This is a genomic window from Streptomyces sp. NPDC058534 (assembly GCF_042717365.1).
Lineage (GTDB): Bacteria > Actinomycetota > Actinomycetes > Streptomycetales > Streptomycetaceae > Streptomyces.
On record NZ_JBHXNW010000013.1, the window covers coordinates 54,806 to 100,796 of the forward strand.

At 73.5% G+C, this 45,991-nt stretch carries 39 protein-coding genes and 1 pseudogene (1 of these 40 only partly in view); 25 read left to right on the top strand and 15 right to left on the bottom strand.

Annotated elements, in window-relative coordinates; genetic code table 11:
- On the bottom strand, window positions 1–673 hold the 5' portion of the coding sequence (locus ACFWR9_RS10525; protein ID WP_383838625.1) for a carbohydrate-binding protein. It extends 317 nt beyond the left edge of the window; only the first 673 of its 990 coding nucleotides appear in the window; it begins with the start codon at window positions 671–673; the stop codon falls past the left edge of the window.
- Between the two features lie 119 nt (window positions 674–792).
- Complete coding sequence (gene cdgB, locus ACFWR9_RS10530; RefSeq protein WP_383838628.1) at window positions 793–2,457, bottom strand: diguanylate cyclase CdgB; 1,665 nt, start codon at window positions 2,455–2,457, stop codon at window positions 793–795.
- Between the two features lie 326 nt (window positions 2,458–2,783).
- Here cdgB and ACFWR9_RS10535 point away from each other — a divergent pair, with 326 nt between their 5' ends.
- Together ACFWR9_RS10535 and ACFWR9_RS10540 are read left to right on the top strand one after the other, a co-directional pair.
- Window positions 2,784–3,383 (top strand): flavin reductase family protein, encoded by a 600-nt coding sequence (locus tag ACFWR9_RS10535; RefSeq protein WP_383838631.1) that lies wholly within the window; start codon window positions 2,784–2,786, stop codon window positions 3,381–3,383.
- A gap of 48 nt (window positions 3,384–3,431) precedes the next feature.
- On the top strand, window positions 3,432–3,902 hold the full coding sequence (locus ACFWR9_RS10540; protein ID WP_383838633.1) for a GNAT family N-acetyltransferase: 471 nt from the start codon (window positions 3,432–3,434) through the stop codon (window positions 3,900–3,902).
- A 111-nt stretch (window positions 3,903–4,013) separates the two neighbouring features.
- Here ACFWR9_RS10540 and arfB read toward each other — a convergent pair whose 3' ends face one another.
- Window positions 4,014–4,451 carry an alternative ribosome rescue aminoacyl-tRNA hydrolase ArfB gene (arfB, locus tag ACFWR9_RS10545; RefSeq protein WP_383838636.1) on the bottom strand — a complete coding sequence of 146 codons (438 nt, stop codon included), beginning with the start codon at window positions 4,449–4,451 and terminating at the stop codon, window positions 4,014–4,016.
- 159 nt (window positions 4,452–4,610) lie between these two features.
- Between arfB and ACFWR9_RS10550 the strand changes: the two genes are divergently transcribed.
- Window positions 4,611–5,186 carry a TerD family protein gene (locus ACFWR9_RS10550; protein ID WP_383838639.1) on the top strand — a complete coding sequence of 192 codons (576 nt, stop codon included), beginning with the start codon at window positions 4,611–4,613 and terminating at the stop codon, window positions 5,184–5,186.
- Between the two features lie 69 nt (window positions 5,187–5,255).
- Here the strand turns inward: ACFWR9_RS10550 and ACFWR9_RS10555 are convergent, their stop codons facing one another.
- Complete coding sequence (locus ACFWR9_RS10555; RefSeq protein ID WP_383838642.1) at window positions 5,256–5,927, bottom strand: response regulator; 672 nt, start codon at window positions 5,925–5,927, stop codon at window positions 5,256–5,258.
- Between the two features lie 31 nt (window positions 5,928–5,958).
- Window positions 5,959–7,248 carry a sensor histidine kinase gene (locus tag ACFWR9_RS10560; protein ID WP_383838644.1) on the bottom strand — a complete coding sequence of 430 codons (1,290 nt, stop codon included), beginning with the start codon at window positions 7,246–7,248 and terminating at the stop codon, window positions 5,959–5,961.
- A 290-nt stretch (window positions 7,249–7,538) separates the two neighbouring features.
- Between ACFWR9_RS10560 and ACFWR9_RS10565 the strand changes: the two genes are divergently transcribed.
- The gene (locus ACFWR9_RS10565) at window positions 7,539–8,123 is read left to right on the top strand and encodes a heme-binding protein (RefSeq protein ID WP_383838647.1); all 585 of its coding nucleotides are present in this window, start codon (window positions 7,539–7,541) and stop codon (window positions 8,121–8,123) included.
- 64 nt (window positions 8,124–8,187) lie between these two features.
- Window positions 8,188–9,591 (top strand): M1 family metallopeptidase, encoded by a 1,404-nt coding sequence (locus ACFWR9_RS10570; RefSeq protein ID WP_383838650.1) that lies wholly within the window; start codon window positions 8,188–8,190, stop codon window positions 9,589–9,591.
- Between the two features lie 20 nt (window positions 9,592–9,611).
- On the opposite strand, the gene ACFWR9_RS10575 is transcribed toward ACFWR9_RS10570, so the two are convergent.
- The gene (locus ACFWR9_RS10575; RefSeq protein ID WP_383838653.1) at window positions 9,612–10,583 is read right to left on the bottom strand and encodes a GNAT family N-acetyltransferase; all 972 of its coding nucleotides are present in this window, start codon (window positions 10,581–10,583) and stop codon (window positions 9,612–9,614) included.
- Window positions 10,584–10,623: 40 nt separating this feature from the next.
- Here ACFWR9_RS10575 and ACFWR9_RS10580 point away from each other — a divergent pair, with 40 nt between their 5' ends.
- The gene (locus tag ACFWR9_RS10580; RefSeq protein WP_383838828.1) at window positions 10,624–11,124 is read left to right on the top strand and encodes a hypothetical protein; all 501 of its coding nucleotides are present in this window, start codon (window positions 10,624–10,626) and stop codon (window positions 11,122–11,124) included.
- Between the two features lie 15 nt (window positions 11,125–11,139).
- Here ACFWR9_RS10580 and ACFWR9_RS10585 read toward each other — a convergent pair whose 3' ends face one another.
- On the bottom strand, window positions 11,140–11,829 hold the full coding sequence (locus ACFWR9_RS10585) for a pentapeptide repeat-containing protein (RefSeq protein WP_383838655.1): 690 nt from the start codon (window positions 11,827–11,829) through the stop codon (window positions 11,140–11,142).
- Between the two features lie 151 nt (window positions 11,830–11,980).
- Here ACFWR9_RS10585 and ACFWR9_RS10590 point away from each other — a divergent pair, with 151 nt between their 5' ends.
- The 4 genes from ACFWR9_RS10590 to ACFWR9_RS10605 all read left to right on the top strand — a co-directional run bounded on the left by ACFWR9_RS10590 (window position 11,981) and on the right by ACFWR9_RS10605 (window position 16,757).
- A complete protein-coding gene (locus ACFWR9_RS10590) occupies window positions 11,981–13,147 on the top strand; it encodes an NAD(P)-binding protein (RefSeq protein WP_383838658.1) in 1,167 nt (388 codons plus the stop codon).
- Window positions 13,148–13,256: 109 nt separating this feature from the next.
- The gene (locus ACFWR9_RS10595) at window positions 13,257–14,237 is read left to right on the top strand and encodes a zinc-binding dehydrogenase (protein WP_383838661.1); all 981 of its coding nucleotides are present in this window, start codon (window positions 13,257–13,259) and stop codon (window positions 14,235–14,237) included.
- Between the two features lie 64 nt (window positions 14,238–14,301).
- Window positions 14,302–15,804: an MFS transporter gene (locus ACFWR9_RS10600; protein WP_383838663.1), complete on the top strand. Its 1,503-nt coding sequence runs from the start codon at window positions 14,302–14,304 to the stop codon at window positions 15,802–15,804.
- A gap of 71 nt (window positions 15,805–15,875) precedes the next feature.
- A complete protein-coding gene (locus ACFWR9_RS10605; protein ID WP_383838666.1) occupies window positions 15,876–16,757 on the top strand; it encodes an aminoglycoside phosphotransferase family protein in 882 nt (293 codons plus the stop codon).
- Window positions 16,758–16,779: 22 nt separating this feature from the next.
- On the opposite strand, the gene ACFWR9_RS10610 is transcribed toward ACFWR9_RS10605, so the two are convergent.
- The gene (locus tag ACFWR9_RS10610; protein WP_383838669.1) at window positions 16,780–20,229 is read right to left on the bottom strand and encodes an AAA family ATPase; all 3,450 of its coding nucleotides are present in this window, start codon (window positions 20,227–20,229) and stop codon (window positions 16,780–16,782) included.
- Window positions 20,230–20,583: 354 nt separating this feature from the next.
- Here ACFWR9_RS10610 and ACFWR9_RS10615 point away from each other — a divergent pair, with 354 nt between their 5' ends.
- The 3 genes from ACFWR9_RS10615 (at window position 20,584) to ACFWR9_RS10625 (ending at window position 24,177) form a co-directional block, all read left to right on the top strand.
- Window positions 20,584–21,270 (top strand): LuxR C-terminal-related transcriptional regulator, encoded by a 687-nt coding sequence (locus ACFWR9_RS10615; protein WP_383838672.1) that lies wholly within the window; start codon window positions 20,584–20,586, stop codon window positions 21,268–21,270.
- A 169-nt stretch (window positions 21,271–21,439) separates the two neighbouring features.
- Complete coding sequence (locus ACFWR9_RS10620) at window positions 21,440–22,135, top strand: DUF4255 domain-containing protein (RefSeq protein ID WP_383838675.1); 696 nt, start codon at window positions 21,440–21,442, stop codon at window positions 22,133–22,135.
- Window positions 22,132–24,177, top strand: a complete 2,046-nt coding sequence (locus ACFWR9_RS10625; protein ID WP_383838678.1) for an ATP-binding protein — start codon at window positions 22,132–22,134, stop codon at window positions 24,175–24,177. Before ACFWR9_RS10620 ends, ACFWR9_RS10625 begins: the two co-directional genes overlap by 4 nt.
- A 113-nt stretch (window positions 24,178–24,290) precedes the next feature.
- Here the strand turns inward: ACFWR9_RS10625 and ACFWR9_RS10630 are convergent.
- The 5 genes and pseudogenes from ACFWR9_RS10630 to ACFWR9_RS10650 form a co-directional block, all read right to left on the bottom strand.
- Window positions 24,291–24,563, bottom strand: a pseudogene (locus tag ACFWR9_RS10630) (zinc ribbon domain-containing protein); the annotation flags it as partial.
- Window positions 24,564–24,630: 67 nt separating this feature from the next.
- A complete protein-coding gene (locus ACFWR9_RS10635; RefSeq protein WP_383838681.1) occupies window positions 24,631–26,055 on the bottom strand; it encodes a ricin-type beta-trefoil lectin domain protein in 1,425 nt (474 codons plus the stop codon).
- Window positions 26,056–26,130: 75 nt separating this feature from the next.
- The gene (locus ACFWR9_RS10640; RefSeq protein WP_383838684.1) at window positions 26,131–27,549 is read right to left on the bottom strand and encodes a hydrolase; all 1,419 of its coding nucleotides are present in this window, start codon (window positions 27,547–27,549) and stop codon (window positions 26,131–26,133) included.
- 90 nt (window positions 27,550–27,639) lie between these two features.
- On the bottom strand, window positions 27,640–28,296 hold the full coding sequence (locus ACFWR9_RS10645; protein WP_383838687.1) for a DUF4157 domain-containing protein: 657 nt from the start codon (window positions 28,294–28,296) through the stop codon (window positions 27,640–27,642).
- Between the two features lie 160 nt (window positions 28,297–28,456).
- Window positions 28,457–31,192, bottom strand: a complete 2,736-nt coding sequence (locus ACFWR9_RS10650; RefSeq protein ID WP_383838690.1) for a hypothetical protein — start codon at window positions 31,190–31,192, stop codon at window positions 28,457–28,459.
- Window positions 31,193–31,582: 390 nt separating this feature from the next.
- Here ACFWR9_RS10650 and ACFWR9_RS10655 point away from each other — a divergent pair, with 390 nt between their 5' ends.
- From ACFWR9_RS10655 to ACFWR9_RS10670, 4 genes are all read left to right on the top strand, one after another.
- Entirely contained in the window at window positions 31,583–33,187 is a 1,605-nt protein-coding gene (locus tag ACFWR9_RS10655) for a phage tail sheath subtilisin-like domain-containing protein (protein ID WP_383838693.1), read from the top strand.
- Window positions 33,188–33,260: 73 nt separating this feature from the next.
- Window positions 33,261–33,707: a phage tail protein gene (locus tag ACFWR9_RS10660; protein ID WP_383838696.1), complete on the top strand. Its 447-nt coding sequence runs from the start codon at window positions 33,261–33,263 to the stop codon at window positions 33,705–33,707.
- Window positions 33,707–34,213 carry a hypothetical protein gene (locus ACFWR9_RS10665; protein ID WP_383838699.1) on the top strand — a complete coding sequence of 169 codons (507 nt, stop codon included), beginning with the start codon at window positions 33,707–33,709 and terminating at the stop codon, window positions 34,211–34,213. The genes ACFWR9_RS10660 and ACFWR9_RS10665 overlap by 1 nt, the downstream gene beginning before the upstream one ends.
- The gene (locus ACFWR9_RS10670; RefSeq protein WP_185832758.1) at window positions 34,210–34,368 is read left to right on the top strand and encodes a DUF6760 family protein; all 159 of its coding nucleotides are present in this window, start codon (window positions 34,210–34,212) and stop codon (window positions 34,366–34,368) included. The genes ACFWR9_RS10665 and ACFWR9_RS10670 overlap by 4 nt, the downstream gene beginning before the upstream one ends.
- Window positions 34,369–35,044: 676 nt before the next feature.
- Here ACFWR9_RS10670 and ACFWR9_RS10675 read toward each other — a convergent pair.
- Together ACFWR9_RS10675 and ACFWR9_RS10680 are read right to left on the bottom strand one after the other, a co-directional pair.
- A complete protein-coding gene (locus tag ACFWR9_RS10675) occupies window positions 35,045–35,962 on the bottom strand; it encodes a hypothetical protein (RefSeq protein ID WP_383838702.1) in 918 nt (305 codons plus the stop codon).
- Window positions 35,963–36,070: 108 nt separating this feature from the next.
- Complete coding sequence (locus tag ACFWR9_RS10680; RefSeq protein WP_383838705.1) at window positions 36,071–37,591, bottom strand: hypothetical protein; 1,521 nt, start codon at window positions 37,589–37,591, stop codon at window positions 36,071–36,073.
- On the opposite strand from ACFWR9_RS10680, the gene ACFWR9_RS10685 reads away from it, so the two are divergent.
- The 8 genes from ACFWR9_RS10685 (at window position 37,536) to ACFWR9_RS10720 (ending at window position 45,874) form a co-directional block, all read left to right on the top strand.
- Entirely contained in the window at window positions 37,536–38,258 is a 723-nt protein-coding gene (locus tag ACFWR9_RS10685; RefSeq protein ID WP_383838708.1) for a hypothetical protein, read from the top strand. The genes ACFWR9_RS10680 and ACFWR9_RS10685 overlap by 56 nt on opposite strands.
- A 43-nt stretch (window positions 38,259–38,301) precedes the next feature.
- Entirely contained in the window at window positions 38,302–38,724 is a 423-nt protein-coding gene (locus ACFWR9_RS10690) for a phage tail protein (RefSeq protein WP_383838711.1), read from the top strand.
- A 28-nt stretch (window positions 38,725–38,752) separates the two neighbouring features.
- Window positions 38,753–39,475 (top strand): LysM peptidoglycan-binding domain-containing protein, encoded by a 723-nt coding sequence (locus ACFWR9_RS10695; RefSeq protein WP_383838714.1) that lies wholly within the window; start codon window positions 38,753–38,755, stop codon window positions 39,473–39,475.
- The gene (locus ACFWR9_RS10700) at window positions 39,475–41,418 is read left to right on the top strand and encodes a VgrG-related protein (RefSeq protein ID WP_383838717.1); all 1,944 of its coding nucleotides are present in this window, start codon (window positions 39,475–39,477) and stop codon (window positions 41,416–41,418) included. Before ACFWR9_RS10695 ends, ACFWR9_RS10700 begins: the two co-directional genes overlap by 1 nt.
- Window positions 41,419–41,449: 31 nt before the next feature.
- Window positions 41,450–41,911: a GPW/gp25 family protein gene (locus ACFWR9_RS10705; protein WP_383838720.1), complete on the top strand. Its 462-nt coding sequence runs from the start codon at window positions 41,450–41,452 to the stop codon at window positions 41,909–41,911.
- Complete coding sequence (locus tag ACFWR9_RS10710) at window positions 41,911–43,869, top strand: putative baseplate assembly protein (RefSeq protein WP_383838723.1); 1,959 nt, start codon at window positions 41,911–41,913, stop codon at window positions 43,867–43,869. Before ACFWR9_RS10705 ends, ACFWR9_RS10710 begins: the two co-directional genes overlap by 1 nt.
- A 62-nt stretch (window positions 43,870–43,931) precedes the next feature.
- On the top strand, window positions 43,932–44,441 hold the full coding sequence (locus tag ACFWR9_RS10715) for a phage tail protein (protein ID WP_383838831.1): 510 nt from the start codon (window positions 43,932–43,934) through the stop codon (window positions 44,439–44,441).
- On the top strand, window positions 44,438–45,874 hold the full coding sequence (locus tag ACFWR9_RS10720) for a zinc ribbon domain-containing protein (protein WP_383838726.1): 1,437 nt from the start codon (window positions 44,438–44,440) through the stop codon (window positions 45,872–45,874). The genes ACFWR9_RS10715 and ACFWR9_RS10720 overlap by 4 nt, the downstream gene beginning before the upstream one ends.
- Window positions 45,875–45,991 lie beyond the last annotated feature (117 nt).

Below are 45,991 nucleotides of genomic sequence, written 5' to 3' on the forward strand. Positions count from 1 at the left end.
GCTGGTTGAGGTTGGCCACGTAGACGCCGCCGTCCGAGCGGGCGCCCTCGATGTCCGACGCCGTCGCCACACCGGGTGACAGCCGCAGCGCCTTCGCGTCTACCGCGGGCAGCTTGACCTCCTCCTCCGCGCCGTCGCTCGCGGACGCGCTCGGGTCGGTGGTCTGGGACTGGCCGGTGGTGGGGTCGCCGCCCGCCTCGTTGCCGCCCTTGTCGTCGTCCGAGCCGCTGCTCGTCATGGCGACGGCGATGCCGATCACCACGGCGGCGACCACGGCGACCGCGCCGATCAGCAGGCCCTTGGTGTTGGGGCCGCGGCGCCCGCCGCCCCCGCCGTGCCCGGACTGCGGCGAGCCGGTGTGAGAACCGCCACCGCCCCCGGGGAACATCTCCGGCGCGGCGTAGTGCGCGTTCGGCTGCCCGTAGCCGCCCTGCGGCCGGCCGTAGGCGCCCTGCTGCGGCGGGGCGGCCTGGCCGTAGGCGGCGGTCTGGGCTCCCTGGTGCTGTGGTGCCCCGTACTGCCGTGTACCGACGGGACGCACCCGGTTGACGGAGTTCGGGTAGCCGTAGCCACCGGACGGCGGCTGGGCCCCGTTGGCCTGCCCGTCGGCGTAGAGATAGCCGAAGGGGTCGTCGTCCTCGGGCGTGCTCGCGCCGTTGTTGCCGGGCGTCATCCCTAGGTCTCCTAACCAGATGCGGTGCGTGGTGCGGTACGGGTGTGAGAGGGCGAGCCTACCCGTTCCCACTGACCCAAAAGGGTGACTCAGACCGCATCAGCCCGCTGACCTGCTGATCATCCGGCCCGGCGATGCTGTTTGGGACGAGATCGTTTCTCGACGTACATCCGTTCGTCAGCTGACTTCAACACCTCGTCCGCCGTCATGCCGCAGTGTGCCCATCCGATGCCGAAACTGGCGCCCACGCGGACGGCCCGGCCCTCGGCCCGGATCGGCTGGATGATCTCGTTGCGCAGGCGTACGGCGAGGTCCTGGGCGTCGGCGCGGCCGAGGCCGTTGGCGAGGATCACGAACTCGTCGCCGCCGAGCCGGGCCACCGTGTCGCCGTCACGGACGCCGCCGCCGAGCCGGCGGGCGACCTCGATGAGCACGGCGTCGCCCGCGTTGTGCCCGAACCGGTCGTTGATCGACTTGAAGCCGTCCAGGTCGCAGAAGAGGACCGCGAGGCCCTTGGTGCCGTCGTCCCGGCCGTCCTCGGGGGCGACCGCGTGGACATGGTGGTCGTAGGCCGCGTACGGCTCGGCGGGCGCGTTGAAGTCGAAGGTGTGGCCGCCGGAGTCGAAGACGGCGGGATGCCCGTAGGCGGCGTCCATCGCGTCGGCGACGGCCGCGTGCGGGGACTGCGGGCGCTGGCAGAGCCGGGCGGCGAGGCGGGAGCGCAGTTCGGCGGAGTTGGGCAGTCCGGTGAGGGAGTCGTGGGAGGCGCGGTGGGCGAGGTGGAGCTCGCGGCGCTTGCGTTCCTCTATGTCCTCGACGTGGGTGAGCAGGAAACGGGGCCCGTCGGCGGCGTCGGCGACGACGCTGTTGCGCAGCGACACCCAGACGTAGGTGCCGTCGCGGCGGCCCAGGCGCAGCTCGGCCCGGCCGCCCTCGGCGGAGGTGCGCAGCAGGGTGCCGATGTCCTCGGGGTGGACGAGGTCGGAGAAGGCGTAGCGGCGCATCGCGGAGGCGGGGCGGCCCAGGAGGCGGCAGAGCGCGTCGTTGGTGCGCAGGATCCGGCCGTGCTGGTCGCCGCCCATCTCGGCGATGGCCATGCCGGAGGGGGCGTACTCGAAGGCCTGGCGGAAGCTCTCCTCGCTGGCCCTGAGCGCCTGCTGGTCGCGCTCCAGGCGGACCAGGGCGCGCTGCATGTTGGAGCGGAGCCGGGCGTTGCTGATGGCGATGGCGGCCTGGAAGGCGTACATCTGCAGGGCCTCGCGGCCCCAGGCGCCGGGGCGGCGGCCGTTGCGCGGCCGGTCCACGGACAGGACGCCGATCAGCTCGCCGCTGCTGCCGCCGCCCTGCGGGCCCGGCGCGTACATCGGGGCGAAGAGGCGGTCCGAGGGGTGCCACTCGTCCTCGAAGCGGGGCGCGGGTCCTTCGGTGTACCACTGCGGGACGTCGTCGTCGTCGAGGATCCAGCCCTCGGTGTGGGGTATGAAGATCAGGTCGCCCCACTGCTCGCCCATGTTCAGCCGCCGGTCCCAGGACTCGCGGGAGCCCGCGCGGCCGGTGATGAGCGCCTCGGCGGCCGGGTTGCCGGAGAAGGCGGCGACGACGAGATCGCCGTCGGGGCGGACCAGGTTGATGCACGCCAGCTCGTACCCCAGGGCCTGGACGACGCCGTCGGCGACGGCCTGCAGGGTGTCGGCCAGGCTGCGGGCCTTGTTCATGTCGGCCATGGCCTGGTGCAGTTGCCGCAGGGACGCAAGACGGACATAGGGCTCCGACTCGGTCTCCATGCTCGCCCTCCCCCCGAGACCTCGCAGCGAATCAAGGGTTCTCTCCGGCGCCCTTACTGATGGTGCCCTTGCAGGTTCCCCGCCACTGAATCACAGCGCGCTCCTCACTCGGTACACAGGGTCAACAATTACCGCCTCTTGTGACTCAAGTCACAGCATAAGGTGAACAATTGAGTGGGGATTCTGCGTTTTCTCTGTGCGTTTACTGAACGCAAATTTTGTAGATATGCGCATGTCTCCGTCCGTCGTCTCCTCCTGCAGTCCTAGGTCCCGGTTCGGACCGGGGTCCGATGTCCGGCGAACGGCCCGGAGATTAGCGTGACGGGGTGCCGAATACTCCGTCTCTCACGTCCCACGCGTCCCCCGCGCTCCCGCTGCCGTCGCCCGCCGCCGGGCATGCTGAGGGGGTGAGCAACGAGGAATTCCGTGCCGCCATGTCCCGGCTGGCCTCGGGCGTGGTCCTGGTGACCGCCCAGGAGCCGCCGCTCGACCCCGACGACCCGCTGGCGCCTGGCGGCGAGGACGTCGGGATGACGGCCACGGCGTTCATGTCGGTGTCCCTGGACCCGCCGCTGGTCCTGGTCAGCCTGCGGGTGGGCTCCCGCATGGACGACCTGCTCGACGAGCAGCCCCTGTGGGCGGTCTCCGTGCTCTCCGAGAGCCAGCGGCACATCGCCGGCCGCTTCGCGATGAAGGGCCGGATCAGCGACCGCCTCCTGTTCGCGGACATCCCCTATGTGCGGGGCGAAGCGACCGGGGCGCCGCTGGCCGGGGGCGCCCTGGCCACCCTGGAGTGCCGCACCGAGGAGCGGGTGCCGGCCGGGGACCACGTCCTGGTCATCGGCCGGGTGCTGACCGCCGCCCTGCCCAGCGCGGACGGGGGGCCGCTGACGTACTTCCGGGGCCGGTACCGGCAGTTGGGCTGAGGGGCAATTCGCTCGCCCGTTCCCCCGCACCCTGCTTAGGGTGCGCGCATGACGACCAGCGCCGGTCTCCGTCTGGAGACGATCACTTCCGCGAACTTCGAGGCCGCCACCGCCATCCGGGTGCGCCCGGAGCAGGAGTTCGCCGCGGAACCGGTGGTGAAGTCCCTCGCCGAGGCCTACGTCCATTCCGGCGTCGCCTGGCCCCGGCTGATCGTGGACGGCGACCGTCCGGTCGGCTTCCTGATGGCCTTCTTCGACATCGACTGGTACGAGGACGGCAGCGTCCTGCGCTCGGGCCTGTGGCGTCTGAACATCGCGGCCGGCGAACAGGGCCGCGGCTACGGCCGCTTCGCCGTGGAGTCGGTGGCCGCGGAGATCCGCCGCCGCGGCGGCAAGGAGTGCTACGTGACGTGGCACCCCGGCCCGGACGGCCCCGAGGGCTTCTACCTGGGCCTGGGCTTCCGCACCGACGGGGAGACGAGCGAGGGCGAGACGGTGGGGGTGCTGGAGCTGGGCTGAACGCGGACGGCCGGCACGTGGCCGGCTGGAGTGCGCCCCGAGAGGGGCGCGGGGAACTGCGCGGCCGGCCACGACGGACCCGCGGACAGACTCATCAGGCGCCCCGGCCGGTCACCCCCAGTCCCGCGCGGAGCGCCCCCGCTTGGTCTGGGAGCGCTGCTTCTTCTCGCGCAGGCGGCGTTCGTTGATGCCGCGCGGGATGCGGGTCGGCCTGCGGGGCCTGGGCGGGGGCGCGGTGGCCTCGGCGAGGAGGGCGGCGAGGCGTACGGCGGCGGTCTCGCGGTTGCGCCACTGGGAGCGGTGCTCGGAGGCACGGACGCTGACGACGCCGTCGGTCAGGCGCCCGGCCAGCCTTTCCAGCGCCCGCCGCTTCCACACCTCGGGCAGCGCTTGGGTCCGCGCCAGGTCGAAGCGCAGCTCGACCGCAGTGTCCGTGGTGTTGACGTGCTGGCCGCCGGGCCCCGAGGAACGCGAGAAACGCCAGACGAGCTCGGCCTCGGGCAGGGAGACGGAGCCGCGGATGACATGGGGACCGGACATGCCGTCCATCCTCCCGTCCCCGCACGGGTCACGTCACCCGAATATCCTCGGTCCCGGCCTCGGTAAAGAAAGTAAAGAGAGCTGGAACCTTACGTACCCCCCTCGACGTTCATGGGGGTAGCTGTAGCTTTCTTGCCGTACGTAAACGAGGGAAGGGACTCCCAAACAATGGCTGTAAGCCTGTCCAAGGGTGGCAACGTCTCGCTCACCAAGGAGGCTCCGGGCCTGACCGAAGTCACCGTGGGGCTCGGCTGGGACGTCCGTACCACCACCGGCACCGACTTCGACCTCGACGCGTCCGCGATCGCGGTCAACCCCGAGGGCAAGGTCTACTCCGAAGGCCACTTCATCTTCTTCAACAACAAGCAGACGCCGGACAACACGATCGTCCACACCGGTGACAACCGCTCCGGCGAGGGCGCGGGCGACGACGAGGCGATCAACGTCAACCTGGCCGGTCTGCCGGCCGACATCGAGAAGATCGTCTTCCCGGTCTCGATCTACGACGCGGAGAACCGCTCGCAGAACTTCGGCCAGGTGCGCAACGCCTACATCCGCATCCTGAACCAGACCGGCGGCGCCGAGATCGCCCGCTACGACCTGTCCGAGGACGCCGCCACCGAGACCGCCATGGTCTTCGGCGAGCTGTACCGCAACGGCGCCGAGTGGAAGTTCCGCGCCGTCGGCCAGGGCTACGCCTCGGGCCTGGTCGGCATCGCCCAGGACTTCGGCGTGAACGTCTGACGTTCGCCCGCCGAGCAGTTCCGTACGAAGGCCCCCCGGAGTCCGGCCGGGGGGCCTTCGGCGTGTCCGTCACGGCAGCAGACGCTGCTCCTTGGCCACGGCGACCGCGCCCGCGCGGGTGTCGACGCCGAGTTTGTCGTAGATCCGGCGCAGATGGGTCTTGACCGTGGCCTCGCTGATGAACAGGGCGCGGGCGATCTCCCGGTTGCCGAGTCCGGTGGCGAGCTGCGCCAGGATGTCGCGTTCGCGGTCGGTGAGGGAGGGCCGCGGGCGCCGCATGTTGGCCATGACCCGGCTGGCGACCGGCCCCGACAGCGCCGTACGGCCCTGGGCGGCGGCGTGGATCGCGGCGAACAGTTCCTCGGGGCGCTCCGCCTTCAGGAGGTAGCCGGTGGCGCCGGCCTCGATGGCGCGGGTGATGTCGGCGTCGGTGTCGTACGTGGTCAGGACGAGTACGTGTGGTGTGCGGCCGGGTCCGGGGCCGGTCGCCGGGGTGGCCGTGAGGCGGCGGGTGGTCTCCACGCCGTCGATGCCCTCGCCGAGCTGGAGGTCCATCAGCACCACGTCCGGCGCCAGCCGCGCGGCGAGCGCGAGCGCCTCCTCGCCGGTACCGGCCTCGCCGGCCACCTCGATGCCGGGGGCGCTGTCGAGCAGGGCGAGCAGCCCGGCCCGTACGACGACGTGGTCGTCGCAGACCAGGATGCGCACGGGGGCGGGAGCGCCGGCTGCCGGGTCGGTCATCGGGGTGCCTCCTGGGCGTCGGCCGGGTCGGTCATCGGGGTGCCTCCTCGGCGTCGGCCGGGTCGGCGCGGGGTGCGTCCAGGGGGACGGCGGCGGACAGGGCGGTGCCCTCGCCGGGCGCGGACTCGACGGTCAGGGTGCCGCCGAGCTGGCGCAGCCGGGCGCGCATCGCGGGCAGGCCGTGGCCCCGCACGCCGGGGGCCCCGCCGGTCGCGCCGGGCGCGGCGGGGTCGAAGCCGTGGCCGTCGTCGGTGACGTCCAGCACGACCTGGTCGTCGAGGAGGGTGAGGCTGAGCGCGGCGGTGGACGCGCCCGCGTGCTCCCGGACGTTGGCCAGGGCGCCCTGCGCGATGCGCAGCAGGGCCGACTGGACGCGGTCGGGCAGCGGCGGGACGCGGGCGCCGTCGTCGACGTGGACGCGCACGGTGAGGTCGTCGCCGGACTCCCGCGCGGCCAGTGCGCGCAGCGCCGCCTCCAGGCCGCCGCCCCGGGCGAGGTCGGCCGGGGCGAGGTCGTGGACGAAGCGGCGGGCCTCGGCGAGGTTGTGCTCGGCGACGGAGGCGGCGCCCCGGACGTGGGCGCGGGCCTTGTCCGGGTCGGACTCCCAGACCCGCTCGGCCGCCTGGAGCAGCATCCGCTGGCTGGACAGGCCCTGGGCGAGACTGTCGTGGATCTCCATCGACAGCCGCTGGCGTTCGGCGAGCGTGCCCTCGCGGCGCTCGGAGGCGGCGAGTTCGCGGCGGGTGCGGATCAGGTCGTCGATCAGGGCGCGCTGCCGGGCGGTCTGCCGTTCGGTGTGCAGGAACACGGCGGTGGCGATGGCGGCGACGGCGGGCGGGGCCAGCAGCAGGTTCGGGTCGAGGCGCCCGGCGAGCCGGAACTGCGCGGCGACCACGAACAATGTCAGGACACCGACCAGCACGAGCGCCGCCCGGGGCGGCAGGGTGCGCAGGCCGGTGTAGAAGAGGGGCACCGCGCACCAGGAGAAGCTGGGCGCGAGGACGACCAGCACCATCCACACCACGACCACCAGGCCCAGCCAGGGGCCCAGCCAGGCCGGCCGTCGCCGGGTGGTCCCGCGCCCCGGCCCGCTCGGAACCGGCCCGCTCGGAACCGACCCGCTCGGAACCGGCCCGCTCAGGACCGGCCCGAGCAGGTGCAGCAGGGCGAGGGCGAGGGACAGGGCGAGGATCCACGGGGTGCGGGGCTCGCCGGGGTGGCGCAGCAGGAAGCGGGCCAGGGCACCGCCGAGCAGCAGGAAGAACGCCGCGTGCATGACGGCGCCGAGCCACCGGGTGTCGGGGTCGTAGGGCTTCGGCATCCGCGCGCCTCCTTTCCGCCTCGTGGCCGCCTCGTGGCCGCCTCGTGGCCGCCTCGTGTCCGGTTCGTCTCCTCCAACGTGCCGCAGGAGGGCGCTGAGCTGCCCGAACACACCCATGGTGCCCTGTGCGGGGGGTGTCCGGGTCAGCTGATCGGACGACCCCGGCCTCGCCCGTTCCGTCGTCCGGGAGCAGCCGGAACGGCGACCGGGGGCCAGGGGGGCGGGACGGAGGGTGGAGAGCGGACGCAGCACAGCGCCCGATCCGGCCCGACCCCGAGGAGCAGACCGCCATGAAGAAGACCCTCTCCCGACGCGCCCGCATCGCCACCGGCAGCGCCGTGCTCGCCGCCGTCGCCGCCGGCACCTTCGGCACGGTGGCCGCGAACGCCTCCGCTCCGGAGAGCGGCCGGGCCTCCGCCGCGTCCGCCGCCCCCGCCGCGGCCGGGCAGCGTGACACCACCACCTCCACGCACCTGACGATCGACGCCGCCACCGAGGCGGCGCAGGCCGCGCTGAAGGCGGCGAAGAAGGAGGGTCAGCGGATCACGGTGGCGGTCGTCGACCGCAACGGCAACACGATCCTCACCATGCGCGGTGACGGCGCCGGCCCGCAGTCCTACGAGTCGGCCGAGAAGAAGGCGTTCACCGCGGTCTCCTGGAACGCCCCGACCAGCGAGCTGGAGGGCCGCCTGGAGAACGCCCCGAACCTGAAGGACATCCCGGGCACGCTGTTCCTGGGCGGCGGCGTCCCGGTCACCGCGGGCAAGGCACCGATCGCCGGGATCGGTGTCGCGGGCGCCCCGTCCGGCACCCTGGACGAGAAGTTCGCGCGGGCGGGCGCCGAGGCGCTGAACCAGGAGGGCATCGGCGGCTGACAGCAGGGCCCTGACACCCGGTCCCAACGGGCGTTTCACGTGAAACGCCGCATAGGATCACGACGTGCGCATCTCCCGTCCGCTCATAACCGCCGCCACCGTCACCGCCCTCGCGGCATGCAGCGGTGGTGGCGCGGTGGACGGCGGTCCCGGCGGCTCGGGCGTGCGCGATCCGTACTTCCCGAAGGCGGGCAACGGCGGCTACGACATCGGCCACTACGACCTGAAGCTGGCCTACGAGCCCGACGACGAGCACCTCGCCGGCACCGCGACGATCACCGCTCGCGCCACCCGGGACCTGTCGGCCTTCGACCTCGACCTCATGGGCCTGGACGTCGAGAAGGTCACGGTCGAGGGCCGGGAGGCCCGCTTCAACCGGGCCGGGCAGGAGCTGACCGTCCGCCCGGCGGACGAGCTGCACGACGGGGAGACGTTCCGGGTGAGCGTCCGCTACTCCGGCGAACCGGAGACGGTGACCGACCCCGACGACTCCGAGGAGGGCTGGCTGCCCACCGCCGACGGCGCGGTGGCGCTCGGCGAGCCGGTCGGCTCGATGGCCTGGTTCCCCGGCAGCCACCACCCCTCCGACAAGGCGACGTACGACCTCGCCGTGACCGTGCCGGAGGGCTTCGGCGTGGTCTCCAACGGGGAGCTGCGGGACGAGCGCACCCGTGGCGGCCGTACGACGTTCACCTGGCACACGGCCGAGCCGATGTCGAGCCATGTGGCCACGGTCGCCGTCGGCGAGTGGGAGACCGACCGCTCCACCACCGACGCCGGTCTGCCCGTGTACACGGCCGTCGACCCCCAGCAGGCCGAGGCGAGCCGCAAGGTCCTGGCGCGGATCCCGGAGGTCGTGGAGTGGGGCGAGGAGAACTTCGGCCCGTACCCCTTCTCCTCCACCGGCGCGATCGTCGACCGCGTCGAGGACGCCGGGTACGCCCTGGAGACCCAGAACCGGCCCTACTTCCCCGGCGCCCCGGACCAGGTCCTGCTCGTCCACGAGATCGCCCACCAGTGGTACGGGAACTCGGTCAGCCCGAAGACCTGGCGGGACATGTGGCTCAACGAGGGCTTCGCCACCTACGCCGAGTGGCTGTGGGAGGAGGACGAGGGCGGCGACACCGCCCAGGAGACCTTCGACGCGCTCTACGACGGGACCTACTACGACGACGAGGACGCGGGCGACTCGATCTGGACGTTCCCGCCCGCCGACCCGCCCGACGTCGGCCACATCTCCGCGAGCCCCGTCTACCAGCGCGGCGCGATGGTCCTGCACAAGATCCGCCAGACGGTCGGCGACGACACCTTCCTGGACCTGATGCGGGGCTGGGCCACCGCGCACCGCCACGGCAACGCGGACACCGAGGAGTTCACGGCGTACGTGGAGAAGTCGGCACCGGACGAGGACTTCACGGAGATCTGGGACGTCTGGCTCTACGGGGACGGCAGACCGGACCGGCCGTAGGCACCGCCACCCCCACGGCCTCACCCCTCGAAGGCGTCGAACGTGTCGAGCAGCAGGGCCAGATCCGGAGGCCAGAGCGGTTCGGGGGCATCGGCCAGCTCGGCGCGGCTCCACCAGCGCCATGCGAGGATGCCGTCCGCGGCGTGGGCGGCGGCGAGGTGGGGCCCGGCGGGTTCGCGGCGCGGGGCGTGGGCGACGTAGATGTGCTCGTGCTGGCGGACGGGTCCGACGCTCAGATGGGTGAAGTCGTGTTCCCAGGTGCAGAGCAGCGGGCCGGGCTCCAGGTCGCGCCAGCCGGTCTCCTCGCGCACCTCGCGCAGGGCGCCCTCGCGGGGGCTCTCGTCCGCGTCCAGTCCGCCGCCGGGCATCGCCCAGTGCACGCCGACCTCGATGTTGTCGTAGCGCAGGAGGAACACCGCGCCCTCGGGGTCGAGCACGGCGACCCGGGCGGCGCGGCGCGGGGTGCGCGGCACCCCGCTCTCCAGCTCCTTGCGCAGCACCGTGCAGGGACGGCCGCGCCCCAGGTCCGCGCGGTGGTCGACGACCGTGTAGCCGAGGGCGGTCCAGAAGGCGAGGGCGTCGGTGCCGGTGTCGAGGACGGCGAGCCGTACGGCGGTGCGGCCGGTGGCCCGGAGCCGCTCCTCGACGAGCGACGCGAACCGCCTGCCGTGGCCCCGGCGCCGCAGCCCCGCGTCCACCATCAGCAGCCCGATCCACGGGTCCGGGTCGGCCGGGTCGGGATGCCGGGCGAGCGTGATCGCGACGCCGGTCAGCCGGCCCGCGTCCCTGGCGAGCAGCACCTCGGCGCCCGGCCGGGCCAGCTCGTCGGCCAGCGCCGCCGCCACCTGCTCCGGACGGATGTCGTCCGGGTCGGGGAAGTCGCCGCTGAGCGCGTGGAAGTCGCGGTGGGCGGCGTAGAGGGCGGTCAGCTCGGTGAGGAGGGGGCCGGGGATGTCGTGGTCGGGGCCGGGCCGCAAGGGGACGATGATCACGTGGGCAACCTATCCGGTCGGGCGTGACACCATCGCCTGCGTGCTCGACATCGGTTACGCCCTCTCCACCCGCTTCCCGGACCCGCCGCAGACGGACTACCGGCGCGCGGACGTCCGCGCGCTGCGGCACGACCTGTTCTGCGGGGACGTGTATCTCGCCGACACCAAGGCCGACCGGGAACTGTCCACAGCCTGGGGATGGGTGCCGGTGCTCGACTTCGCCTGGGCGCTGTGCGACATCGTGGAGCGCGTCGACCGGGACCCGGCGGGCTCCCGGGCCGCCCGGCCGCAACGGGCCGAGCTGGACTTCACCGAGTCCACGGACCGCCTGCTCTTCGAGCGCCGCTTCGGCTGGGTCGACATCGAGGCGGAGTGGCTGCCGGCGGACGAACCCCCACTGTCCTTCTCCCACGCCGAACTGCGCCGGGAGGCCCGGGACTTCCTGCACGACCTGCTCGCCGACCTGACCGACATGCACGACGACCTGGCGGACAACCCGGCGATCTGGACCCTCCAGGCCCGCTTTCCGCGCCTGACCTGACGCCCCGGCCCTGCGCTACTCGGCCAGCACCCGCACCCCCAGCTCCGCCGCCAGTACCGGTGCCAGGTCGAGGAGCTGGGCCGGGCTGATCACGGCGCCCGACAGCCGGTCCACGCCCCGGGCCAGCTCCAGCGGGGCGGCGCCGCGCAGGTCGACGTCGACGAGGGTGGCCGCGCTGAGGTCCGCCTCCTTCAGGGCGCAGTCGACGAACTCGACGCGCTCCAGGCGGGCGCCGCCGAAGTCCGGTTCGACCAGGACGCAGCTCTCGAAGACGACGTCCTTGAGCCGGGACCGGCGCAGGTTCAGGTAGTCGATCTTGCCGCCGCGGATCAGGACCCGTTCCAGTACGGCGCCGTGCAGTTGGGTGCCGCCGAGGCGGGCGTCGCGCAGCTCGACGTCGCGCAGGGTGGCCTCCGCCAGGTTCGTGCCCACGCCCCGGACGCCGGTGAGGACCGAGTCGAGCAGCCGGGCCCGGGGCAGCGAGGCCTCGTCCAGCGCGCAACCCGTCAGCGCGCAGTCCATGAAGCGGGCGCCCGCGCCGTCCTGGCCGGTGAGGTCCGTCTCCGCGAAGTCCAGCGCGTCGTAGTCCCCGTCCGGCTCCAGTCCCCCGTCCTCGAACGGCGCCAGCGGTGGCAGCCGCAGCTCCGGGCGCCGCGCCGCCCGCACCGTCGTCGTACCCCGCCCGTCCGCCGCTCTCCTCGCCATGCCCCCATGCTGCACCCCACCACTGACAACCGGCGCCGGCCTGCCCGAACGCGCCGTCTCCGGCGCGATGTCACATTCGGCACCCTCCCGGCCGTCGTACGGGCAGACAGGTCACGCACCAGGCGACCCGACCCGAGGGAGACCCCGAGCCATGCATCGCATCACCGTCATCGGCGGCGGACTCGCCGGACTGACCGCGGCCATCACCGCCGCCGAGGCGGGCGCCAAGGTCACCGTCCACGAGGCCCATCACACACTCGGCGGCCGCGCCCGGACCGCCGAGGGCCCCTACCGGACCAACGACGGCCCGCACGCCCTCTACAACGGCGGCCCGCACTGGTCGTGGCTGCGGCAGCGCGACCTGATCGGTCCGCTCGCGTCCCTCCCGCCGCTGGAGGCGGCCCGGCTGCGGCTGCGGCACAAGGGCGTGCTGCGCCGCACCCCGCCCTTCGCCATGCTCAAGCTGCTGCGCCGGGGCCTGGGACCGGCGCCCGTCGACACCGACTTCCTCACCTGGGCGACCGGCGTCGCGGGCGAGGAGGGCGCGCGGGCCGCCGCGCACTACTGCGCCGTCGCGCTGTTCCACCACGACCCCGGGTCGCTGTCGGCGGCCTTCGTGCAGGAGCGGCTGCGCCGGGCCGCCAAGCTGCCGCCCGAGGCGCACTACCCGCGCGGCGGCTGGGCCGGGGTCGTCGACCGGATGGCCGCGCTGGCCTGGAACCTCGGTGTGCGAGTGGAGACGCTGTCCCGGGTGGACGCGCTGCCCACCGACGCGCCCGTCGTCGTCGCCACCTCCCTGGACGCCGCCCGCCGGCTGCTGGGCGACCCCGCGCTGACCTGGCCGAGCGGGCGCACCGTCCTCGTCGACCTGGCCCTGCGGACCCGGCGCGGTGACGCGTTCGCGGTGTCCGACCTGGACGCGCCGGGCTGGATCGAGCGGTTCACGGCGCAGGACCGCACCCTGGCGCCGGCGGGCGAACAGCTGGTCCAGGGGCAGATCCCCATCGCGCCGCAGGAGTCGAAGGCCGACGGGGCCGCCCGTGCCGAGGAGTTGCTGGATCTCGGGATGCCCGGCTGGCGCGAGCGGATCACCTGGCGGCGCGAGGCGGTCGCCAACGGCCGCACCGGCGCCGTCGACCTCCCCGGCACCACGTGGCGGGACCGGCCCGCCGTCGACCGGGGCGACGGGGTGTATCTCGCCGGTGACCAGGTGGCCGCGCCGGGCCTGCTCTCCGAGGTCTCCTTCAACAGCGCGCTCACCGCGGTCTCCCTCGCCCTCGGCCGGGGCCGCAGGGAACTTGACCTCAAGCATGCTTGAGGTCGTTGAGTGGGGTCCATACGGGCCAGTACAGACCAGTACCAGTCCATACAGGCCCGTGCAGGCGCGTACAGGCCCGTACAGACCACTCTTCCGTTGGGGGACCCTCATGCACGCCATCCGTCTCCACGCCTTCGGTCCGGCCGAGAACCTCGTCCTGGACGAGGTCGAGGATCCGCGGCCCGGCCCCGGTCAGGTCCGGATCGCCGTCCGCGCGGCGGGCGTCCACCTCCTGGACACCGTCCCGCGCGAGGGCGTCCAGGGGCCCATGCCCGCGCCGGTCGAACTGCCCACCATCCCGGGCCGCGAGGTCGCGGGCGTCGTCGAGTCCGTCGGGGAGGGCGTCCCGGCGGACCGGCTCGGCAGGCGCGTCGTCGTCCACCTCGGCTTCGCCCCCGGGGGCTACGCCGAACTCGCCGTCGCCGGCCTCGCACGCCTGCACGAGATCCCTGCGAACCTGGACTTCGCCGAGGCCGTCGCCATGATCGGCACGGGCCGTACGGCGATGGGCATCCTCCAGTTCGCCGACCTCGGCCCCAGTGCCGTGGCCGTGATCCCGGCCGCCGCCGGGGGCATCGGCACCCTGGTGACGCAGTACGCGAAGAACGCCGGCGCCACCGTGATCGGACTCGCCGGCGGCCCCGGGAAGACCGCCCGCGTCGCCGCGAACGGCGCCGACCTCGCCGTCGACTACAAGGACCCGCGGTGGCCGGAGAAGGTCCGCGCCCACCTCGGCGGGCGCCCGGCGACGGTCGTCCTCGACGGCGTCGGCGGCGACGTGGCCCGCGAAGCCGTCGCCCTGCTCGGGCCGGGCGGCCGGCACCTGGTCTTCGGCTGGTCGGCCACGGGACCGCGCGACGGCACGCCCTACCTGGTCGACGGCGTCTCCCAGCAGGTGCTCGGCCCGGTGATGATGGAGCGGACCGGCGGCGCCGATCCCCTCCGCACCCTCGAACTGCGCGCCCTCGCCGAGGCTGCCGCCGGCCGCCTCGTCCCGGCCGTGCAGCGCTTCCCGCTCGCCGCTGCCGCCGCCGCGCACCGGGCGCTGGAGAACCGCGGCACGACCGGCAAGGTGGTCCTGGTGCCGTGACCCACAGTCACGACCGGACACGGAAAGGGATGCGATACGCCCCGATTCATGGTCTTCTGGCCAGATGAGTGGCACCTGGTCAGGTGAGCCGGCCGCGCCCACGGATGCCGATCCCCGCCGCTGGTGGGGGCTGGTGGTGATCGCCCTGGCCCAGCTGATGGTCGTACTGGACGCGACCATCGTGAACATCGCGCTGCCGTCCGCGCAGCGCGACCTGGGCATGTCCGACGGCAACCGCCAGTGGGTGATCACCGCCTACACCCTCGCCTTCGGCGGACTGCTGCTGCTCGGCGGCCGGGTCGCCGACCTGGTGGGACGCAAACGGACCTTCGTCATCGGACTGATCGGCTTCGCCGCCGCCTCGGCGATCGGCGGTGCCGCGACCACCCCGGCGATGCTCTTCGGCGCCCGCGCCCTCCAGGGCGTGTTCGCCGCCCTCCTCGCGCCGTCCGCGCTGTCCCTGCTGAGCACCACGTTCAGCGACCCGCGCGAACGGGCGAGGGCCTTCGGCATCTACGGCACGCTGGCCGCGAGCGGCGCCGCCGCGGGTTTCATCGTCGGCGGCGTGCTCACGGAGTACCTGAACTGGCGCTGGTGCCTGTACGTCAACATCCCCTTCGCCGTCGCCGCCGTGATCGGCGCCTACGCCCTGCTGCGCGACCGTCCCGGCCACCCCGGCGCCCGCCTCGACGTCCCCGGCGCGCTGCTCGGCTGCGGCGGACTGGTCTGCCTCGTCTACGGCTTCGGCGAGGCGCAGCCCCGGGGCTGGAGCGACCCGCTGGTGCCGGCCCTGTTCGCCCTGGCCGTCGTACTCCTGGCCGGCTTCGTGTGGTGGCAGACCCGCGCTCCGCTGCCGCTGCTGCCCCTGCACATCATCCGCGACCGCAACCGGGCCGGCTGCATGGTGACGATGATGCTGGCCGTCATCGGCATGTTCGGGATGTTCCTCTTCATGACCTACTACCTCCAAGTCATCCTCGAATACTCCCCGCTGATGACCGGGCTGGCCTTCCTGCCGATGACCGCCTCGATCCTCACGGGCTCCACGCAGATCTCGGCCCGGCTGCTGCCGCATGTGGGCCCGCGCATGCTGATGGTGCCGGGCATGCTCCTCGCCTCCGGCGGCATGGTGATCCTCACGCAGATGACCATGGACTCCGCATACGCGACCGAGATCCTGCCCGCGCTGATCCTGATGGGCCTCGGCATGGGCCTGACCTTCATGCCGGTCTTCTCCACCGCCACCGCCGGGGTCGCCCGGCGGGACTCGGGCGTGACGTCGGCGACGGTCAACACCTCGCAGCAGGTGGGCGCCTCGATCGGCACGGCGCTGCTCAACACCGTCGCGACCAGCACCGGCGCGTCCTACATCGCCTCCCACCTCAGCGACCCGACGCGGCGGGAACAGGTCGTCCGGGAGGGCATCGTCCACGGCTACACGGTCGCGATCTGGGTGGCCGCCGGCATCATGCTGCTGGCCGGCCTGGTCGCGGGCCTGATGGTGACGGCCAAGGCACCGAAACACGATGCCCCGGCCGACGACCCGGTCCCGGAGCCGGTCGGCTGAGGGGGGCGCGGGCCCCGGGCCCCCCGGTATCCGCGTGACCGCGACACCGTGCCCCGGTAGCGTCGGCGCCTGTGATCGACGTTCCGGACGGACTCGCGGCCGCGCAGACGAAGTACAACGGAGAGGCGGGGCGCGCCTTCATCGACGGACTGCCGGAGCTGGCCGCCGGTTTCCTGCGGCGGTGGGAGCTGCGGCCGGACGGGCCCTCGATGCACGGCTGGGCGGCGCTGGTGCTGCCGGTCGTGCGCCGCGACGGCGTCCCGGCCGTGCTGAAGCTCCAGATCCTCGACGAGGAGACCGAGGGCGAGCCCCTCGCGCTGCGGGCGTGGGACGGGGACGGAGCGGTCCGGCTGCTCGACCACGATCCGGCCACCGGCACCATGCTCCTGGAGCGGCTGGACGCGGACCGCATGCTCAGCGGCGTCGAGGACTCCCGCGCGGCCGTCCTCGTCATCGCCCGGCTCCTTGCGCACCTCACCGCGACCCCCGCGCCGCCCGGCGTGCGCGGCCTCGGGGACATCGCGCGGGACATGCTGGAGCAGACGCCCGAAACCCTGGGCGACATCCCGGACCCGGCGGACCGGCGGCTGGTCGCCGACTGCGCCGCCGCCCTGCGCGAGGTCGCCGGCGAACCCGGCGACCGGCTGCTCCACTGGGACCTGCACTTCGAGAACGTCCTCGCCTCCGAGCGCGCCTCCTGGCTGGCCATCGATCCCAAGCCGCTGGCCGGCGACCCCGGGTTCGATCTGCTGCCCGCGCTGGACAACCGCTACGACCCGGCCGAGACCCGGTGGCGCTTCGACGCGATGACCGACGTCCTCGGCCTCGACCGGGCACGGGCCCGCGCCTGGTCTTTGGCCCGCGTGCTCCAGAACTGCCTGTGGAACGTCGAGGACGGCGACCCGCTGGAGGCGGAACAGCTGGAGATCGGGCGGTTGCTGCGGGACCTGTGAGCCGTGAGTGGGGGCCGGCCCGTCAGCCCTGCGCGCGGGGCCGGTCGCGTCCGCGTTCCCGGTCCAGCGCGGCCGGCAGTTCGGTCCTGCGCCGTATCCGCAGCTTGCGGTAGGTGCTGGTCAGGTGGGTCTCGACGGTGCGCCGGGCCAGGTGCAGCAGGTCGGCGATCTCGGTGTTCGTGCGGCCGTCGGCGGCCAGTTCGGCGATCCGGCGCTCACTGCCGGTCAGCGACCCGGCGCCGGTGTGGGACGCCACGGAGCCCCGGGCGCCGCCCTCGCGCAGCGCCTGCCCGGCCAGGGCGAGCCACCGCAGCGCGCCCTTGCGTTCGGCCAGCTCCGCCGCCTCGCGCAGCCGGGCGCGGGCGCGTCCGCGTTCACCGGCCGCGATCAGCTGGCGGCCCTGGGCGAGCAGCGCCGGCATCAGCTCCATGTCGGTGTCGGCGGGCGCGTCCCGCAGGGTCCGTACGGCCTCCTCGGCCAGCTCCAGACCGCGGCGCCCGCCGGTCGCGGTGCCCAGCACGCTCAGCGCGCGGCCCACGGTGCGCGGGGTGTTCCACACCCTGGCGAGCCGCAGTTCCTCCGTCGCCAGGGCCAGCGCCTCCCGGCCGCCGCCCAGGGCCAGCCGGCACTCCGCGACCGCCGTCCGCCACGGGGTGACGACCGGGCTGACCACCTCGCGGGCCGACTGGCGCCGCCCGCACTCCAGGAAGTCGTGCACCGCGCCCGCCGGGTCGCCGGTGGCGGCACGCAGCACACCCCGTGCGTACAGGTAGCGGTTCAGCTCCCAGTTCTCGGGCACCTCGCGCAGCTCGAAGCGGTCGGCGTAGCGCAGCGCCTCGTCGATGCGGCCGGTGTGGACGAGGGCCATCAGGGCGTGCGCGTCCCGGTTGGTGGGGCCGTTGGCGCGTCCGGGGTCGGCGGCGAGCAGCCGGGGCAGGTCGCCGCGGGCGGCGGCGATGTCGGCGCGGGTGTTGAGGATCGCGTGCTGCATCGGGTGCAGCAGGGCGGGGCGCTGTCCGGCCAGGCCGCGTTCCACCAGCCGGTCGGCCTCGTCGAGTTCGTCGGCCCACTGGGCGACCGCGGCGGCCGTGCCCAGCAGGAAGGGCTCGGCGAGCGGGTCGGTGGGCTGTGCGAGCAGGTCCCGTACCCGGACCATGGCCTCCTCGGCGGAGATCAGCGCGGCCGTCGCCGCGTACCGCACCAGCAGGGCCTGTCCGGCGGTGCCCACCAGCTCCGGGGAGTGCCGGCCGGTCTCGCACAGCCAGCGGTACACCTCCTGCCGGGTCGCCAGGTCCTCGTCGGACAGCATCGCGGTGGCGGTCTGCACGGTACGGGCCAGGCCGGGGTGGCCGGACAGCCGGCCCTCCGTGCGGCGCAGCACCTCCATGGCGGTACGGATCTCGCCGCGGCCGGCCAGGGCGGTGCCGAGGGCGACCGCGGTACGCACCCGGTTGCGGGGCTCGGCCGGCAGGTGCTGGGCCTCGGCGAGGCGGGCGATGGCGGCGGGGGTGTCGGCGGAGGCGTACTCCAGGGAGCCCAGTTCGGTCAGCAGCCGCTGGCGGAGGTCGTCGGTCAACCGCTCGTCCAGGGCCCGGCGCAGGTAGGCGACGGCGTCGTCCGGGCGGCCGTCGTGCACGGCGACCGTCACGGCGTCCCGCAGCACCCGCAGCGCCCAGGGCAGGCCGACGACCGGGGTGCGCAGCAGGTGCCGGGCGACCGCCTCGACCCGGTCGCCCCGGCGGAGCATGGCCTCCGCCGCCGCCCGGTGCACGGCCTCCCGGCGGGGCTGGGGCCAGCCGGTGAGCACGGCGTCGCGCAGCAGCGGGTGGGCGTAGCGGGGGCGGCCGCCCGGGTCGGTGCGCAGCAGACCGAGCCGTGTCATGGCGGCGAGCCAGCCGGCGACCCGCACGGGGTCGGCCCCGGCGGCCTCGGCGAGCACGTCGACGGGGTCCCCGGCGCCGGCCGCGCCCGCCGGTCCCTCCGGGGGTGGGGGCGTACGCCACCGGGCGGCCGTCCGCTGGGGGGCGTGGGCGGGACGCGTGTCCCACGGGTACGGGCCGTCCTCGCCGTTGAGCGCGTACGACGCGTCGCCCTCCACCCCCGCCGGGTCCCGCCCGGACCGCGGGTACGGACCGTCCTCGTCGTTGAGCGCGTACGACGTGTCGCCCTCCAACGGGTCCCGCCCGGGCCACACGTACGGGCCGTGCGCCGGATACGCGACGGCCGCGCCGCCCTGCCCACGAGGACCCGGCTCCCCGTACGAGCCCGGCCCGCCACGGGCACGGTCGGCCGCGACACCCGGCCCCGCGAACGGACCCGGCTCCGTGCCGAGGCGGTCGGGACCCACCGCACCGGAAGGACCAGGCTCCCCGTACGGACCCGGCCCGGTAGAGGCCGCGACACCCGGCCCCGCGTACGGACCCGGCTCCGTGCCGAGGCGGTCGGGGCCCAGCGCGGGGCCGGGGTCCGCGCAGGCCGCTCGCCGGGTCTCGGTGCGGCCGTACCGCACGGGCTGCGGGTACGGGCCGCCGTCCCCGTGCTCGGCGGGCCGGTCGTGCTCCGGCTCCGCGTGCCCCGTGGGCGTCCGTGCGGCCGGGTGGTCGAGGGCATGGCGAAGCTCGGCCCGGCGCGGCGGCCGGCCCGGGGGCCATGCCTGTTCCAGGGCCGCGAGGCTGCGGGCGACGTCGGCCGTCGCGGGGCCCGCGCTGTTCAGCCACCAGGAGACGGCCGCCGGGTAGGACCCGGGGTACAGCTCCGCGGACGTCTCGGGCACCCGCGGGACGCCGTCGGGGTGCCGGGTGCCGCCGAGGTCGTCCAGCAGGGCGTGCAGCAGCAACGGGCTGCCCGCGCCGGCCCGTACGCAGTCCGCCGTCCACCGTGCCGACGCGCCGGGGAAGGCGGCGCGGACCAGCCCGGCCGCCGCCGCGTCACTGAGCGGGGCGAGGGTGTGGGTGCGCACGAGGGAGGGCGACAGCGCCTGGGTGAGTCCGGCGGGCCGCGGTTCGATGTCGTACTGGCTGCGCTCGGTGGCGACCAGCAGGAGACCTAATCGGTCGACGCGCCGGGCCGCCTCCGCCAGCCAGCGCCGCGAGGGCTCGTCGGCGAGGTGGACGTCGTCGACGGCGACCAGCAGCGGGCCCTCCGCCGCGTACGAGCGCAGCAGCCGCCACAGCCGGGCCGCGCTTTCCCGGTCGTCGTCCCCGGGTGCCACGTCCGTGGACTCGGGGACCGGGCCGAGGAGATGGAGGACGGCGGAGAAGGGCACCGCGGTGTCCTCGGGCGAGCACCGCACGCGCAGCACCCGCAGGCCGCGGTCGGCGGCGTGCCGGGCGGCGGTCTCCAGGACGGCGGTGCGGCCGGTGCCGCTCGCACCACGCAGCAGGACGAGGCGGCCGGAGCCGGCCCGCGCGCGCTCGATCTCGGCCGCGAGCAGCGCGTGGGCGTCGTCGCGTTCGCGCAGCGGTCCGGTCATCGGTGCCTCCTGTGGTGGATGGTGCTCCCCCGGTCTGTGAGACGTCTGAATGGGCTGATGGGTGGCATGAACTCGCCGATATCGCCGCGCCGCGTCCCCGGACCCGGCGGTCGCTGTGTCGGGGCTCACGGTGGCCCGCGGCCACCCCCACGGGTCCACGCGTCCTTGCGTGCACCCTTGTGACCTGCTGAAACGTCCTCGCGGCGGCTGTTCGTGGTGGTGGTCGCGCTGGTCTCGTGGTGTGCCTCGTGGTGCTCCACGATTGCGAAGTCCCAGTTGTCACAGAAGTGTGGAACACGCTCATCCGCTACCGGCCTGCGCCGCGTAACGGGCTCGTGAACAGGGGGGAAACGGTTGCTCAACTCACCCCGGACCACCATCACCACGTCCACCCGCGGCTCCGGCGGAGCCGTCGGCGTCACCGACCGGCGCGTGCCGGTGGCGGTGACCGCTCCGGACCCGATCAGCCGCGAGGGCGCGGTCAGCCAGTTGCGCCGGCATCCGGAGATCGACCTGCGCGACGACTCGGGGCCCGGCACGGTGGCCCTGCTCATCGAGGACACGCTGGACGAGGGGGCGCTCACCCGGCTGCGCCGGATCGTGCGCAGCGAGGGCGCGCGTGCCGTGCTCGTGGTCGGCGCGATCCGCGAGAGCGAACTGCTCGACGTCGTCGAGTGCGGCGTCGGCGCCATCGTCTGGCGGCACGAGGCCACCGCGCACCGGCTGGTGCAGGCGGTGCTGGCCGCGGCGCGCGGCGACGGAGACCTGCCCGCGGACCTGCTCGGCCGGCTCATCAGCCAGGTGGGCACGCTGCACCGGGGCGCGGCGGGCCGCCCCGGCGCCCCCTCGCTGGGCCTCGCACCCCGTGAGGTGGACGTCCTGCGTCTGGTCGCCGAGGGTCTCGACACCGGAGAGATCGCAGGCAAGTTGTCCTACTCCGAACGCACCGTCAAGAACGTCATGCACGGACTCACCACGCGACTGCACCTGCGCAACCGCGCGCACGCCGTGGCCTATGCCCTCCGGGAAGGCTACATCTGACCGAACGGGCAATCGAGAGCGGACCCTCGGGACCGCGCGGGCACAATGCCCTGCCCCGTCGTCGTCCCCGACGCGCCTGCGTGCGGGACGGCGGCCGGGACACGATCGGTGACAGGCGGCAGCGGCAGGGCCGGCCGGACTCAAGTACGGGCAGGGCGGGAGTGCTGACGTGATCCACGAGGTGGACGAGGTCCTCAAGGGCCTCATCAAAAGTGGGGCGTTGGCCGGCTCGGGCATCGACGTGGCCTTCGAGGCGCCCACCCGTGACTGGGCGGCCCGGCGCAACGGCCCGGGGGTCAACGCCTACCTGTACGACATCCGGGAGGACGTGGCCCGGCGCCAGAGCGGGAAGATGCCCGTCCACGACGACCGGAACATCGTGGTGCGGCGCCGCCGGCCGCCGCGCTGGTTCAAGCTGTCGTACCTGGTGACCGCCTGGACCAAGACGCCGCAGGACGAACACCGGCTGCTGTCCGCCGTACTGGCGACGCTGCTGCCGCGCGAACTCCTGGCGCCGAGTGAACTCCCCCCTTCCCTGGCCGCGCTCGACCTGTCGGTGCCGCTGACGGTGGCCGGCGTGCAGACCGAGTCCCGCTCCCTCGCCGAGATCTGGTCCGCCCTGGGTGGCGAACTGAAGCCGTCCCTCGACCTGGTGGTGACCGTGCCCTTCCCGGCGTTCCCCGAGTACGACGCCGGGCCCCCGGTCACCGAGGGCGCGACGGTCCTGGTCGGCGGCATCGACGGCGACCCGCCGATGTCCACCGGGCGCTCCCACCGGCCGCACCAGGTGGCCGCTGCCCGCGCCGCCCGCAAGGACGCCCTGGAACACAAGGACCCGACGGACCGCCGTACGGGCAGGCGATGAACGCCCCTTACACCGAGGCACCGGGGACCGCCCGTACCGGCTCCGCGACCGGCCCGTACGACGATCCCGCCGAGGTGCTGCCGGTCCGCCTGGCCGCGCTGCGGGAGCGGGTGACCGCGCTGGCCGAGCACCGCGCCGCCGCCGACCCGACGGCCGACGACCCGCTGCGCGGCCTGTACCTGTCGGACGAGGCCGTCCACCACCTGCTGCGCACCTGGCCGTCCGGCGACGCCCCCGAGGCCGGCGAGCCGGTCGCCGTGGGCGGTCCGCAGGGCCCCGGGGACCGGCTGGCGTGGCTGGCCGGGCGGACGAGGCTGACCGAACTGGACAGCGCGGTCCTGCTGATCGCCCTGGCACCCGACGTCGACCGCACCTTCGAGCCGCTCTACGGCTACCTCAACAACGACGTGAGCCGCCGCCGCGCCACCGTGAGCCTCGCCCTCGAACTCTGCGGGGTGCCCGCGCACCTGCCGGCGGCCCGGGCCCGGTTCCACGCCTCGGCACCGCTGTGCGCCCTGGGCCTGCTGGAGTTGGAGGAGCCCGAGCGGCCCTTCCTCACCCGTTCGCTGCGGGTCCCGGACCGCCTGATCGGCCATCTGCTCGGCGACGACACCCCCGACGCCGCCCTGCTCGGTCTGGAGCAGCCGATGCCGGAGCCGCTGCCCTCGACGGCCGCCGGAACCGACGACTTCGTGAGCCGCCTCACCGCCCGGCTGCAGGACGGCCCGCTCACCGCCTACCTGCGCGAACCGCGCGAGGGCGACGGCCTGGCCGCCCTGGCCTCGGTGCTGGACACCGCGAAGATCGACGCGCTGCGCTGCTCCGGGCCCGAGAACCACGTCCCCGAGCTGCTCCGCGAGGCCCGCCTCAGCGGCCGGGCGGTCGTGGTGTCGGGCCTGCCCGAGAAGCCGGGGCCGCTGGTGCGGGAGCTGACGGCGGCGACGGACGTCACCGTGCTGATGACCGACCCCCGCCCCTACGACCCGCAGTGGTCCCCGGCCGACCCGCTGGTCCTGGACGCGCCGGGCCGCCGGGCCGGCGGCACGGCCGCCTGGCGGGCCGCGCTGGGCGCCGAAGCCGACGGGTTCGACCTGGCCACCGCCGTCGCCCCGTACCGGCTCGGCGGCGACCGCATCCAGCGGGCCGCGCTCACCGCCCGCTCCCTCGCCGCCTTCGACGGCACCGCCCTCACCGCCGACCACGTCCGGCTCGCCGCCCGCCGGCAGTCCGCCTCCGGCCTGGAGAGCCACGCCCGGCGGATCCGGCCCGACGTGGACTGGGGGGACCTGGTCCTGCCCGACAAGCCCCTCACCCAGCTGCGCGAACTCGCCCTGCGCGCCCGCCACCGCGACCAGGTCCTCGGGGAATGGCGGCTCAGCGCGGGCGGCGGACGCGGCCGGGGCGTGCTCGGCCTGTTCGCCGGCGAGTCCGGCACCGGCAAGACCCTGTCGGCGGAGGTGGTCGCGGCCGACCTGGGCCTCGACCTCTACGTGGTCCAGCTGTCGTCGGTCGTGGACAAGTACGTCGGCGAGACCGAGAAGAACCTCGAACGGATCTTCACGGAGGCCGACCGCACCGACGCCGTACTGCTCTTCGACGAGGCCGACGCCGTCTTCGGCAAGCGCTCCGAGGTCAAGGACGCGCACGACAAGTACGCCAACATGGAGAGCGCCTACCTGCTCCAGCGGCTCGAGTCCTTCGACGGCATCGCCCTGCTCACCACCAACCTGCGCGCCAACATCGACGAGGCGTTCACCCGGCGCCTGGACCTGGTGGTCGACTTCCCGTTCCCGGACCCCGACCAACGGCTGGCGCTGTGGCGGCACGGCCTGTCGCACGTCCCGTCCGTCGACGGCATCGACCCGGCGGACCTCGCCCGGGACTTCGAGCTGGCGGGCGGTTCGATCCGCAGCGCGGTGGTCACCGCCGCCTACCTCGCCGCCGGACGCGGGGGAACGGTGACGGCGGACGACCTCCTGGAGGGCGCCCGCCGTGAGTACCGCAAGGCCGGGCGGCTGGTCCCGGGGGAAGGCGACTGGTGATCCCGCCTTCCCCGGCCGTCACTTCTTCGTCAGGGGAATGATCTTCCACTCCTGGTCGTCGCTGTTGCTGCAGTGTTGAAGTGCTCTCCCGGCTGAAGCCGGGAGATTCCCGCTTACCTCGCGGCAGCGGGCTTGACGCGCTTCGCGCGCCTGACGACTGCCCTCCCGGCAGCCGGGATGAGCGCGAGGCCCGTCCGGTACAGGTGCAGGACGTTCCGGGCCGCGTTGTGGTCGGCGTTGCCCGACCAACCGCAGTCCGGGTTCCTGCACACGAACACGGCCTGACTCTCCCGGCTGCCGGACGTGGTGAAGCCGCACGCCGAGCAGCGCCTGGAGGTGCCGGGGGCGGGGACCTTGACCACGGTGCCGCCGAGCTGGGCGGGGCGTCAGCGGACCCCGGGGCAGTAGTGCGTGCCCCGAGGTACCTGACGGGACGGCTTCCCGGCCTCGCCGTCAGTCCTTGTTGGGGTGGACGATCTTCCACTCCTGGTCGTCGGTGTTGGTGCATTCGGAGATGTTCAGCGGGGTTTCGGTGCCGCCGCGCTGGCCCTTCACGTTCAGGCACTTGCCGTTGCTGGCGAAGTTGCGGATCCAGTAGTCGCCGCTCTTCTGCTTCTGGACGTACCAGAGCTGGTTGTCCTTCAGCGTGCCGTCGCAGTGGAACTCAGCGATGCCCGTTCCGGCGGGACGGCCGTCGTACTCGCCCAGGTCCATGCAGAACTTGTCGGTGACGTTGCGGATCTGGAAGAGCGCGACCCCGCCCGGACCGCCCTTCTCGTACTTCACCTCGAGGTTCCAGTACTGGTTGTCGCCCTCTTCGTGGCAGTTGGCCTGCTGGACGACCCCGTTGATCTGGCCCTTCTCCCGCCCGGGGATGTCGGCGCACATCCGGGTATTGGCGTTCCACAGCATCACGTTCATGGCGGGCACGACGGGCTTCGGCTTCGGGGGCTTCTTGGAATCGCCGCCTCCCCCGCCACCGCCACCACCGCCGCCGTCGTTCTCGGGCTTCTCGGGGGCCTGCGGCTCGGTTTCGGCCGCGGGCGACTCGGCCTGGCTGGGCAGGGTTTCGGGGGTGGCGCTGGGGCTGGGCGCGAGGGCGGCGCCGGCCTGCTCCGTCTGCTCGGTCGCACTCGTGCGGACCTGCGGCTTGTACGCGAACCAGATCATCACGAACGCGATCGCCAGCGCCAGGAAGATACCGAAGAAGGTCGCCAGCCAGCGCGGCAGGAACCCGCGCTGGATGTACGTACCCTCGACGTCCGTCGGATCCGTCCCCGACCGCTTCACGGACAACGTGTACGGCCGCTCCTCCTTGGAGCCGAACCAGATGATCTCCCGCGGCTTCAGCGTCGTCTCCACGAACGCCGCACGCCCCGGCTCGATCTGCACGTTCCCCGGACGGATCTCGTAGGAGAGTTGATCGCCGTTGTCGCTGCCCGCGACCGACGCCGTCACCTTCGTGTTGCCCAGGTTGTCGACCGCCAGCCGCGGCCGGCCCCGGAAACGCCCCTTGACCGTCGGCGGCACCAACTCCGCACGCACCTCGGTGAACGCCGTGATCGTCAGATTCCCCTCGGGAACCGTCACCGCGTCCGGATGCTCCGTCGGCGTGATCCGCACCGCATAAGGATTCGGCCCCGCCACCGCATCCGACGTCCGCGGCGGAGCGAATGTCAGCTCAACGGTGCCGGTCGTCCCCGGATACAGGCGCAACGTCTGCGGCTCGACCGTCGTCCAGGGCGACACGTCCCCGACCGGCTCGAACCGGTACTCGTCCACCACGTCACCGGTATTGCGCACCCGCAGCCGCACACGCGTACTGCTGCCGGGATCGACGGTGGCGGACGCGGGCTCGAGGGAAGTCCAAAGGCTCACGCCGCCGACGCTACGCGGGATCCGATGCGACGTCAGGGGCCATGGGGGCAAACCGGTTTGCCCCCGCAGACGACGTCACACGGTGATCCGGACCGCCTCCAGCTGATGCTGCTGGTCCATCGGGCTGCCGAAGTACCGCCAGTTCCCGGCCTCGGTACAGCCCTGCTTCTGCCAGCCCTTGTCCTTGACATGGGTGTTCGGGCAGACGATGCCTTCCGTCGTCTTGAGGGTGAACCCCTCAAGCGGAGAGACCGCCTCCTTGGAGCTACCGAGGTACATGTCGACGCGGTCGTCGGCACCGGCCCACTTGTCGCCGGTCAGCCAGCCCTCGACGACGTGGGCTCCGTTGCCGGTGACGCCCTTCGTGCCGGCCACGGCGATGTTGAGGGCCTTGATCGGCAGGTTCTTGCCGACCGTGCCGGCCTCGGCGCCGTCACACACCGGTTGCTGCCAGCCCTTGTCCGCCACGTAGGCGCGGTAGCAGATGTGCCGGCCGTCGCTGCGCTCGGCCAGCTCCTTCACCGCCGTGGCGGCGGTACGCACCGGCGGCTTGGCCTTCTTCGTCGGCTTCTTGGACGGCTCACCGCCGCCCCCACCGCCACCGCCGTCGTCCTTCGGGTCCGGCGGGGCGGACTGCGCCGCGGGACTCTCGGCGGGGACGGAGGGAGCCGCGCTGGGCAGGGTTTCGGGGGTGGCGCTGGGGCTGGGCGCGAGGGCGGCGCCGGCCTGCTCCGTCTGCTCGGTCGCACTCGTGCGGACCTGCGGCTTGTACGCGAACCAGATCATCACGAACGCGATCGCCAGCGCCAGGAAGATACCGAAGAAGGTCGCCAGCCAGCGCGGCAGGAACCCGCGCTGGATGTACGTACCCTCGACGTCCGTCGGATCCGTCCCCGACCGCTTCACGGACAGCGTGTACGGCCGCTCCTCCTTCGAACCGAACCAGATGATCTCCCGCGGCTTCAGCGTCGTCTCCACGAACGCCGCACGCCCAGGCTCGATCTGCACGTTCCCCGGACGGATCTCGTAGGAGAGTTGATCCCCGTTGTCGCTGCCCGCGACCGACGCCGTCACCTTCGTGTTGCCCAGGTTGTCGACCGCCAGCCGCGGCCGGCCCCGGAAACGGCCCTTGACCGTCGGCGGCACCAACTCCGCACGCACCTCGGTGAACGCCGTGATCGTCAGATTCCCCTCGGGAACCGTCACCGCGTCCGGATGCTCCGTCGGCGTGATCCGCACCGCATACGGATTCGGCCCCGCCACCGCATCCGACGTCCGCGGCGGAGCAAACGTCAGCTCCACCGTCCCCGTCGTCCCCGGATACAAGCGCAGCGTCTGCGGCTCGACCGTCGTCCAGGGCGACACGCCCCCGACCGGCTCGAACCGGTACTCATCCACCACATCACCGGTATTACGCACCCTCAGGCGCACACGCGTACTGCTGCCGGGGTCCACAGTCGCGGACGCGGGCTCCAGCGAAGTCCACAGGCTCACGGCGTAAACGTACGAAAGGGACGACAGGCTGTCAGGGGCCTTCAGGGCAGGGCACGTTGCCCCGACGGGCCGTTCGGCGAGGAGCGGGGACTAGTCCGCTTCCTCCGCGTGGTCATCCACGGACCGCTGGGCGACGAGGGACGGGGCGACGTCGGCCCCGGACTTGAAGGCTGCGCCGTCGGCCCCCGCCGCGACCTCGGAGTCCTGCCCAGGATCCGTGTGGGAGGGGCCGGGACCGTTGTGGACGCCCGTTTCCTTGATTCCTCTGCTGTTCTTGTCGAGGTGGCTGGCCTCGTGGGCGAGGATCTCCTCGTTGCCGATGGCGGACGGGCCGAGGTACACGTCCATGCCGACCGTCATGGCCTCGGCGCCCATGGCCGCCGTCGCACGCTGAGCGATCGGGTCCGTATGAACGCGGCCGGCGGCGAGGTTCGGGTTCTGGTAGAACGACGTCGCCTTGGCGAGAAACGGCCCGGGGAGCGGCGAGCTGGGCGATTTCTCGGCGGCGGCCAGGAGCTGGCCCTGTCCCTCCGGGCTCTTGTCGTCGATCCCGTCGTGCCCGCAGCCGGCCCCGTGCTGATGCTGCTCCGGGTCGACGCGGCGCTGGACGACACGGCTCACCGCCGCGTTCCCGGCCTGGCTCTGGAGGGTCAGCATCCGGTCGGCCGTGGTGCCGAGCGGGGAGGCGCGGCGGGCCGGGCTCTTCTCACCGGTCTGCTGGTCAGCCTGGTTCTCGTGTGCGCGCACAACGCTCCCTCGGCAGATGGTGGCTCGGCACAGGACGGGACTCTCGCAGGTCTACCCGGGCCGGCCGCCCGGTGCAACGGCCGTGAGGGCAGGCTTGAGGGCAGGTGGCCGATCAGGTGGCCGCTCGGACGACCGCTCAGGTGACCGCTCAGGTGACCGCTCAGGCGGACGCGAGCTGCTTGGCTATCACTCCCTCCCATTCCTTCTGCTGCTCGGGATCGTTGAGTGAGGCCTCCCACTCCTCCTCCGTCTGGTTGTGCCTGGCCGGGTCGCACTTGAGGTCCTTGAGGAACTCACGTGCCTCTTCACGGATGTCGTCGGGCACGTTCCTGCCCACAGGGACCGCCGGCCCGGCCGCGAGCGCGTAGATCTCCTGGGCCCTGACCTGCCGCTTGCCCTGCTTGATGGATTTCGTCACCTTGAACGCTTCCAACGTCGCGTCGCGCTTCCTGCCGCCCTTGCCGTCCTTGGACATCTTGGGCTCCGTGGACTCGGTCTCCTCGGTCCCTTCCTGGGTCACCGTGGTACGGGCGTGCTTCTCGGGATGCCGCACCGAGTCATAGCGTTTGACGCCCTTCTTCCTGCCCTTGTGCACGGCGAGACCGCCGAGGAAGAGCGCCGCCGTGCCACCCGCGACAGCGGGTCCGATGGGACCACTGACCGCCCCTGCGACGGCGGCGATCGCCACGGCACCGGCGGCGGCCCGCGCGACGTTGCCCGTCAGGTCGGCGGCGCGCTTGCGGATCTTCCTGTCCTGCTTGTCCACCGCATAGTCCCGTGCGCCGGCCAGGTGCCCCATCAGCTCGCCCCTGAGCCCGTCGATGCGGCCCCGCTCCTCCTCGACGAGGTGCAGGGTGTCCTCGGCCGAATCAGGCTGCGACCCCGACAGTTTGGAACATTCCCGGGCCAGGTTCCCGGTGGCCGTCCCCAACTCGTCGAGTACGTCCTGAAGTTTCCGGGCACGTGCTGCCGCCACGCCCTGGAAATGCTCCCTGAGCTTCTTCCGCTTGTCGTAGGTGTCCTTGATGACGATGCCGCCGCGGCCGGCGATCAGTGCGGAGAACCCCATGGTGAGGACACCTCCGGTAGCCCCGAGAGGAGCCACTCCCGCCAGGTTCTCCGCATTCCGCACCGCGTTGTCGGCGATCTTCGTGACGTCGTTGGCGCCCATGAGGGTGTTCTGCGCCAGGCCGGCGGACTTGCTCTTCTGCTTCTTCCGGTCCTGGTGGGACTCCGGGCCCTTCCCGTTCCGTCCCTTGTAGCCGGCCGCGACGTCACGTCCGTCGTTGATCATCCCCAGTGCGGAGTTCACGACGTTGACGCCGGTCTCGACCTGCCCCTGCCGCGCGGTGGAGCGCACCAGCCCCTCGTTCCCGTCCCGCGTCGCGTCCGACCGGAGGGGCCCGCCGACCGGCGCACTGCCGCGGAGGATCGCGGTGTCGGCCGGATCGATCCGCTGCTTGGACTTGGTGAGACTGAAGGTCTCCTTGAACCGTTCCCCGGTCGTCCTGCCCGACTTCCCGGCACCGGACGCCGAGGTTTCCGGCTGCTGCGCGGCGTCGGCCGCCTTCCTCGCCTCGGCCTCGGCCTTCTTCGCCTCGCCCTCGGCCGTCTTCGCCCCGGTCTCGGTCGTCCCCGCCGCCACCTGCTGCCGCGCCGCGGTCGCCGCCTGCTGCTGAGCCCGGGTCGCCCTTTCCGCCTGCTCACGTGCCGTCTCGCCGGCGGTCGCCGCCTGCTCACGCGCCTGTGCGGCGGTCGCCCCGTACGTTTCCGCCGCGGTCCTGGCCTTCCCCGCCTGTGTCCGCGCCTGCTCAGCGGTCGTCGCGTACTTCTTCGCCTCGGCCTGAGCCGCGGCACTCTCCTTGGCCGCGGCGTCGGCTTCCTCCGTCCGCTGCTCCGCCTCGGCCGCCGCGTCCTTCGCCTGTTGCCGCGCCGTCTTCCCGGTCGTCGCCCACTTCGTCACCTCACCCCCGGCCGCCGCCAGTGCCTCCTTCGCGGCCTCGACCTCGCCCGCCTGCTCCTGTGCCTCGGACTCGGCCTTCCCGGCCTGCTGAAGCGCGTCGGCGGCGGCCTTCGCCCACTTCTGCACATCCTTCTCGGCAGCGGCCCGCACCTCCGCCTCGACCTCGGCCTTCGCCGCCTGCTCCTGCGCGTTGTCGTCGGCCGCCGCCTTCCGCCGCGCCTCGGCCTCGGCGGCCTTCTGCTCCTTCGCCGCCTCCTCGGCCTCCTTCGTGAACCTGGCCACGTCCTCCTCGGCGGCCTTCCGCTTCCGCTCCGCCTCTTCGCCCTGCTTCTCGAACCTGGCCACATCGGCCTCGGCGGCCTTCTGCCGCTGCTCCGCCTTCTCGGCCTGCTTCGTGAACTCCTGCTGATCGGTCCGAGCCGCGGCCGCCTCCCGGAGCGCCTCCTGCTCGGTCCCGTGCTGCGTCGCCGCCCTGCCCTCGGCGCCGGCCCGCCGCCGGTCCGCTTCCCCGGCCTCCGTCGTGTGCCTCTGCTCGTCGGCCCTCGACGTCCCCTGCTTCTGTGCCGCGGCGTCGGCCTCCCGCGTCAGCCTCTCCTGGTCGTCGTGAGCCGCGGCCGCCTTCTTGCGCGCCCCCATGGCGTCCCCGGACGCCTTCCACACCTCGTTCGCGGCATCGGCCCTGCCCAGCGCCGCCGCCGCGACCTCCTGCTTGCGCTCCTTCACCTCGTTCTCGGCGGCCTTCTGCTTCGCCTTCGGATCGTCCCCCGTGGACCCCTTGGACCCCTTGGACCCCTTGGAGCCCTCCAGGCCCTGCCGCTCGGGCGCCGTCACCGCCGAGATCACCAGATCGTCCGCCGCCGAAGTGCTCGCCTGCTCCTGGCCTGTGACCGTGACCCTGGAGAGCTGCTCCGTGCCTGCCGCGCGCTGGATCACCGAGGCGACGGCCCGGTTTCCCGCCTTGGCCTGAAGAGAGGCCAGGGGCGGCTGGTGTCCCTGCGGGCGGGGCCGTGGCGGAGCGACAACGGCCGGGAGGTGTCTCTGCGTTTCGTTCAAGCGGTCCGACAAGGACGTCCCCTCCTGGCTTGATCGCAAGATGACATCCTGGCGAACTGACAGTCGACACAAGATGTTGAATCAGAAACGCCGGGCGTTCGCCAGGGGGCCAAGAGGGAAAGACCAGGGAGTGCGGAGGAGTCTGCCCCAACGGGCACGACCTGGGGCAGTGAACATGCCCCCGCTCCGGCCCCCGGGGACGTTTCGACGGCGGCAACGCGCGCGTGAAGCTGGGGGGCGTCCTGTCTCGTACCCCGAGGAGAGCAGAGCATGCCGTCCTACCTGTCGCCCGGCGTCTACGTCGAGGAGGTGGCCAGCGGCTCGCGCCCGATCGAGGGGGTGGGCACCTCGGTGGCGGCCTTCGTCGGTCTCGCCCCGACCGGCCCGCTGAACGAGCCCACGCTGGTAACCAACTGGACGCAGTATGTCGCGGCGTTCGGTGACTTCACCGGCGGGTACTACCTCGCGCACTCCGTCTACGGGTTCTTCAACAACGGCGGTTCCGCCGCCTACGTCGTCCGCGTCGGCGGTTCTGCCGAGGACGCGGCCGGCGACGTCACGGACGGTTCCGCCACGCCCGCCGCCGTCACCGGAAGCGCCGCCAGGGCCGCGCTGCCCGCCGCCGAGCCCAAGCAGCTCGGCACGTTCGCCGTGACGGCGACCGGCGAAGGCCAGACCGGCCCGCTGACCGTCGAGGTCGCCGACCCCGAGGGCGAGGGCCCCGCCGAGCGCTTCAAGCTGATCGTCAAGGACGGCGAGAAGCCGGTCGAGACCTTCGACGTGAGCGCCAAGAAGGGCAACCGCTCCTACGTCGTCACCCAGGTCAAGGAGCGCTCCAAGCTCATCACCGTGACCGAGGCCGCGCCGTCCGCGCAGCTGGCGCGTCCGGAGAACCAGACCCTGACGCTGCCCGCGCCGCCGTCCGCCGCCCCCGCCGTTCCGGCCGCCCAGGACGAGAGCGCGCACCCCGGCCCGGCCCAGTACCTCGGCGACTCCTCGGACCGCACCGGCTTCGGTGGTCTGGAGGCCATCGACGAGATCTCCATGGTCGCGGTGCCCGACCTGATGGCCGCCTACCAGCGCGGCGCGATCGACCTGGAGTCCGTGAAGGCCGTCCAGCTCGGCCTGATCGCGCACTGCGAGCTGATGGGCGACCGCGTCGCCATCATCGACCCGCCGCCCAACCAGAACGCCCGTCAGATCCGTGTCTGGCGCCAGGAGACGGCCGGCTACGACTCCAAGTACGCCGCCCTGTACTACCCCTGGATCAAGTCCTTCGACCCGGCGTCCGGCCAGTCCCGCCTGGTCCCGCCGAGCGGCCACGTCGCCGGCATCTGGGCCCGCAACGACTCCGAGCGCGGCGTGCACAAGGCGCCCGCCAACGAGGTCGTGCGCGGCGCCGTCGACCTGGAGCTGCAGATCACCCGCGGCGAGCAGGACCTGCTCAACCCGATCGGCGTCAACTGCATCCGCTCCTTCCCCGGCCGCGGCATCCGCGTCTGGGGTGCGCGCACCCTCTCCTCCGACCCGGCGTGGCGTTACCTGAACATCCGCCGGTACTTCAACTACCTGGAGGAGTCGATCCTGATCGGCACCCAGTGGGTGGTGTTCGAGCCGAACGACCACAACCTCTGGGCCCGCATCCGCCGCAACGTCTCCGCGTTCCTGGTCAACGAGTGGCGCAGCGGCGCCCTCTTCGGCCAGAGCCCGGCAGAGGCCTACTACGTCAAGTGCGACGAGGAGACCAACCCGCCGGAGTCGGTCGACCTCGGCCGGGTCATCTGCGAGATCGGCATCGCGCCGGTCAAGCCCGCCGAGTTCGTGATCTTCCGGCTGGCCCAGTTCTCCAGCGGCAGCGGTGAGCTGGAGGAGTAGGACCCGCGTCCTCCGCCCCTCCGCACCGCCCGCCTCTTCCTTTCACTCAGACACCTAGAAGGACAGCGAACCAATGGCACTCATGCCGGGTGACTCCCTCACAGCGAATAACTTCGGCCTCCAGATCGACGGAGTGATGGTCGAGTACCTCGCCGAGGTCAGCGGCCTCTCGCAGGAACAGGACGTCATCAAGTACCCGCAGAACAACAGCTCGACCGGCAAGGCGGAGACGGCCGTTCTGCCGGGCAACAAGAAGGACGGGCAGTGCACCGTCGTGCGCGGCATGACCCAGTCCTCGTCGTTCAACCAGTGGATCAACGACTCCATGAACGGCCGGATGAGCACGGCGCGCAAGAACGCCTCCATCATCCTCATGGACTACGAGGACAACCCGGTGAAGCGGTACAACCTGCGCAACGCCTGGTGCAGCAAGATCGACGCGAGCGCGGTGAAGGCGGGCGACACCTCCGCGCTGACCGAGACCGTCACCATCGTGTTCGAAGAACTGGTCGTCGAATAATGCGGCGTGCGGCCGGCGGGGCGCCCGCGGCGGCCCCCGAGGCCCCTCAGACCGCGGCGGTGGGAGCGGACTTCCCCCGTTCGGCTCCCGCCGCCGCACCCGCGGAGCCGCCGGCCGCGGCGGCGCCTCGGCAGCAGTTGCGCACCGAGTTCCCCTTCGAGCTGCCGCGCGGGTACGTCGACGAGTCGGGCACGGTGCACCGGGACGGTGTGATGCGCCTGTCGACGGCCCGGGACGAGCTGATCCCGCTGCGCGACGTGCGGGTGCAGGAGAACCCGGCGTACCTGTCGGTGGTGCTGCTCGGCCGGGTCATCACCCGGCTGGGCACGCTGTCGATGGTGCACGACGGGATCGTGGAGAACATGTTCGCCTCCGATCTGGCGTTCCTCCAGGACTTCTACCGCCAGATCAACGCGGAGGGCCATACTCGCGCGGCCGTCGAGTGCCCGCACTGCTCGGAGCCCTTCGAGGTGGAACTCGGCGGGAGCCGCCTGGGGGAATCGTGACGTACGCGACCGACCGGCTGCATGAGGAGATCGCGTACGTCGCCTACCACTTCCACTGGGGCCTGGAGGCGATCCTGGACCTGGAGCACCAGGACCGCCGCCGGTACACGGACCAGATCGCGTCCCTCGTGACGCGTGGCATGGCGGAGGGCTGATCGTGGGATTCCTGGACCGGCTGCGGGGCCGTCGGGACGGCGCCGACGGGGGCGAAGCCACGCCCCCGCCCGAGCCCTCGGGAACCGACCCGGGTACGGACACGGGCGGGAGCACGGGCGGAAGTACGGGCGGAAGTACGGCGCCCGCGACCGGCCCCGCGCCCGTGGCCGTCGCCGCCTGGACGGGCCTGCCGCCGATCCAGCGGGCGACGGGTACGGCACGTACGGGAGTGGCGGACGCCGGGTTCGGCGGCCGCCTTCCGACGTGGCAGAACCCGTCGTTCACGGGGACACCGTCCCCCGCGGTACTCAACCCCGCGTCGGGCGACGGCATGCTGTCCGGCGCGGTCGGCACGCCGTCCCGCCCGGCGGCCGGTCTCGAACAGCGCGCGCGGTCACTGCCGTTGGCATCACCGCCCGCCGCTCCGCCGGTGCAGCGCATGCCGGTCGCCCCGCTGCGAGCGATACCGGCGGACACCCCGACGCCGACGGTTTCCACGCCTCCGGCTTCGGGAACGCGGTCCGTCGGTCCCGCCGTGCCGGGTGCGCGCGCGGGGGCGTCCGCCGGTCCGTCGAATCCGCCGGCTGCGAGGGGCGGGACCGCCGCCGCGCCGAGTGCGCGCGGGGGTGGGCCGGCCCCGTCGGCGCCCGCGTCCGCCGCCCCGGCCACGCCGGTTCAGCGGTCGCGCTCCACCGGGTCCGCTTCGTCCGCGGCTCCCGTGAACCCGTCGGCGCAGGCGGCCCGTGGTGTCCGCGTGACACCGGTGCCGCCCGCCCCGCCCCGCCCGCGGCAACCGCTGACCAAGGCCCCGTCCGGGTCGCCGCCCGTGCAGCGCCGCGCCCTGCCCTCGACCCGCCGGACCGCCGACACGCCGCCGAAGTCCTCCGGAACGGCACCCTCGTCGGGCGCCGGCGACCGAGCGGAACCCGGCTCGGCACCGGCCGGGCCCGCCGCCCCGGCCCCCGAGTCCGGCGGTGACACCGCGGCCACGACGCCCGCGTCGCCCCCGGCATCCCCGGAACCCCCGGTGCAACGCGCCGTACGCCCGCAGCAGCAGGGCCCGGCCGCCACCGACACCCCGGCCGTCCAGCGGTCGGTTCCCCGTCCGCCCGCCTCTTCCGGCGACGGCGCGGCGTCCAACGCCCCGGTGCGCAGGTCCGCTTCGCCGTCCGGCGACAGCGCGGCCTCCGGTACGCCGGGCCCGCCCGCCCCTCCGGTACAGCGTGCGACGCGGCCCTCGGGCGGCGGCACCTCTTCCGGCGACGGCGCAGCGTCCAACGCCCCGGTGCGCAGGTCCCCTTCGCCGTCCGGCGACAGCGCGGCCTCCGGTACGCCGGGCCCGCCCGACCCTCCGGTACAGCGTGCGACGCGGCCCTCGGGCGGCGGCGCCTCTTCCGGTACGCCGGTCCAGCGGGCCGTGTCACCTCGGTCGAACCGGCCGGCCCCCGCGCCGGGCAAGGGCGCGTCGACCGGTACTCCGACCACACCGGCCACTCCGCCCCAGGGCGGCACCTCCTCGCCGTCCGGCGGCAGTACGGCGTCCGGTACGCCCGTCCAGCGGGCCGTGCCGCGGTCCGGCCCGGCGCCGGCCACCCGTCCCGGCCCCGCCCGTGGAGCCGGGGCCGCCGGCACCGGTGAGCGCCGGTCCGCCGCACCGGAGCCCCCGACGACCGGTACCCCCGTGCAGCGGGCGGTGCCGGATCAGCACCCCAGCACCGAGGCACCCGCCCGTGCCAACCCCGGGTCCGGCGCTTCCCGTCCGGGCGGGGACGCCCCGTCCGCCCCCGGCGCCGACGCGCCGCACACGCCGGTGCAGCGCGCCGTACCCCGGCCCGGCAGCGCACCGAGCGGCACGGGCGACCTCCCGGTGCAGCGAGCGGTGCCCCCGGCCACGTCCACCTCCGCCGGCTCCCGCACCGCCCCCGCGTCCCGCACCGCCCCCGCGTCCCGGTCCGACCGCGGCCCGACCGGCGGCTCCGAGCAGCGGGCCGCCTCCGGGCCGGCCAACCCCGCTCCCCGGCCTAGTGGCACGGCGGCACCGGCGCATGCGTCCGCGTCCGCGCCCTCAGCGTCGCCTTCGCCGTCACCCTCGCCGGAAGCCACCCCGACGAGCGGCGGCACCACGCCCGCCACCCCGGTCCAGCGGAGCACCGCCCCGCAGGACCGCCCCTCCAGCGGCACCGACCGCACGCCGTCGGCACCCGACCGCACCGCGCCGAGCGGCACCCCGGTCCAGCGAGCCGTCACCCGGCCCGCCCCCGTCACCCCGGCCCCACCGGTCCAGCGAGCCGTGGCCCGCGGCAACCCCGCGCCCAACAGCGGCAGTACGGGAACGCCCTCCGCCGCACGACCGGCAGCCACCGGCGACGGGTCCACCGCTGCCCAGCGGCCGCCCACGCCGCCCCCGTCCGCGAACCGGCCGCCCGAGCCCCCCACCCGTCCCGGCACCCCGACGGGCGCCCAGCAACCCCCCGTCCAGCGGAGGGCGGCGGCCTCCGGCAGCCCCACGGCACCCCAGCCCGCACAGACCACCCAGCCCTCGCAGTTCCCCCCGGTCCAGCGCGCCACGAACACGTCGATACCGTCCGGCACCACGCAGCCCCCGGTGCAGCGCGCCACGCAGCGCACCGCCGGGACACCGCAGCCGCCCGCCGGGGACCCGGCGCCCGCGTCGGCCCCGGTCCAGCGTTCCGCGACGAGTTCCACCAGCCCGTCCGGATCGCCGGGATCGCCCGGATCACCCGGCCCGTCCGCCCCCGTACCCCCGACCCAACCCGGGACGACCCCGCCGGTGGCCACCACCCGCCCGGTGCAGCGCAGCGCCACGCGCCGTCCGGGTCTCGGCGCCCCCACCACGGCCAAGCCGGCCGACGCCGTACGCCCGGCCGCGCTCCCCTCCACCGCCCCGCAGGCACCCGTGTCCCCCGTGGCCCAGGGCCCGTCGGCCCCGCCTCCGCCGGCACCCGTCTCCCGTCGCTCCTCCCTCGGCGCGCCGCTCTCCACGCCGCCCTCCGGCACCACGTCGCTCACACCGGCCTCGGCACCGCTCTCGAACGCGCCACTCACCGGCGGCCGTACGGACCCGCCGGTCCAGCGAGCCGTCGCCCCGGCCGCGACGCCGATCGTCACGACGACCGCGCCGACGTTCACCACGACCACGCCGACCGTGACCGGGACCGCGCCGACCGTCGCGACGCCGACGCCGACGCCCTTCCCGACCACGGCCGCTCCGCTCCCCTCCCCCGGCCCCTCCTCCCCCGCCCCGGTCGCACCCGCCCCGTCGCCGCGGCCCGCCGCCGGTGGCCCGGCCGTCCAGCGCGCCGCGGCCGGCCGTCCGGCGCCCGCCAAGGCGGTCCCGCTGCGCCGGCCCACGGCGCCCGGCGCCACCGCCGCGACGCCGCTGCCCGTGGCGCCCCTGGCTCCTCCCCCGCCCGCCCCGTCCACCCCGCTGCACCCGCCCGCCACGCAGCCGGCCCAGACCCCGGACACCACCTCCGCTCCCCCGGTCCAGCGCTTCCTCGGCCTCAGCCGCGGCCGTACCACCCGTGCCCTCGCCGCGGCGGCCGCGCACGCCGCGCTCCTCCCGCTCAACCGGGCCCAGGAAGCGTCACAGCAGCCCCCGCCGCCCGACCCGCCACCGGCCTACAGCGCGGAGCCCCCGCCGAACGATCCGCCCGCCCAATCGGCCGGGTCCGCCCGGCGTCCGGAGGCGTCGGAGCCGCCGCCCGGGTACACGAGCGTCCCGGAGGGCGGGCTCGACCCGAATCAGCTCACCGAGTTCCAGCTCGACGCGCTGGTGAACCGGATCATCGGCCGCGTCACCCGCCTCGTGCGCACCGAACTGCGCATGGACCGCGAACGGATCGGCAGGCTGCGCGACCCCCGCTGACCGGCGACCTCCCCAGCACACCCGACAGAAAGGCCCACCCGCGATGTCCCGCAAGGATCCGGGCTCCACGGTTTTCTTCAGCCTCGCCATCGACGGCGAGAGCCTCGGTTACTTCAACGCGTGCGAGGGCCTGTCGTCCCAGGTGGAGATCGAGCAGCGGCAGGAGGGCGGCAACAACGGCTTCGTGTGGCAGCTGCCCACCCGCGTGTCCTTCTCCAACATCCGGCTGACCCGGCCCATCACGCCGGACACCGCCAAGGTCGCCAAGTGGATCTCCTCCGTACAGACCGGCATCAAGCGGCCCACCGCGCAGATCTCGGCCCTGCGCGCGGACGGGTCGCTGGTCGCCCGCTGGGGGCTGATCGACGTACTGCCCGTCAGCTGGCAGGGACCCAGCCTCGACCCCAACAACCCGGCCGTGGCGAACGAGGTCCTTGAGATAGCCCACCACGGCTTCACCGACTGACGGCGCCGAGCAGCAGAGAGGAAGACCCATGGCAAAAGGCCGCAAGGGCGCCGGCAAGAGTCTCGTACGCGCCAACCTCGCCATCCACGAACCCCCCACCGGTACGAAGACCACACCCGGTGCGCTGATGCGGACGTTCGGCTTCGAGTTCAACCCGGCCCAGCTGTCGCTCACCCAGCGGACCCAGTGGCAGGCGACCCCGACGGCGGCGGTGCGGAAAGCCGCGAAGCCGCAGTTCATGGGTGCCGAGCCGCGGGAGATGACCCTGGAGATCTTCCTGGACTCCTCCACCAAGCCCAACGGCAACACGGTGCTGAAGAAGGTCGAGTCGCTGCTGCGCTGCTGCGAGGTGACCGCCAAGAGTCTCGCCGCCAAACAGCCGTCGCCGCCCTGGGTGGTCTTCGAGTGGGGGTCGTTCTCCACGGCCCGGTTCACCTCGTACGTCGCCTCCATCGAGGCGTCCTACACCCTCTTCAGCACCACCGGCATTCCCATCCGCGCCACCTGCCAGGTGCAGCTGGTCGAGATCCCCGGCCCGACCAAGGGGCAGAACCCGACCTCCGGCGCGCTCACCGCACAGCGCGTGCACCGGGTCGTCGCGGGCGACTCGCTCCAGTCGCTGGCCTGGCGCGAGTACGGCAGTGCCAACGCGTGGCGCGCGATCGCCGAGGCCAACGGCATCGACGACCCGGCCCGCCTGCCGACCGGCACCGAACTCATGCTGCCCGCCACCGAGGAGGTGGCTCACTGATGGTGCGTCCCGCGTTCTCCAGCATCGTCCAGGTGCGGATCGGCACCGCGAAGAAGCTGCCCGACGACATCGCCCTGATGCTCGTCGACGGCTGGGTCGACCAGGGCATCGGCGTGCCCGCGGCCTTCCGCCTCACCTTCCGCGACCCCGACCACCTGGTCCTCGGCAAGCTGGGCGTGAAGTTCGGCACCAGGGTGGTCATCACCCCGGTGGCCGACGGTCAGGGCGTCGGCAAACCCCTGCTGACCGGCGAGGTCACCGCCATGGAGGCCGACTACGACGGCACGGGCAGCTACACCGTGATCCGTGGCTACGACTTCGGGCACCGCATGATGCGCCAGCGCCGCGTGGCCGCGTACCGCAACCAGAAGGCCTCCGACATCGCCCGCAAACTCGCCGCCATGGACGGCGTGTCCATCGGCCGGATCCAGCCGACCAAGGGCGCCTACGGGTTCATCAGCCAGTCCAACGTCACCGACTGGGACTTCCTCTCCCGGCTCGCCGACGAGAACAACGTGGTGATGTCCGTGGACGCCAAGGGGAAGTTCCGGTTCGTCAAGGCGCACCCGTCCTCCGGCGCGCCCTCCCCGCGGACCGAGGGTGACAAGAGCGCCTTCGTCCTCCAGGCCCGCCACGACATCAAGCGGCTGCGGGCCGCGGTCACCGCCGCCGACCAGGTCGGCAAGGTCGAGTCGCGGGGCTGGAACGTCACCACCAAGAAGAAGATCAGCGAGGTCGCGCCCGCCAAGACCGACCCGGGCATCACCATCGGTTCCACGCCGGGCGAGGCGGCCGGCAAGTTCAAGGCCGCCAAGCTCGTCGAGACCGCCAACCCCTACGACAGGCAGGACGAGGTCCGGCACGCGGCACAGGCCCTCGCCGCCGACGTCACGTCCTCCTTCGCCGAGCTGGAGATCGCGGTGACGGGCAGCCCCGACCTGCGGCCCGGCGTGCCCGTGGCGCTCAGCGACGTCGGCAAGCCCTTCGAGGGCAAGTACACCGTCACCTCGGTGCGCCACCACTTCGGCGACAGCGAGCCCTACCAGTCCTGGATCACGGTCAGCGGACGGCAGTGGCGTTCCCTGTACGGGCTGGCCTCGGGCGGCGGCGGTGCCACGGACCCCGCGAGCGCCGTCCGGCTGCCCAGCGTCGCCAACGCCCTCGTCACCGACGTACAGGACCCCCTCAAGCAGGGCAGGGTCAAGCTCCAGTTCCCGTGGCTGGACGACACCTACGTCAGCGACTGGGCGCGCAGCGTGCAGCTGGGCGGCGTGGCCGGCGGCGGCGTCTTCCCCATGGACGTCGGCGACGAGGTGCTGGTCGCGTTCGACCGGGGAGCGCTGGACCATCCGTTCGTGATCGGTGGCCTCTACAACGGCCGGGACGTGCCGACCAGGGTGAACGACGTGCCGCTGCACGACGGTCTGAAGAAGAAGGCCGCCCGGCACACCCTGTCAGACCGAAAGGGCAACCGCGTCGACCTGCTCAGCCAGCGCACCGGCATGCGCAAACAGGGCGTCCGGATCGCCAGCGGGGACGACAGGCTGACCATCAACCTGGACCGCACCAAGACGGAGATCACGGTCGACAGCAAGGGCTCGGTCAGCATCACCGGCAGCCGCTCGGTGTCGGTGGAGGCAGGGTTCAACCTGTCACTCACCGCCGGGCGCTCCCTGACCATCAAGAGCGGCGGCCCGCTCACCCTCCAGGGCGGCAGCGTGATCAACATGCGGAGCCCGGGGCAGATCGGAGTGAACGCGGGAGGCGCCCTGAACCTGGCGGCGGGCGCGGCGGCGAGCCTGTCCAGCGGAGCCGCCACGAACATCACCGGCGGCGCCAGCCTGCAGCTCAACTCCGCCACGACGAGGGTCGTGGGAGCGAGCTTCTCCGTCCTGTCCCCGTCGTTCAATTTCATCTCGCCCCCCAAGCCCGGTGCGTCATGAACCGTTCCCGCGGAAGGCAGGTGGCCCCCTGATGGCCGAACAGTTCGTCGGCTCCGGCTGGTCGTTCCCCCTGCGTATCGGGCCCACCGGCGGCATCGCCCTGGTCAGCGGGGAGCGGGAGATCGAGGAGGCCATGCAGCTGGTCCTGGCCACCGCGCCGGGCGAGCGGCCGATGCGCCCCGAGTTCGGCTGCGCCATCCACGACCTCGTCTTCGCCCCGGTCAACGAGCAGACCGCCGGCCGCATCCAGCACGAGGTGTACACCAGCCTCGACCGCTGGGAGCCGCGCATCGAGGTCCACGACGTCGATGTCACCGCCGGTGACGACCAGAGCGTCCTCTACATCGACGTGCGCTACTCGATCCGTGGCACCAACAACCCGCGCAGCCTGGTCTTCCCGTTCTACGTCATCCCCTCCCACGACGAGCCGGACCTCCCCGACGGTCCGGCCGGCCCCGCGGGCCTCCCGGGCTCTCCCGAAAGCGATCGCTGATGTCCCTGCCCTCCCCCAACCTCGACGACCGCCGCTTCCAGCAGTTCGTCGACGACGCCAAGCGCTACATCCAGCAGCGCGCCCCGGAGTGGACCGACCACAACGTCTCCGACCCCGGCGTCACCCTCGTCGAGACGGTCGCCCACATGGCCGACCAGATCGTCTACCGCCTCAACCGGGTGCCGGAGAAGAACCACCTCGCCTTCCTCGACCTGGTCGGCATCACGCTCTTCCCGCCGTCCGCCGCCCGCACGGAGGTCACCTTCTGGCTGTCCGCGCCGCAGGAGGACTCGATCCTCGTGCCGGTCGGCTCCGAGGTCGCCACCCTGCGCACCGAGCGGGACGAGGCGGTCGTGTTCGCCACCGAGGGGGACCTGACCGTCGTACCGTGCGACCTGAGCCACCTGGTGGTGCAGCACAGCGGCGAAGCCGTCACCGACCGGACCACGGACCTCGCCGAGGGCAAGGACCTGATGTGCTTCGCCGAGGCGCCCCGCCCCGGCGACTGCATGCTCATCGGCCTCACCTCCGCCGTTCCGCACTGCGCGCTCGCCCTGGAACTCGACAGCCGCGTCGACGGTGTCGGCGTCGACCCCCGGCAGCCACCCCTGGTCTGGGAGGCCTGGACCGAGGACGGCTGGCAGCCCTGCGAGATCGACCGGGACGGCACCGGCGGTCTCAACCGCCCCGGTGACATCGTGCTCCACGTCCCCGGCGGGCACGTCCTGTCCCGCAACGGCGGCCACGAGGCGGGCTGGATACGCTGCCGGGTCACCGAACCCCTGCCCGGCCAGCCCTTCTACACGACCTCGCCGACCATCCACGCCGCCGAGGCGTACACCATCGGCGGCACCACCGGCGTCGTACACGCCGAGTCCGTGCACGACGAGGCGCTCGGCGAGTCCACCGGCCTGCCGGGACAGCGGCTGCGGCTCGAACACTCCCCCGTCGTCGCCGGCGACCCGCCCGTCCTCCTCCAGACCGCCGCCGACGACGGCTGGCAGGACTGGCAGGTCGTCCCGCACTTCGCGGGCTCCCGCCCCGACGACCACCACATCACCCTGGACGCCGCCACCGGCGAGATCGCCTTCGGCCCCGCCGTGCGCGAGGCCGACGGCACCCTGCGCCAGTACGGCACCGTCGCCCCCAAGGGCGCCGTCATCCGCGCCCTGCGCTACCGCACCGGCGGCGGCAGGGCCGGCAACGTGGCCCGCGGCGCCGTACAGGTGCTGCGCACCTCCATCCCGTACGTCTCCGAGGTCGTCAACCGTGAGGCGGCCCGCGGCGGCGTCGACGGCGAGACCGTCGAGGAGGCGAAGCTCCGGGCGCCGATCACCCTCCGCGCCCAGGAGCGCGCCGTGACCCTGCGCGACTACGAGGAACTCGCCCGCCGCGCCGCCCCGGAGACCGCCCGCATCACCTGCCTGGAGGGCGAGGAGGGCGACCACGGCGCCTACGCGGTCCGTGTCCTCGTGGTCCCGCAGGCCGTGCCCGACCCGGGCGGACGGCTCCGCTTCGAGCAACTCGTCCCCGGCGACGCCCTCCTGGGCCGCATCACCCGCCACCTCGACGAACGCCGCCTCATCGGCACCCGCCTCGCCGTCGGCCCGCCCTACTACCAGGGCGTCACCGTCGTCGCCACGGTGCACGCCTTCCGCGGCGTCGACACCGACCGGGTGCGCCGCCAGGCCCACGACGCCCTCTACCGCCACCTCGACCCGCTCACCGGCGGCGCCGACGGCCGGGGCTGGCCCTTCGGACGCCCCGTGCAGACCGGCGAGGTCTTCGCCGTGCTCCAGCGCGTGCCCGGCGTCGAACTCGTCGACGAGGTCGTCCTGCACCCCGCCGACCCGCTCACCGGCAAGCGCGGCGACCCCACCGACCGCATCGACCTCCAGCCGCCCGCGCTGGTCTTCTCCTTCGACCACCGGGTCCGCGTGATCGGGGACGGCGCGTGACGGCCGCCGCGTCGTACCGGGGTTCCGTCGACGGACTCGGCTCCTCGCTGCCGATCGGCACGATGCTGCCGGCCGTCTTCGCCGACGACGACCTCGCGCTGCGCTTCGTCGGCGGGCTCGACGACGTCCTCGCGCCCATCCTCAACGTCCTGGACTGCCTGGACACCTACTTCGACCCCGCCCTCACCCCGGCCGACTTCGCGCAGTGGCTCGGCAGCTGGGTCGGCGCCGAGACCGACGGCACCGAACCCGAGCCGATGCTGCGCGCGGCCGTCGCCGCCGCCGCCCGCCTGCACCGCGTCCGGGGCACCCGGCAGGGCCTGTCCGAGGCCGTACGGCTCGCGTTCGGCGTGGAGCCGGACATCAGCGAGAGCGGCGGCGCCGACTGGAACGCCCGCCCCCTCGGCCCGTTCCCCGGCGCTCCCCGCCCCCACCTGCACGTCACCCTCCGGCTGCCCGAACCCAGACCCGGCGACACCCATCGCCTGGACGCCCTGGTCGCCGCCGCCCGTCCCGCCCACATGCCCTACACGGTCGAAGTGACCGCCTCCGAAAGGACCCCGGAGAGATGACCACGCAGAACTGCGCCGAGTGCGGGACGCCCGCGGAACCGGGCCAGTCCTTCTGCGACGCGTGCGGCGCCGTACTCCGCTGGGACCAGGCCGGCGCCCGCACCGCGCAGCCCGCGACCGCCTCGGCCGCCGGCGGGGACGCCGCCGGACCGGCCGCCGCCCCCGCCGGACCCGGCCACCAGGCCACGGCGACCGCCCCGGGCGGCGCCGACGCGCCGGACGACGAGGCGGAGGACAACCCGACCGTGCCGCAGCCGCGCCGCTCGGCGAGCGCGCACGCCCCCGGCACGACGGACGTCGGTGCGGCGGGGGCCGGTGCGGCGGCAGCCGGTGCGGCAGGAGCCGGTGCGGCAGGAGCCGGTGCGGCGGGGGCCGCCAGGACCGCCGACGCGGATGCCGCACCCGCGGCCCCCACCGCGTCCGCCTCCTCCGCCCCGGCGCCCTCCCGCACCCCCGACACGGACGAGACCGCCCCCACCATCCCGGTGGCACCGGTGACACCGGTGCCCGCACCGAACGCGCTCACCGACACCATGTCCGACCGCGCCCGCTCCCTCCTCGTCCCCGTCGCCGACCCGGAGGCGCCCGCTCCGGCGCCGCCCCCCGGCATCGCCCCGGTCCTGCCCGGCCGCCCCGACGCGGACCGGCCCCAGGTCCGCGCGCCCGGCCACGTGGACATCGCCAACGGCCCGCCGTGCCCGTGGTGCTCCACGCCCAACCGCCCCGACCGCCACTACTGCGCGCGCTGCGCGATGCCCCTGATCGCCTCCGGTGAGCACAACACCCTGCGCGCCCCCTGGTGGCGCAGGCTCTTCGGTGGCACCCGCCGCGAGACCCCCTGGGCCGGCGACCGGCCGCGCCTGCGCCGGGTCTTCGACCGCATCGGCACCTGGATCACCATCGTCGTGGTCGTGACCCTGACCGTCCTCGGCTTCATGTACATCCCCGACGGCTACCAGGCCACCCGCGACCACTTCGCCAAGCGCGCCCCGGTCTCCCCGGACCGGATCACGGCCTCGCACTCCTACGCCGGCCACAAGCCGCAGCTCGTCATCGACCAGCTCAGCAACACCTGGTGGGGTCCCGGCATCTCGCAGTCCGGCAAGGGCGAATGGATCGAGGCCACCTTCACCGAGCCCACCCGCCTGCTGGACGTCATCATCACGCCCGGCGTCTCCACCCGCGCCGAGAAGAACAAGGAGAGCGCCCTCCCGCACCGCGTGAAGGCGACGATCACCCTGAAGGACGGGTCGACCAAGACGCGCAGCCTCACCCTGGACCAGGGGGCCGGCGGCCAGCGACGCCCGTTCCGCGTCGGCGAGGTCACCAAGGTCCGCTTCACCATCGAGTCGTCCCACGCGGCATCGGCGGACAAGCAGGTGGCCATCGCGGAGATCGAGTTCTTCGGCCGGTCCAGCGCCAACCGCTCCTGACCCACAGCAGGACCCGCAGCAGGGCGGGGGGGGGGGGCCCGGGGGGCGGGGGGGGCCGGGGTGGCGGCGCCGGGGGGGGGGGGGGGCGGCGCGGGCGGGGCGGGGAGCCCGGGCCGC

Excerpts from the sequence above, each read along its gene's own strand:
- cdgB (WP_383838628.1), bottom strand. The coding sequence starts at position 2,457 with ATGGAGACCGAGTCGGAGCCCTATGTCCGTCTTGCGTCCCTGCGGCAA.
- ACFWR9_RS10540 (WP_383838633.1), top strand. The coding sequence starts at position 3,432 with ATGACGACCAGCGCCGGTCTCCGTCTGGAGACGATCACTTCCGCGAAC.
- arfB (WP_383838636.1), bottom strand. The coding sequence starts at position 4,451 with ATGGACGGCATGTCCGGTCCCCATGTCATCCGCGGCTCCGTCTCCCTG.
- ACFWR9_RS10550 (WP_383838639.1), top strand. The coding sequence starts at position 4,611 with ATGGCTGTAAGCCTGTCCAAGGGTGGCAACGTCTCGCTCACCAAGGAG.
- ACFWR9_RS10555 (WP_383838642.1), bottom strand. The coding sequence starts at position 5,927 with ATGACCGACCCGGCAGCCGGCGCTCCCGCCCCCGTGCGCATCCTGGTC.
- ACFWR9_RS10560 (WP_383838644.1), bottom strand. The coding sequence starts at position 7,248 with ATGCCGAAGCCCTACGACCCCGACACCCGGTGGCTCGGCGCCGTCATG.
- ACFWR9_RS10565 (WP_383838647.1), top strand. The coding sequence starts at position 7,539 with ATGAAGAAGACCCTCTCCCGACGCGCCCGCATCGCCACCGGCAGCGCC.
- ACFWR9_RS10585 (WP_383838655.1), bottom strand. The coding sequence starts at position 11,829 with ATGGCGAGGAGAGCGGCGGACGGGCGGGGTACGACGACGGTGCGGGCG.
- ACFWR9_RS10590 (WP_383838658.1), top strand. The coding sequence starts at position 11,981 with ATGCATCGCATCACCGTCATCGGCGGCGGACTCGCCGGACTGACCGCG.
- ACFWR9_RS10595 (WP_383838661.1), top strand. The coding sequence starts at position 13,257 with ATGCACGCCATCCGTCTCCACGCCTTCGGTCCGGCCGAGAACCTCGTC.
- ACFWR9_RS10600 (WP_383838663.1), top strand. The coding sequence starts at position 14,302 with ATGAGTGGCACCTGGTCAGGTGAGCCGGCCGCGCCCACGGATGCCGAT.
- ACFWR9_RS10610 (WP_383838669.1), bottom strand. The coding sequence starts at position 20,229 with ATGACCGGACCGCTGCGCGAACGCGACGACGCCCACGCGCTGCTCGCG.
- ACFWR9_RS10625 (WP_383838678.1), top strand. The coding sequence starts at position 22,132 with ATGAACGCCCCTTACACCGAGGCACCGGGGACCGCCCGTACCGGCTCC.
- ACFWR9_RS10655 (WP_383838693.1), top strand. The coding sequence starts at position 31,583 with ATGCCGTCCTACCTGTCGCCCGGCGTCTACGTCGAGGAGGTGGCCAGC.
- ACFWR9_RS10660 (WP_383838696.1), top strand. The coding sequence starts at position 33,261 with ATGGCACTCATGCCGGGTGACTCCCTCACAGCGAATAACTTCGGCCTC.
- ACFWR9_RS10665 (WP_383838699.1), top strand. The coding sequence starts at position 33,707 with ATGCGGCGTGCGGCCGGCGGGGCGCCCGCGGCGGCCCCCGAGGCCCCT.
- ACFWR9_RS10690 (WP_383838711.1), top strand. The coding sequence starts at position 38,302 with ATGTCCCGCAAGGATCCGGGCTCCACGGTTTTCTTCAGCCTCGCCATC.
- ACFWR9_RS10695 (WP_383838714.1), top strand. The coding sequence starts at position 38,753 with ATGGCAAAAGGCCGCAAGGGCGCCGGCAAGAGTCTCGTACGCGCCAAC.
- ACFWR9_RS10700 (WP_383838717.1), top strand. The coding sequence starts at position 39,475 with ATGGTGCGTCCCGCGTTCTCCAGCATCGTCCAGGTGCGGATCGGCACC.
- ACFWR9_RS10705 (WP_383838720.1), top strand. The coding sequence starts at position 41,450 with ATGGCCGAACAGTTCGTCGGCTCCGGCTGGTCGTTCCCCCTGCGTATC.
- ACFWR9_RS10710 (WP_383838723.1), top strand. The coding sequence starts at position 41,911 with ATGTCCCTGCCCTCCCCCAACCTCGACGACCGCCGCTTCCAGCAGTTC.
- ACFWR9_RS10715 (WP_383838831.1), top strand. The coding sequence starts at position 43,932 with ATGCTGCCGGCCGTCTTCGCCGACGACGACCTCGCGCTGCGCTTCGTC.
- ACFWR9_RS10720 (WP_383838726.1), top strand. The coding sequence starts at position 44,438 with ATGACCACGCAGAACTGCGCCGAGTGCGGGACGCCCGCGGAACCGGGC.